Genomic DNA, 57,476 nt, shown 5'->3' on the forward strand with positions numbered 1-57,476 from the left:
GGCGCCGATATGGCGCGCGGAGCGTTAACCGGCGTCGCCCGACGTAACGCTGATGGTAGTTGGGTCGTTGAAAATCTGCGGCTGAATGATATTCGGTTACAAAGCGATAAATCCCTGAGCGAGTTTTTCGCGCCGCTTACTACGGTTCCATCTTTGCAGATTGGTCGTCTTGAAGTGACGGACTCCAGCCTGCAAGGACCAGACTGGGCAGTCACCGATCTTGACCTGAGTTTGCGCAATCTGACTCTGCGCAAAGAAGACTGGCAAAGTCAGGAAGGTAAATTATCGATGAACGCCAGCGAGTTTATTTACGGCTCGCTGCACTTGCTCGATCCAATCCTGAACGCCGAATTTTCACCACAGGGCGTTGCGCTACGCCAGTTCACTACCCGCTGGGAAGGCGGTATGGTCAGAACTTCCGGCGCCTGGTTACGCGAAGGCAAAGCGCTTATTCTGGACGATACCGCTATCGCCGGGCTGGAGTATACGCTGCCGGAAAACTGGAAACAGTTATGGATGAAGCCGTTGCCCGACTGGCTGAACAGCCTGACGCTGAAAAAATTCAGCGCCAGCCGCAATCTGGTGATCGATATCGACCCGGCCTTCCCGTGGCAAATCACCGCCCTGGACGGCTACGGCGCAAACCTGGAGCTGGTACAACATCATCAATGGGGCGTCTGGAGCGGCAATGCGACCCTCAACGCCGCGGCGGCAACCTTTAACCGTGTGGACGTGCGCCGCCCGTCGCTGTCGTTGACGGCTAATGCCAGCACGGTCAACATCAGCGATCTGAGCGCGTTTACTGGAAAAGGGATACTGGAAGCCACTGCCAGCGTATCGCAACTGCCGCAGCGTCAGACGCAAATCAGCCTGAACGGACGCGGCGTACCAATGGATGTGCTACAGCAGTGGGGCTGGCCGGCATTACCGATTGCTGGCGATGGCAATATTCAGCTCACGGCCAGCGGCAATATTCAGGCCGATGCGCCGTTGAAACCGACGGTAAACGGGCAATTACACGCGGTCAACGCACAAAAGCAGCAGATAACACAGACGATGCAAGCGGGCGTGGTGTCCGGCGGTGAAGTTACGTCAACGGAGCCAACGCTGTAATTGAGGGCTTGCCCGGTGGCGATGGCGCTTACCGGGCTTACGGTTCTTGCTCATTTGTAGGCCGGATAAGCGCAGCTCACGGCGCCATCCGACGATTCAGATTTAAAGCGTAATCACCACTTCATTTCCCTGCGGGGTGACCACTACGCCCAGTTCACTTCCCGCATATGAGCCGCATTTGGTACCGCTAATCTGCGTAATATTACGCAGACACAGCGTCCAGTTGCGCGCCTTGCCTTCGCCGCTCACCGTAATAGTATTGCCTGTGCGTTTCGCCTGCAGCGTAAAGATTGTCGAACCATCCGTAGCAGGGACTTCGCAGACCGCTTCGCAGCCGTCATCCAGATGGAATAACTGGAAGGCCGTACCCTCATGCCAGGCGTAATCGGGCTTCTGGCTATTGTTGCCCAGCGCCAGTAGTGTATTGTCACGCACGTACACTGGCAGACTCAGGAAGTCATGCTGCTGTTTATGCCAGCGGCTGCCCTGCACTTCATCGTTGCGCCACAGGTGCGTCCAGCGGCCTTCTGGCAGGTAGAACTCCACGTCGCCCGCTTCACTAAATACCGGCGCTACCATGACCGCATCTCCCAGCATGTACTGGCGATCAAGATAATCACACGCCGGATCGTCCGGGAACTCCAGCATCATCGCCCGCATCATTGGCGTACCGGCTTCGTTGGCGCGCGCCGCTTCCCGATACAGATACGGCATCATCCGGCACTTCTGTTCGGTGAAGAAGCGCACCACGTCACAGGACTCGTCGTCATAGGCCCACGGAACCCGGTAGGATTTGCTACCGTGCAGGCGGCTGTGGCTGGAGAGCAAGCCGAATGCGCACCAACGCTTGTAGACATGCGCCGGCGCGGTATTCTCGAATCCGCCAATATCATGGCTCCAGAAGCCAAACCCTGACAGGCCGATGGACAGCCCGCCGCGCAGGCTTTCCGCCATCGATTCGTAGTTGGCGTAGCAGTCGCCGCCCCAGTGCACCGGGAACTGTTGCGCGCCCACCGAGGCGGAACGGGCGAACAGCACAGCCTCTTCAACGCCGACGGTCTCTTTCAACACGTTCCACACCAGTTCGTTGTAGATGTAGGCATAATGGTTGTGCATTTTCTGTGGATCAGAACCATCAAACCACCGCACATCCGTTGGAATGCGTTCGCCGAAGTCAGTTTTGAAGCAGTCCACTCCCATCTCCACCAGGCCCTTCAGCTTGTCGGCATACCATTCGCAGGCTTGCGGGTTGGTGAAGTCGTAAATCGCCAGTCCCGGCTGCCATTTATCCCACTGCCACAAGGAGCCGTCCGGGCGTTTTAGCAAATATCCTTTCTCTTTCAGCTCCTGGAAGACCGGGGATTTCTGGCCGATGTAGGGGTTAATCCACACGCAGACTTTCAGCCCTTTCGCTTTCAGGCGGCGAATCATCCCTTTCGGATCGGGGAAAGTCACCGGGTCCCATTCAAAATCGCACCACTGGAAGGCCTTCATCCAGAAACAGTCGAAGTGGAAGACGTGCAGCGGCAGATTGCGCTCGGCCATACCGTCGATAAAACTGTTAACGGTCGCTTCGTCGTAGTTAGTGGTGAATGAGGTGGTCAGCCACAGGCCAAACGACCAGGCAGGCGGCAGCGCCGGACGACCCGTAAATTGGGTATAGCGGTTCAGCACGTCTTTCGGGGTCGGGCCGTCGATGACGAAGTATTCCAGATACTCGCTCTCGACGCTGAACTGAACTTTGGAGACTTTCTCGGAGCCAATTTCAAACGACACGCACTGCGGATGGTTTACCAGCACACCGTAGCCACGGTTGGTGATATAGAACGGGATATTCTTGTACGATTGCTCGGTGCTGGTGCCGCCGTCGCGGTTCCAGGTCTCCACCGTCTGACCGTTGCGCACCAGTGCGGTAAAACGCTCGCCAAGCCCGTAGACGGTTTCGCCCACGCCGAGATCCAGACGCTCGAACATGTAGTTGCGCCCGCTGTTGGTGTCCTGCACATAGCCGTTATTTTTCAACTGGCTACCGGTGATACGTACACCGTTGCGCAGAAAATCTAGAGACCAGAGCTCGCCTTTGGTGACGCGCACGCTCAGGCTGCCGCTCTTGAGTTCGGCAAATTCGGCGTTGTTCCGCATCTCCACGTTGATATCTTGCAAGACATTGAGCGGATAATGTGGGCCGTTATCCAAAGCGCCCTGGAAGTGTTCCATCCGTACACCTATCACTCCTTCCTGCGGCGAGAAAAAGCGTAGGGTAAACAACGGGGTATCCAGTTGCCAGGTTCGTTCGCGGACATCGCGCGGCGCGGCATAGATCACCATCTCATTCCCGTGCTGTTCAACGTCGAACACCTGAACCGGGTGAATCAAATTAAGGCCAGGCTGGATCAGCCAGTTTCCGTCGCTAATTTTCATAGTCTGTTCCTTTAGTTTTGCAATTCTTTATGGGTAAATTCTTGTTCGTTGCGGTGTGCGCCCTGCGCCAGTTGTTCCAGAATGGTTTTCAGGAACGGGCTTTTCAGGGTGTAATAGCGTTTAGCGATCGCGGCGCTCAGCAGATAACAGATGGCCGGGACGATAGTGAACAGAGCGATGATGATGCTGATCGTGGCGCTGTTTTGCGTTTTCGCCGCCGCGTCGTAACCGCCGCCTGCCAGCATCCAGCCAATCAGCGCCCCGCCGAGGGCAAGACCCAGTTTCAGCACAAACAACGTGCCGGCAAAACTGATCCCCGTCAGGCGTTTGCCGTTACACCATTCGCCGTAGTCGACGGTGTCAGACATCATCACCCACTGGATAGGCGTGACTAACTGGTGCAATACGCCAATCACAAAGATAAAGACGAACATAGCGATCGTGGCGTGCATCGGTACGAAGAACATCGCCACGCTGATTACTGCGAGTAAAGCATTGGTCCACCAGAAAACGCTCACTTTGCATTTCCAGTCGGTCAACGGTTTTGCCAGCGCCGAGCCAATCAGGTTGCCGACGCAATAGGTGGTGAGGAAGGCGACAAACACGCCCGGTTTGCCCAATATCCAGGTGACGTAATACATCATCGCCCCGCCGCGCACGCATACCGCCAGAATATTCAGGATGGTGAGCATGCCGACTATGCGCCACTGGTCGTTGTGCCAGATATCACGCAGGTCTTCACGCATGGAGGTATGGGTGGCAGGCGCTTCAACGCGCTCTTTGGTGGTAAAGAAACAGAACGCCAGCATCAGGAACGCCACCACCGAGAGCGCCGCGATACCCCCCTGGAAGCCCAGCGCCTTATTCTCGCCGCCAATCAGTTTCACCAGAGGCATCATCAGTACGGTAGAAAGCATTCCGCCCGCCGTTGCCAGCACAAAGCGCCAGGATTGCAGGGAGATACGCTGCGTTGGGTCATTGGTTATTACACCCCCCAACGCGCAGTAAGGGATGTTGACCACAGTATACAGAAGGGTGAGCAACGTGTAGGTGATGGCGGCATAAATCATTTTGCCGTTCAGACTGAGATCCGGCGTGCTATAAGCCAGCACACAAACGATACCAAACGGCAACGCGCCAAACAGCACCCAGGGTCGGAATTTGCCCCAGCGAGAGCGGGTGCGGTCGGCCAGCAGGCCCATGCAAGGGTCGGAGATGGCATCAAGCGCACGCGCCAGTAAAAACATGGTGCCAACAAAACCAGCGGGAATGCCGAAAATATCGGTATAGAAGAACATCATATATAACATGACGTTATCAAAGATGATGTGGCTCGCGGCATCGCCCATACCATAGCCAATCTTCTCCTTAACGGAGAGAATCTCACTTTTCATTACGCATCCTTAACGCTTACAACGCTCACTGATACCGGTTACAGTTTTTGTAAACCTTCCCTGCGAGCGTGAATATTCCGTTATTTGGTTATCAAATTACGATTCTTGTTTTCTGTGATCAGGGTAGCGCCAAAAAGTGTGATGAAATGTAACTAATGGATTTTATGGGGGTTTATATGAAACCGATCATGGCAGAAGGAAAGGGAAGTTAAAAAAGCACGGGAGGGGATGTGGAAACGTCAGGAAGTAGCTATAATGCGCGCGCCTCCATGTAGCAATCGAGGCGCGGAAGATCGTCGTCTCCGGTGAGGCGGCTGGACTTCAAATCCAGTTGGGGCCGCCAGCGGTCCCGGGCAGGTTCGACTCCTGTGATCTTCCGCCAATTAGCCTCTTCTGACCTCAATAAAATGAATCGCCACGCGCCCGTGGACTTCGGTATCCGACCTGAGCCTTTATCTCCACACGTTGCATCAACCACCAGACTTTGTTTACACCGCATTGTTCCCGATATCCAGCAGATCGAGACAGATCTTGCGATAACCATAAACACAGCCCGATTCCAGCCAGAACTGCCTGTATGCCCCGTCAGATTCAGGTCAACATGATGCCGTCGTGAATGTGGCGGCTTTATCCAGGCGTAAAGACTATGGATAGTAATATCAAGACGTGTTGCGACGCTGGAAACAGAATGGCCGCGCTCAATAATCTGTTTTACCGCTTTAATTTTAAACGCTTCGGGATAACATTTACCGCTCATGGGCTCTTCTCTTTAAGTCATCTTAAATGACTCAGCGATGTCTGTTAAACCTGTGGCGATTCATTCCTCCGTTTTATCCAGACGAAATTATCCTGATAATGTGCTGTAGCGGCTGAATGACTTAATATCACATCAACCTAAACACTGAATAGTTTCTCAGTTACCTGATTTTTCATTGTTATCTATTAGATACTGCAAGCATTTTATCTTTATACCCTTTCTCTCCCATACGTCCTGTTTATTCTTAACCCCCCCATTATTATATTTCAGTAGTAATATATCCGTATACATTCTTATACCAGGTACTCATATTACTGCCAGTTAGTTTAATTTTTTGTACGTATCCCACATAATCGTGCTATTCACATTTAGAGATCACGTCATCGATCTGCTGACGAAGGAATCTCTATGCATAAAGCCCGTCTCACTGAGCATCAGAACATCACCATAATTAAGTTGGTCGAAGCTGGACGAGCGGTTAAAGATATCTGCCAGGAGGCGGATATTTGTGAAGTGACTGACAACATCTATGGACATTAGGTTTGACCACATCCTGTTTCTCACTAATGTGCTCCGGGAAAGAGTTTTCATCAGATGAGCAATTGAAAAAAGAAGCCAGAAGCTGAAGTTGCTTCGACCGATAAGTCTGTCGGTTGCTCAGACTGTCACGATCAGAATTAAGTCAGATCAACTTATTGGCAAGGTATGACTCCCAGCGTTAAGTTACAAGATTTTCTCATGGCATTAGCATTACACCTCCTTAAAGTTTACATGCGTCTCTATAAAAGAGTCTTAAATTTGTATATAAGAAGTTGATGAGAGCACAAATGTCACCATTAAGTCATTGAATAACAATGCAATAAAAGAAAAAATCTTAAATTAGCTTTTAATAATAAGAATTCATTACAGGTTTACAGGAATTACTTTTATATTTCATCACATCACCCCGATAGTGACGAGGACAGCAGACAGATGGTATTGAGAACCGTTATTTATCACCCTCATGATTTAGCAAATAGTGCTGTTTTAAGATTTTTTATGATACTGGAGATACTGTATAAAAATCTCAATGGGTGAAATACAAATCCGAAATGATGTATTACGACTGTCGGATCTGTCATGGTTCCTTAAAGCTGTATTTTAGGTCTTTCCAGGAGTTTATGACACTGACAATAATTCGCGACTTTTGACAGCCGTAGCACGGTATATTATCTGGATTGACACATTTATTTACCAATGAAATATTAATAGAAACATCGACGGGAGTCGTTCAGGATGATGAGAAAGCCTTCACAAATTGTCCATTGCATTAGTTGCGATTTATCCTGTCAATTATTCCCTGACAGCGCAGTACGGGTGCAATACTGTCATAATGCGGCATTTTCCATCTGGCCAGATGGTAATGCTTTCCTGAAAAAAGGGTTTATTGAAAAGTTATTGCTTGATAGACACAACCATTTATCCAGCGGTTTTATCTTTGTTGATTTTTCTTTCCCGAATCTTCGACGATTTACCGATTTACAATGGGCTGACAGTCTGGCAAACAGTGGTATGCATATTGTCCTGATTTCTGACAGAAGTTTAACTCCGCTGGCCAATTACTGGATTTTGAAAAGCAATAAAATACAAGGAATTATTTATTCCGATGACGATGATATTGTGCAACAGCAAAAGATGCACCGCTTGTTTACCGGTCGGCTTGCCAACAGTAAACGTGGACGAACGCTTAACTATACGGAATTTATATTACTGAAGCGCTTTGTATCAGGAATAAGTATTCAGCAGATTGTAAATATTGACAATATTGATATTAAGAAACTTTATGTGCATAAGCTGCGGCTTGAAAATAAGCTAGGGCATAGCATTCATAAAATAATATCAAATATTTTATAGATCCGTTTCCATTTTTATTATTTCCATATTATTGCGATGTGGAAGACGCTTTACGCCATAATGCAGGAGGCAGAATGCCAACTCCCCAAAATTACTCATTCATCGCCATAGCGGTATCAGCAGCGTTAGCCTCTATGGTATTTCCCTCCCAGGCGGCCTGGGTTGACGTTGATGGTCTGCCATCCAGTGGGCTGGTCAGCCAGTTGCCGCCGGAATTACAGGCCATTATTCCCGCTCAGGCCAGTACCGGTTTCACCAAAGTCGGTACCATGCCCAACTACGTTTATCAGTGGAACACCGGTACCATCCCGGTTTATGGCAATGGCCTCACGCTTAATGGGCCGGGCGCGGAGGCGTTTGAACACACTGTCACGGTTATTCAAAACAGCGGGACGGGAAGTCCGGGCGTGATTTTTGGCAACGACCTGACCATTCGGACGCAGTCGGCGAATGCCGCGAATAATGGTAGAGACGTCGATGGCATCCGTACTCACGGCGCGAATACTCCGGATAACCCGGTGTTTATTATTACCGGTGACCGCACCCGCATCTACGTGGATGGTCAGGATGGTGACGGTATTAACGCCGGATATAACTCACTGGGCCAGGGTTGGACCGGATCGGCCAATATTTACGTCGGCGACGATCTGTATATCAAAACTACCGGTAGCCAAGGACGTGGAATTACAGCCAACGCCATGAGGGATGCGTCACGTGCCAAAAATACGATTGTCGTCGGCAATCGTGCACATATTGTTACTACCGGCGACAGTTCGGAGGGGCTGCGTACCGGACAAAGCGGTTCGTTGATTCGTCTGGGTGACGATGCAACCATCGAAACCTCCGGCGCATCCTCTACGGGGATTTACGCAGCATCCTCCTCCAGAACCGAGCTTGGCAACAACGCTACTATTACGGTGAACGGTGCCAGCGCACACGCGGTATATGCAACTAACGCTACCGTTAATTTGGGAGAGAATGCCGCTATTAGCGTTAACAGCGCCAGTAAGGCTGCATCCTATAGTAAAGCCCCTGCCGGTTTATACGCCCTCTCCCGAGGCGCCATTAATCTGGCAGGCGGTGCGGCTATTACTATGGCGGGCGATAACAGTAGCGAAAGTTACGCCATCAGCACGGAGACTGGCGGCATTGTTGACGGTTCTTCAGGAGGACGTTTCGTCATCGACGGTGATATTCGTGCTGCTGGTGCCACCGCTGCCAGCGGTACGCTACCGCGGCAGAACAGTACGATTAAGCTCAATATGACGGACAACTCGCGGTGGGACGGGGCATCATACATCACCAGCGCTACGGCGGGCACAGGCGTTATCTCTGTACAAATGAGCGATGCGACCTGGAATATGACCAGCAGCTCAACGCTCACTGACCTGACGCTGAATAGTGGCGCAACCATTAACTTCAGCCATGAAGATGGCGAGCCATGGCAAACGCTCACCATCAATGAAGATTATGTAGGCAACGGCGGTAAGCTGGTCTTTAATACTGTGCTCAACGATGATGATTCCGAAACGGACAGTCTGCAGGTTCTCGGCAATACTTCAGGTAACACATTTGTTGCAGTAAATAATATTGGAGGAGCCGGGGCGCAAACCATTGAAGGTATTGAAATTGTTAACGTTGCTGGCAATTCCAACGGTACTTTCGAAAAAGCAAGCCGTATTGTTGCCGGAGCCTATGACTACAACGTGGTGCAGAAAGGTAAAAACTGGTATCTGACCAGCTACATTGAGCCGGACGAACCGATTATTCCTGATCCAGTAGACCCTGTTATCCCTGACCCTGTCATTCCCGATCCGGTAGACCCTGATCCAGTAGACCCGGTTATCCCTGACCCTGTTATTCCCGATCCGGTGGACCCTGAGCCAGTAGACCCGGTCATCCCTGATCCGGTCATTCCTGACATAGGGCAATCTGACACACCGCCGATAACAGAACATCAGTTCCGTCCGGAAGTGGGCAGCTACCTTGCCAACAACTATGCGGCAAATACGCTGTTCATGACGCGTCTCCATGACCGTCTGGGTGAAACCCAGTACACCGACATGCTGACGGGTGAGAAGAAGGTCACCAGCCTGTGGATGCGTAACGTCGGCGCCCATACTCGCTTCAACGATGGCAGCGGGCAGCTAAAAACCCGCATCAACAGCTATGTGTTACAACTGGGAGGCGATCTGGCACAGTGGAGCACTGACGGTCTTGACCGTTGGCATATTGGTGCAATGGCAGGTTATGCCAACAGCCAGAACCGCACGCAGTCGTCCGTGAGTGACTATCATTCCCGTGGTCAAGTCACCGGTTACAGCGTCGGCCTTTACGGCACCTGGTATGCTAACAATATCGATCGGTCTGGGGCTTATGTGGATACCTGGATGCTGTACAACTGGTTTGATAACAAGGTGATGGGTCAGGATCAGGCCGCTGAGAAATATAAATCCAAAGGGATTACCGCCTCGGTTGAAGCCGGTTACAGCTTCAGGTTAGGTGAAAGCGCGCATCAAAGCTACTGGTTGCAGCCCAAAGCGCAGGTGGTATGGATGGGCGTGCAGGCTAACGACCATCGCGAAGCCAATGGTACTCTCGTGAAGGATGATACCGCCGGTAATCTGCTAACCCGCATGGGCGTAAAAGCCTATATTAACGGCCACAACGCTATTGATGACGATAAATCTCGAGAGTTCCAGCCGTTCGTGGAGGCGAACTGGATCCATAATACGCAGCCTGCCAGCGTGAAGATGGACGATGTCAGCAGCGATATGCGTGGTACGAAAAATATTGGTGAAGTGAAAGTGGGTATTGAAGGACAAATTACCCCGCGCCTGAACGTATGGGGTAACGTGGCGCAACAGGTAGGTGACCAGGGCTATAGTAATACCCAAGGCCTACTGGGGGTTAAATACAGTTTTTGATTCAGGTAACAACAGAGCCGCTGATCTTCAGCGGCTTTTACCCGGAAGCGCTTTCATTTGGCTGATACGTTCCATGAACGGCTCCCAAAACAGCTTAATGTGTACAGAAAAATATCGGGCGTTTCCCGATGGTGAACATAAAGCCACGATGGCCCTGAGTCAGGATGGTGTAACTGATGCTTTTCCCTGGATAGACATAAAAATCGGGTAAAACCGTCTCGATAACCGCATCGGACAGTGTTTCGTCACGCGTGACTTTGTTGATATCCGTCGATATAAAATGGGTGCTGTCTTTATTTTCACTCCATACATAGGAAACATCACGGCGGATCACGCCGCTCATTTTATTATCGACGTAATACGTTCCGCTGATGGAAACCACCCCAGTGCGTTTTTTCAGCGAATACATAAAATCCAGCGTCAGGTTAGCCTGAGTGTTGTTATAAAACACAATCACAGGCGCCGTACATTTCTCTGGATCCCGGTTCTTTTCCGTATACAAATGAAAAAGATGTCCAAGCCCTACTCCCAGAAACAGTAGCGTCAGGCAGGCTAACATCAGTGCCTTTTTACCCATGTGTCACCCCGCGGAAAAAAAGCGTCACGCAGCCTGTATCACCGCGCGTTTTATAAGGTTGCTGACAAATCAATGCCGTAACCGCTGGGGTGCGACTGCTGGAAGGGAAATAGACCCATGGGTATTTCTGACAATCCATACCGGTTTTTAGAATCATTGACTTATAGCTTGCAAAGCGGCTACCGCTTTCGATATCTTCATTCCGCGAGAAAAAATGACAGCCCTGAGTTGTTTCAACCAGCGTGTAGCGATCGTAAAAATCCTTATCGGGAACGGTTTGCCAGCTGATAGTGCCAAGCAAAATACCGACAGCAAATGTCCCGGTCATCCAAAGTACAGGTACATAATGTTTAAACCAACGCCCTGACGTACGCGGCGGCGTCTCACCCTTTTTTTCTATTGTCTGAGCGAAGTCTTTGCGAATGGTCATGAGGCTCACGCCAGGCTCAATCTGAAAGCCTCTACGCGGAACCGTGATTATCAGCGTATCTTCATTTTCGCCAACGGTACGTAATCCGCGGCGAATAATGGAGATATTCTGATAAAGCGTATTTGCCGACACCACCATGCCGTCTTCTTCCCACACTTTTTGAAAGAATGTTTGTTGTGAGACGACGGAGGGGGCGTTTTCCAGCAGAAGGCGCAAGCAGCGGCTGGCGGGCGTTGTCAGAATAATGTTGAGATCTGGCCTCGATAATGACGCCAGGCGATTCATTTCTGGATTAAATTCAATATTATCGTTAATTATCCATAACATCGCATTGTTACCATGCCAAAACATAACGTAGTTGGAGAGGGTTAATAGACACCACTGAGTATAGTCTGATGCTGTGGCTGCGTAGCAGGACATGGATTGTCCCCTGCACATACCGATCATATAGAAGAGCGAGAGGCATAAGACATTAACAGGTAAGCGTAGACACCGCTTTTCTCATTATAGCAGACTCAGGAGTGAAAGTACGTTTGGTTTTCTTGTTCGTTAAGTCTCCTGTTTTGTATTGAGGTGAGAATATCACCTTTAATCAAGTGGCCAAATTTACTGTGCCACTACGCTTTAATATCTTATAGATAAATCATGAGAAAATATATCCTGACAATCTATATCATATGAAAGACAGGGTTTTATTGAACGTGTTCTCTATAATGGCTTGTAATATCCAAAAAAGCGGCACTCGTTATGTAGGGATAATTTCCAATTTATTAAGAGTTACAGTAGCCATACTTAATAACAACACGCTTCCCACTTAATATTTAAGCTGTGCTTTATGTTATTTAAATATAAATAAGTTAACTCTTAATTGATATATTTCAAACTTATACTAAATAAGTTTAAAACTATCTATCAGAAACAATTTGTAGGGATATAGCCTGTTTTTTCAATCAATAATCCTCTCCGACATGTAAAATAGAAACATTTATTCATAATATGAATATTGTTGTGATAACAGATTCGCGTGAAAGTAAATCGACTGAAGGTGATGCCGATGAATATTCCTTCAGAAAGAACTCAATAAGGTAATCCAGAATCGGCAACGGATTACTGTCATCAGCTTAAAAACGGAAATCGCCCCGGCGATTAATGACTTTAACACTGATAGTGATTATCAGTGAAAGGCAACAACAAGGAATGAATTATGTCTACACCCGCGAATTTTAACGGTCAACGCCCTGCCATTGATGCTAACGACGCAGTAATGCTGCTGATTGACCACCAAAGTGGCTTGTTTCAGACCGTCGGCGACATGCCGATGCCGGAATTACGCGCGCGCGCCGCGGCGCTGGCTAAGATCGCTACCTTATGCAATATGCCGGTCATTACTACCGCATCCGTACCACAGGGACCGAATGGTCCGCTGATTCCGGAAATCCATGCGAATGCGCCCCACGCGCAATATGTCGCGCGTAAAGGGGAAATTAATGCCTGGGATAATGCCGATTTTGTACAAGCGGTAAAAGCGACAGGCCGTAAAACGCTGATCGTCGCCGGTACTATTACCAGTGTCTGCATGGCTTTTCCAGCCATCAGCGCCGTCGCGGAAGGGTACAAGGTATTTGCGGTAATTGATGCCTCCGGTACGTACAGTAAAATGGCGCAGGAAATTACGATGGCCCGCGTGGTGCAGGCGGGCGTAGTACCAATGGATACCGCGGCGGTAGCCTCTGAGCTGCAACGTACCTGGAATCGGGAAGATGCCGCAGAATGGGCGGATGTATATACCAAAATATTCCCGGCCTATCAGCTACTGATTGAAAGTTATACCAAAGCGCAGGAAGTAGTAAAAAATAATGAACTGCTGGATTCTCAACGCGCATAAATAACGCCCTGAAGCGGCTAAATAGCCCCATTTAATGGGGCTATTTTACTTGCCATTTTGGACCTGGGCAGTGCTCGCCAAAACGCGTTAGCGTTTTGAACGCCGCTTGCGGCGGCCCGAAGGGCGAGCGTAGCGAGTCAAACCTCACGTACTACGTGTACGCTCCGGTTTTTGCGCGCTGTCCGTGTCCAAACTGGCTGCGCCAATAACGCCTGGTGGGATAGGCTCTTAATCAAATACGCCATTAATAATCGCCGTGACCACCGCGGTACTGAGCGCGATCAGCACCAGATTATCCCCAACGATTTTCCACTCATAGCCCGGATAATAAGGTAATTGTCCCAGCATAGACGCCGGCACCGTTTTTTTAGCGATTCCCGGCGGCAGCGGTTTTCCTCTCGCCAGATTTTTCGCAATCCCCGGAGGTAAAGACTGATAACCCGTCAGCCCTAAATTCACTGCCAGTTGCCTGGCGACAGCGTAGCTAATGTCCGACTCGACGTGATCCGGTTTACCGCCATTTTTACGGTGTTCCGTTTTTTGCCCGGCATTTCCTTTATGTCCGTTACCGTTATTACCCTGATTAGCCGCGTTATTACCATGTCCGCCGCCATTGCCATTTCCCGGATTCGCCAGCACAGGCGTAGCGCTCAGGGAAAACGTAATCAACGTCGCCAGGACGGCGGTTAAACCACGACGATTATTCATGATATTGCCCTTCTGATGTGGGATACCATGAAAATAGCGCCCCTCCATAAAAAGAACAACTACATCGATTCTTATTTTAAGCGGGGCTCGCCAACAGCAGCTTATCGTATCCAGATAGTCAGTAAAATCAGGATGATTGCTATCAGGACAACCTGATAAAAAATTTTATCCAACCCTCTTTTTTGCATGGCGTCACCTCGTTAGAAAACGATTTGCCAGAGGGCTAAACACAACACCAACAGGCTAATCAGTAAAAATATCAGCGCGATGATTTTATCGGGTGAGCGATTCATCTGGGCGATCCTCAAACATCATTAAAACCACTGGCCAAAGCGTTTGATATAAAAGCGTTTCATGCCTTGCGCCACCAGACAGTAGCTCAATAGTGTCGCCACCAACCACGGGAAGTAGCTCAGTGGCAGCGGCTCCAGTCCAACCATCGCGCCCAGAGGTGAGAATGGAATATAAATGCCTATCGCCATAATCAAGCCGGTCGTCAATAATACCGGCAACGTCGCCCGACTTTGGATAAACGGTATTTTCTGCGTCCTTAGCATATGCACGACCAGTGTCTGCGAGAGCAGACCCTCAATAAACCAGCCGGACTGAAAGAGCGCCTGCGCCTCTACGTTATTAGCTGCAAAGACGTACCACATCAGCGCAAAGGTTGTGATATCGAAAATAGAAGACGTTGGGCCAATCCATAGCATAAAACGACCAATATTTTTCGCGTCCCATTTCCGCGGCTTACGCAGGAACTCTTTATCCATTTTGTCCCACGGCAACGACAACTGCGAAATATCGTACATCAAATTCTGGATCAACAGATGAATCGCCAGCATCGGCAGAAACGGAATAAACGCGCTGGCTACCAGTACCGAAAAAACATTGCCGAAATTAGAGCTGGCGGTCATATTCAGGTATTTAATGATATTACCAAAGGTTTCCCGCCCTTTGATAACGCCTTCCTCAAGCACCATGAGATCTTTTTCCAGCAGAATAATATCTGATGACTCTTTAGCAATATCGGCGGCGCTATCGACGGAAATTCCCACATCCGCATCACGAAGCGCGGGCGCGTCGTTGATCCCATCTCCAAGAAAACCAACGGTATGACCATTTCTCTGTAGCGCTTGCAAAATACGCGTTTTTTGTAACGGCGTCAGCCGGGCGAATACTGCGCGTTTCTCCACCTCAGATGCCAGTTCGGCATCCGACATCGCCTCAACCTGGGTTCCGGTCAGGATATCGTGCGTATCAATACCCACTTCCAGACAGATACGCGCCGTCACGACCGGATTATCGCCGGTGAGGACTTTGACCGCCACGCCGTTATCCCGCAACGCGGCAATCGCTTTACCGGCGCTCTCTTTCGGCGGATCGAGAAAAGTGAGCATCCCTTCGATGGTAAGTTCGGTCTCATCCTCCACACTTAATGTCGGATTGTTCCCGGAGCCATCCAGCTTACGTGTCGCTATCAGCAATACACGGAATCCCTGCGCATTGTAATCTTCGGTTTTCGCCAGCAGCAGCTCGCGGCGTGTTTCCGTCAGCGCCACTACACGATCGCCTTCGCGAAGATGGGTGGCTACCATCATCATCTCTTCAACAGCGCCTTTGCAGATCAGGCATCTGTCTCCATGCTGCGTATCCTCCACCAGGACCGATACCCGGCGACGTACAAAGTCGAATGGCAGTTCATCGCGTTTAATGAAGCGCGCTTTTGTCGATGGTGCGATGCGGCCCTCGCCAAAACGCAGTATGGCGCGATCCATCACATTCCGTGCGCCGCTCTGGCTGCTACTATTCAGCCAGGCCAGCATCAATACCCGGCTGCTTTTTACACCGCTCACATCCAGATGATGCTCCAGAAAAATATTGTCCTGGGTTAAGGTGCCGGTTTTATCTGTACACAGCACATCCATCGCGCCGAAGTTTTGAATAGCGTTCAGGCGCTTGACGATCACTTTGCGCCGCGACATCGCAATCGCGCCTTTTGCCAGGTTGGAACTGACAATCATGGGCAACATTTCCGGCGTCAACCCCACCGCAACCGCCAGCGCGAACAGCGAAGCCTCTACCCAGTCTCCCTTACTGAAACCATTGATCAGCAGGACAACCGGCACCATGATCAGCATAAAGCGTATCAACAGCCAGCTCACGCTGTTGACTCCGCGATCGAAAGCCGTCTGGGTACGCGTACCCACAATGGATTTCGCCAGCGAGCCGAACCAGGTACGGCTTCCCGTCGCAACCACGACCGCTTGCGCTCTGCCGCTGGTTACATTGGTTCCCATCAGACAGATATTGCCCAAATCTAACAGGCTCTTATCTTTGTCAGGCAATTGCTCGCTGTCTTTACCTGCCACATCAGCCATAACATCGTATTTTTCTACGGGTAATGATTCACCACTAAGAATTGACTGGCTGATAAAGAGATCGCGCGACGCCAGCAGACGGACGTCGGCGGGCACCAGATCGCCTGCGGCCAGAAAAACCACATCGCCCGGCACCAGTTCTTCAATGGGAATCTCTTCCTGCACCGCGCCTATATTGCCCGGCCCACGACGCAACACCGTGGCGGTGGTGCGAACCATCTTTTTCAGCGCCTGTGCTGCTCTGTTAGTGCGAAACTCCTGCCAGAAACGCAATAACCCGCTCAAACTGACCATCGTCAGAATAATCAGCACGCCAGTGAGATCGGTCTCTTCGCCACGGCGTAACGGGAGCCAGTAATCCGTGATGAAACTAACCCCTGCCAATGCCATCAGAACGTAAATAAACGGGTTATTGAATGCCTGCAGAAGCTGAATCAGCGCCGGAGGAACTTGCTCATGCGCCACTTCATTGCGCCCATACACTTTCAACCGTTCGCTGGCCTCTTCTATCGTGAGGCCCTGACGATGGCTGTTCAGCCGCGCCAGTGTCTCCTCCGGGCTATGAAAAGCTTCCGCTTCGATCGGAAATACTTTTTTATGCTGCTTATCATTTTCTGACGCCGGGCGATTGAGTTTCCGGTTTTCAATGTTCATGTCAGTCATGATGAATCCCCAAAATTAAGGTGTAGTGTTTCCTGCATATCACGCCCGGGGAATAGCAAACTCACGATTTCAAGGTGAATGCCCGGGAGAATTATCTATGCATAAAAAAGGTTATTGCTTACTCACTATTTTGAGTGGGTTTTATTTTATCAACTCGGGAATATCCATCATTCCCTCCTTATACGCCTGGCGTAATGTTGAAATTGAATGAAAAACTATTATTGACTATCAATGCTCCAGTGAATTGCGGTGATATTATCGTTATCACCTATTCTGGATATAATCAGTTCTCGCGTTTTACGATAATCAGCATGACCCACGAGCTCGGCACGAATTTCTTTATAGCCCTGTTCCTGAGCGGGGACCGAACCTAACCCTTGTAAACAGATCGCGGCCTCTTTTACGATATTCAGTAACCACTGACGAACCTCGCTTTCATCTTCTTTATTACAGGTTACTTTCAGGATATAACGTTTTTCTCCCTCGGCGGATACCGGGAGTTGATTTATACGCTGCGCCGCTTCACGCAGTAAAATATTGGCACAAAGAATAATGATCGTCGCCGCCAGCGCATTTTTGAACTGCCCTAAGCCGCATAACACGCCGATGCCCGCCGAACACCATAGCGTTGCCGCAGTGTTCAGCCCGCGCACATTCATCCCTTCGCGCATGATGACGCCCGCCCCCAGAAAGCCAATCCCAGAGACAATCTGCGCCGCAATTCGCCCGGGGCTGTCTGGCGATGTCGTCATGGAGCTCAGAATAAAAACGGCGGCGCCTGTCGCCACCAGCGCATTAGTGCGTAATCCCGCCATACGTTGACGCCATTGTCTTTCCGCGCCAATCAGCGCGCCCAACAGCATAGCGGCCAGTAAATTTAAAATATAAGGAAACATTAACATACGTTCCTCCATTTTTTCTGGAAGAATAAGTACGTGCTATATTTAGCACACGACAAATTTCTGCCCTGAGGCAATTAGCGTCGTGTTAACGGCGGAGGAAATAAAGCGTGTTTAAACATGAACATGACGATTACCTCGCGACAATGCACGTGTTGTAACATTATTGGGATGACAATCGTCACAAGGGGAGATTGCTGCCCACCGGTTCGGCAAGCAGCGCAGGAATAGCGTGCGTTAACTTGCCAGATGATTTACGTAAAAGTGACTGTCCAACATATTACTCCTGCATGAATTTGCGCTTATTATAGTCAGCCAATATGTTCCGTAAAGTGCAAAGGCGGGTTTAGTGACGTTCTGTTTAAGTTTGTTTGATATTTTTTCTTATGACAAAAAAATGACAATATTATGTCGATAACAAGCTCGTCTGAAATCATTAAACAATAAATTCCTGCTTAATACCGGCGATAGCTCTGTTATGATGCCTGCACGTAAAAAAATAAAACAACATGACGAGGAAAAAATGGGTTCCACCAGAAAAGGGATGCTAAACGTCCTGATTGCCGCCGTATTGTGGGGGAGTTCAGGCGTTTGCGCGCAGTACATCATGGAGCAAAGCCGTATGTCGTCACAGTTCCTGACGATGATACGTTTGTTATTCGCCGGGCTGATACTGGTGACCTTCTCCTTTATGCACGGCGATAAGATATTTTCGATTCTTAAAAACCGCAAAGATGCACTGAGTCTGCTGATTTTCTCCGTGGTGGGCGCGCTCACCGTTCAGCTAACCTTCCTGCTCACGATTGAAAAATCCAATGCCGCCACCGCGACAGTGCTGCAATTTTTATCGCCGACCATTATTGTCGCGTGGTTTGCATTAGCGCGAAGAACACGACCAGGCATTCTGGTCTTAACCGCCATTCTTACATCGCTTATCGGCACCTTTTTACTGGTGACTCACGGCAATCCAACATCGCTGTCGATCTCTTCAGGCGCGCTGTTCTGGGGTATCGCCTCCGCATTTGCCGCCGCCTTTTATACGACCTGGCCTTCCAGGCTAATCGCCCAATACGGCACGCTGCCAGTGGTCGGCTGGAGTATGTCCTTTGGCGGCCTTATTCTGCTGCCCTTCTACGCTAAAGAAGGAACGCACTTTGCGGTGAGCGGCAGCCTGATTCTGGCCTTTTTCTACCTGGTGGTGATCGGTACGTCGCTGACGTTCAGCCTGTATTTGAAAGGCGCGCAACTGATTGGTGGCCCCAAAGCCAGCATTTTAAGCTGCGCGGAACCGTTAAGCAGCGCCCTGCTGTCGCTACTGCTGTTGGGGATTAGTTTTACCTTGCCGGACTGGCTGGGCACGCTGCTCATTCTCTCGTCAGTGATTCTGATCTCCCTCGATTCCCGTCGACGCGCGCGGGCCGCTTAACGCCGTTGATAATCACGATGACCGGGCGGAAGAGGGAAAAGTTTAATGGCGCTTTGCCTTAATCTCTTCGTCAGAAAGCCCGGTAATCATCAGCACCATCTGCCGATCTATCCCCTGTTCCAGCATCGTATGCGCAATACGCAAGGCTTCCTCCTGCTTACCTTGATGTATACCTTGCTGTATGCCTTGTTGCACGCCTTCACGCTTACCTTTTCTGCGCCCCGATTCACGTATTCTGTCTACGATCGTCATTAATCTCTCCTTGTGTTGGGGAACACGACGCGCCACCTCGCGGATAAACTTGCCAAAACGAGGCGTGCTGCCATGCTGTATTAGCAAATAATTAAACAGCGCTTTTAGCTGACTGTCATTAGCGTTTCCCGTAATCAGAAGTACCGCTAAGCGCTCGACCAATCCCATCAGGTCGCGCTGACGTATATGCTTTTGTACCAGCTCCAGCATCGCGATACGTCGATGCTGCATAATCTCGTTATCCGGCACCACCGTAATGTCTACCAGTGGAAATGCCGTCGCATAAAGCTGACGCGCCAGTGCAGGATCGTCAAACTCATCCAGCCAGCACAGCGAAAAGGGATACGGGCTTTTCGCGCCATGGTAAAACAGCATGGGAATCACCAGCGGTAACGTTTTATGGCCAGCATCCAGATGGCGCTGCATCGCGGCAGTCGCGTAACGCATTAACCGGAACGCCATATGCGCGTCCGGCGTACTCTGATGCTCTATAACGACATAGATATAACCGTCGCCTTCACACGTTTTTAGCGACCAAAGGACGTCGGAATAAAACGCGCGTAAATTTTTCTCGATAAAACTGTCCGGCGCCAGTTTTAACGTCGTCAGATCGCAACGTATTCTTAGCGAATGGGGAAGATGAATATTGAGAAAATCCCGCGCGGTATCCGGATGGCGTAAAAACGTTTTGAATACCGCATCATGAGGCGTGGACGTGGGGCTTTTTTTCATGGCGATCCGTCACCTGAGGCATAAGATGACGCCACTGTACTCGCCAAAAATACAGACAGCATTCAGGAAAATTTAACCCTGCGAGGAGGCTCGAAAGGGAATCACTGACGGCTGCAATACGTACATTTTTGCCCGGCCTGCTACGCATTATCGACCGGTAGCGTAACGCTAACCGGGCCTACAAATACACGTCATCTGTAGGCCAGGTGAACGCAGCGCTCTTCGGCGATAAATCTCACACCAGCGCTTTGACTATCTCCATCAACCGAATGACGTCTTCGGGGCGCGTATTGCCGGTTTGCGGATCGATAATCGAGCTGTAAACATGCGGCATGACGCGCGGCACGCCTGCTTCCAGGCAGGTTTGCAGGATAATACCGAAATTATCCAGTGAGATACCGCCGGTCGGCTCAATGAGCGTCATTCCGTGGCGGGCGGCGGTTGTCGCCAGCGCATAGAGTTCCGGTAACGACTTTTCGCCGCCCATCGGGAAAAACTTCGCCGCATGTGCGCCCATATCCTGCATCATGCGTACCGCCGCTTCACAGGAAACGCGGGCTGGCGTTCCCTGGCTGCTGCTGACGCCGGTAGAAATCACCACCTCGCCAGGCGTTCCCGTCGGGCTGACCAGGGCGTTGATATGCGTTTGCTCGCCGCCCGTCGCCGCCAGCGCGCCCGCCGCGAAGCCGCTGCCGGTAAAGGTCTGGTTGACATGGGCCGGGTGAGTATGGGCGGCAATCATCGCCGCTTTGTAGTACTGCGCCGGGTCGCCTGCGCCCAGACCCACTGAGATAGACGGCACCTCCGCCATCCAGCGTTTCACCTCCGGCACGCCCTCTTCTACCGTAGCGAACTGCGCGGAAAGTACGCCAATGACCGCATGGCCTTCGGCGGCTTCATAGATAGCCTTCGCGTTGGCGATATCCTTTGCCAGTACGTTAATCGCTACCCGCTGACGATAAAAATTAATCTGCTGCATGTTCTGCAATCTCCCTGAGTCGCGCCACAATCAATGCCATTTCCCCTTCAGCTACCGTGCGTGGATCGAGGCTAAAAACCCCCTGATGAAGCTGATATTTGCGGGCGTAAATCGCTATCTCGCCGCCGCGCAACTGCGCTTCGACGTCCTGCGCATTCAGCCCCAATTCAGATGCGTTCACCCGCACACGAATACGCCAGATTGCACGCCCGGCCTCATCCTGTTCGATATCGGCATAAAGTCCATGGATGGCGGAAATCGCTTCCGCGACCGGCTGTAACTGTGCTGCGGTCACGGTCGTCTGGCCCTGGTGGTAATTCTCCAGCGCATACACCAGCCCAACCATGTTTTCCTTGCCGATTTTCATCGCCCTGGCAATCCCCTGGTGCTGCGCTTTGCAGGCGGCAATCCACGTTTTCTTGCCAGTAACAAAGCCGGAGGTTGGCGCATTAAAGGCTTTCGCGCCGCTATAGATAACCATATCCGCGCCGCTCGCCACCCAGCCGCGCAAATCCTCTTCCGCCGCGGCATCGACAATCAACGGCAGGTGGTTGGCCTGCGCCACCTGTACAAAATCGTCAATGCTCAACATGCCTTTCTGTACGCAATGGTGTGATTTCACATACAGTAGCGCGGCGGTCTTTTCGTTAATGGCGCTTTCCAGTTGCCAGCGGGCCGCCAGATTGCTCGACCCCGCTTCCACTATGCGCCCGCCGCCAAGACGAATGGCGCTGGTGACTGGCGCGCCGTAGTCCACATTATGCCCGCGCAGCATCACTACCTCATTGGCCATACCGGTACTGTCCGGCATCAGGGCGACGCGCGCCCGATCGCCGTGGGTGATAGCGGCAGCGACGGCAATGGCAATACCCGCCGAGGCGCACGAGGTGATATAGCTATCTTCAGCACCCGTATAGCGCGATACCAGTTCGCCGGTTTTTTCCACCAGCGCATCAATCTCGACGAAAGCGGAAGCCGCGCGCGCGGTGGCCTGCATGACCTCCGGCGCGACGCTTGAGACGCCCAGAATGGTCATTTTGCCGCAGGCGTTAATGACCTTTTTCAACCCCAGTTGTTGATAGATATTCGGCGTCATGATTTACAGCACTCCCAACAACGAACAGACTATGCTCAGTGCGACAATCGACAGCAAAATGGTGGTGTAGCGCGGCCCTTTTTTTACCAGATAGAAGTAGATGGCGAATACCGCCGTCAGTGGCAATAAGCCCGGTGCGATAGAGTCGAGGATCTGCTGAACCACCACTTCAGATCCTTTCAAGGCGCTAATTTTTAACGGCGTGGTGATTTTGACGTAGCTGGCGGAAAGCGCGCCCATCATGATCAAACCCAGCACGTTGGCCCCGTAGATCAGTTCTTTGATTCGCCCCCCTTGCAGCAGGCCGATAATCGAATCACGCCCCAGCGTATATCCTTTGTGGACCATGCCGTAGCTGATCGCCAGGGTGATCGCCGGGTAGAGAATCAGCGGAATAATACCGCCCATCGCGCTGCCATTTGCTGCGAACGGAATAAAGATCGCTATCAACAGCGGCATCACCGCCGCCCAGATAATCGAGTCGCCCATCCCGGCAAGCGGCCCCATCAGGCCAGTTTTAATGCCGGTGATAGACGAGTCGTTAATCGGCTCGCCGCGCGTTTTTTGTTCTTCCATGGCAATAGAGATGCCCTGAATCACCGCGCCGAAGGTCTGCTCGGAGTTAAAGAAGTTAAGGTGGCGTTTTAGCGCTTCTACCTGCTCCTCTTTTTGTGGGTAAAGTTTTTTGATGATCGGCGTCATCGAGGCGCAGAAAATCAGGCTTTGTAAGCGCTCATAGGAGCTGGAAACCTCGGCGCCCAGCCAGTAGATAAACCAGGCTTTGGTGATATCTGCTTTGGTCAGCGCCCCGCTTTCCCGCGCACGCTCAACCAGTTCATGTTGCATTACGTCACTGCTCATCATGCTGCTCCTTCATTTTTCGCCAGGCCTTTAATCAGGAAGGCGACACAGGTGCCGAAGATGGCCATCGCCATGATGTCGACCTTGAGGTACAACACCGCGAAGAACCCGCCGATAAACCACGGCAACAGGCTCTTTTTACCGATCACCATAATGGTGATGGCAAAGCCCAGCGCCGGCAGAATGCCGCCCATGATTTCAAAGGAGTGGGTTAACCAGTGCGGCATCAGTTTAAGGAAACTTTCCACCACATCCTGGCCAAAGTAGTTAGCGGCAAAGACCACCGGGAAGCGCAGCACCAGCCCCAGCAATGCCGGGTAAAGAAAGGCGCAACGCATGATGCCCGCCATGTTTGCCGTTTCCGCGTGTTTATCCGCCATATGCACCCAGGCGGCGTTCAGCGTGCGCCTAAGCTGATCGAGAAACACGCCAATCACGCCAAACGGGATTGCCAGCGCGATCGCCAGGTTTGGGTCCATACCGGCCTTCACCGCGATAGGAATGGAGATACAGGCCGCCAGCGCCGGGTCCGACGGCACGTTGCCGCCCGGCGTTGAGGTCACGCCCAAATAAACGAGCTGCATCCCTGCGCCGATGATCATCGCGGTCTGCATATTGCCAAGCAAAAGCCCGACAAATACCGCGATCACCACCGGTTGTAACAGCATCGCGGAGAAGGTGTAGCCGAGGCGTAAACGGGCAAACCAGTAATACAACCCCATCAGGCTTGCAAAGAGTAAGGTATCCATAGTGTTATCCTATACACTTCATCCTTCAGGCTGCCTCTTTGTTGGCTGCCTTCGCTCACCCCAGTCACTTACTTTAGTAAGCTCCAGGGGATTCACTCAGTTGCCGCCTTGATGCATCCAGAATGATTTTGTGTCTATTAAAGGGTTAGAATTTTTTCAGGATATCGTCGAGCGGCTGCGGCTTATCTTCCGGAATGGTCTGGAAAAATACCTGAACGCCACGGTTTTTCAGGTCGTTAAGAATGCCGACGTCTTTTTCATCCAGCGTAATATTCTGAAAAACCGCCTTGCGGTTTGGCCCGCCGCCGAGACCGCCAACCTGAATGCGGGTAACGTCAAAGCCCAGTTGTATGGCGTCCTGCACCGCTGCCAGTGAGGGAAAAAGCACCAGCACGTTACCGTCGCCAAGCTGATTTTCTTTCCATGCGGCGGCAAAACTCTGGTTGCCGAAGCAATCCACTTTGATATTTGGCGGCGCGGCCATCAGGTAGATATTTTTCATAAACGGATCGGCGTCCAGTTCATCACTCACAACGGCTATCCGGTTCGCCTGAGATTGTCCGACCCACTTCGTGACAACCTGCCCATGAATGAGACGGCTGTCGATGCGGCATAAAACGATATTGGCCATGATGTTTTCCTTAGAGTGATTGTTGTAGCTGACGTACATGGGCGACCACATCCAGGCAGCTACTGCGCCCGGCCTCAACTAACTCGTCCACGCAGGCGGTTAGCATCCCTTGTTCGCGCCTGTCCAGCGCCTCCAGCAGTAGCGACGCATTCAGTCCGGCGATCACCGCCACCGGATAATCGGCGCTTAGCCGCGCCGCGACGTTGGACGTTGTGCCGCCGACAAAATCCGTCAGGATCAGCGAGCCTTCCGGCAGCGTTTTCACCACGGCCTCGACGCGTTGATAAAACTCGCCCAGCGTATCGACAGGCATTAGCGCGATTTCCGTCACGCCTTTAATTTCGCCCGTGACCATACGCAGGCTGTTGCAAAGCGGTTGTCCCCAGCCGCCATGCGTCAGCAGCAGGATGTGGGGCAACGGTTGTGTGGTAGTCAAAATGGCCTCCTGGCGCAATTACATGAGGACACCGGCATATATTGCCCGGTGGCACTGCGCTTACCGGGCCTACAGGACACTCCCGGTAGGCCGGATAAGGCGTTTACGCCGCTATCCGGCATAACGCATCATCAGAAGAGCAAAGGTTGTGCCAGAATTTGTGTCACGCGAGGAAGAAGAAAGGTCTGGCGAGGCGCGAAGCCCCGCCAGTAAAAGGATTAACTATAGAGCAGTTCGTAGATATAAAAATATTCCGCATCCGATAAACGGATGGCGTAGGCGTCTTCGATCGGCAGAAAAGCGGATTTGATGACACTAAACGCGCGCGCGTCCAGATTCGGCTGACTTTCCAACGCCATCTGTAACGGTTTTCGGTTAATCACAATACGCTCTACCATACAGCAGCAGTGGATCAGGAAGCGCAGTGTCACCTGGCGGCTTGGTTTCAGGGAAAGCGAAAACGTCAGATGGTTAAAAACGCCCTCCATCTCTTTCAGAATACGCTGCGGGTTAAGCACGGAAATATGGTTGATGATACTCTCCATCGTTAGCGCGCTGATAAAGCGCATGGCGCTGCGCTCCATCTCCAGACGGCGTTCAGCGTTGGACAGATCGGGCGTTAACAGGCTCAACACCAGTTCCGGCCCTTGTTCGGAGAAAAGCTCTTCCAGCGAAATAAACGGAATATCCGGCAGCCCCGGCTGGAAAGTGCCGACAATCCCCGCCAGCCGCTCGCTGGCATTCAATGCCTGCTGAACGCGCTCCAGACTTCGTACCTCGTTATAATCAAGGATCACCATCCTGGTGTCCTGCGACATCAGTTCGCCAAAGCTCTCCTCCAGCACCTTTTTGATTTTTTCCGCCGTTCCCATGCCAGTAATACAGGAGATGACCAGCACTTTGCCGCCGTTCTCCTGCTGCGGCGTACAAAGCTGGCAGGGGATATTTTTACTCTGCAGGAGCGCCGTCAACTGTGGTAAGTCGCTGGTTTCATAGCTTAAATCCAGCCCGACTTCCAGCAGACTGGTCAGCGTGATGTTCGGCATGAGCAAAACATCTATCTGGAATAACTTACTGATCGTACTGCCGAAATGGATCAATGAGCCGATGTCCACCAACAGGATAAGCCGCCGATATTGGCGGGTTTGAATCATTTGGGTCAGCGTTTCCAGCGTGTCATGCACCGACTGTTCAAACGGCATGTCGATGGCGCTGAACAGCTCGCGCTCCAGCACGCGGTTGACATATTGCGCCTGACTGGTGGCGGTGGTCGCGCCGTGAGCGATCAAAATGACCCCGCAGTCGGGGCTGGCATCGATGCGCTGACGATAATGGCGGCACTCTTTCAGGAACAGGCATAGCCAGACCACTTCCGTCGCCGGACACTGAATATGCAGCAGTTCGTTGATTTTCCGACACAGCAGCGCGGCGTTGTCATATTCGTCTTTGCAGCGATCCAGGATCAAACTGGAAGAGTAAAGCTGCGGGATCAGGCCACGCTGCACGTAGCCTATCAGCGCCAGGAAGTGTTTACGCAGTGGGTTAACCAGATTTTCCGGCAGCGAAAAGCCCAACACCTGCTCTACGCAGCCAATCAGCAGCGTCACGCGCTCTTCAATCTGGTCGCCATAGCGCGGCGGATGCGCCACGCTGTCGCGGCTGTAGAGACCGTATTCAAAAATCGAGCTGAGTTTATTTTTCAGGATCGCCAGCGTCTCCGCCGGGGGGACGTTACTGTTGCGCAAATTAACATATTCGCGCGTCAGGAAGCTGTAAAAGAGGTCGCTCTCTTCAATTTCCGCCCCGGTCGCCAGCGACGTCTTCAATGCGGGCAGCGTGCGCGCGTCTATATTTAGCCGCGCTTTACCGTCAAACAGAGTATCCACCAATAGACGCTGTTCCGGCGTCGGGTTAACCGACATCTCCGCCAGCCGTTTATCCAGCTGTAGCGTGTCGTTATGCTCGGTCATTCCCGATGCCCACGCCTGAGCGCAAAGAAACTGAATATCGCTTTTTAGCTGACCGATATTGCCTTCCAGGGGTTTATTCAGCAACCAGAGCAACAACGGTTTATCAATGCTGACCGTGCGTTCTATTTTGCGGCTTTCCCGCTGTAAGAACCCCACGATCAGTTCGATCTGTTCTTCAACGGAGCGCTGGCGAATGCCCGGCAAATCAATGCATACCTGAATACGCCGCTGGAAAGTACGTAACAGCGCCGACCCGACCGGCTCGGTAGTGGCGCAAATCAGGCGTACCGAAATTGATCGCGGCTGGCTGCTCACGCCGAGCGGACGGTACTCGCCTTTATCCAGAATAGAGAACAGCTTTTCCTGCCCTTCATAAGACAGACGGTGCACCTCGTCCAGCAGCAGATAACCACCGTCCGCCTGCTCCACGAGGCCTGTTTTATGTTCATTCGCGCCGGTAAATGCCCCCTGCCGATGACCAAACAGATGCGAGGAGAGCAGTTCCGGGTTATGGGCGTATTCCGCGCAGTTAAAGTAGACCAGCGGCGGGATAGCGCCGCTCGCCTGTTCACAGGCGAAACGGTGCATCAGTTCCGCAAAAAAGGTTTTACCGACGCCGGACGGCCCGGTAAGCAGAACGTGTAAACCGTGCGGATAGAGCACCGCCGCACGGCCTTTTTCTACCGCATCGCGCAGGCTGCGATCGTAACCAATCAGGCTGGTAAACGGATCGTCGGGCGCGTAATGCTCTTCATGCGGCAGCACATCCGCCACCGACCGCACTTCGCGTTCAGACTCTTTCAGCTGACGTCCCAGCAACGTTTCCAGCGCCTGACGATGCAGAAAATAGACCGGGCGGCCACGGCTTTTGATTGCCAGCCCGTCATTCCATAACTGATTGAGATCTTTGCTGACGGAGTTACGCGCCAGCCCAAGATTGAAACCTATCGCCTCCGCCGTAAACGCCGTCTCCTGCGCCAAATCGGCAAGGCATAGCCCGCGCGTCAGCCGTTCCAGCTCTCCCAGTACGATCTCAATACGTCTCATTACACTACCGCTTACGAAATAAAAGAGTAGTCAGAACATACACTATTCTGCCACGCAAGAAAGTGAAGGCGCAGCGAGAAGCCGCCTTCCCACTTTTGCCTGACTTCAACGCCAACGGATAGCACGCCCCGATGAGTGAACGTCGCACGGTCTACACTTACTCTTGAAAAAGTGCAAACCGATAAGGATACCGTTTATGAAACGAAAAACGCTTCTGCTTATTGCCACACTTGTCGCGCTACCAGGCGTCACGTATGCCGACTCTCCGTTTAGCTCACTCCAGTCGGCGCATGAAAAAAATACGATTTTAAAGGATTTGCGCAAAATGTGTACGCCCAAAGGCGCGCTAACCGATGAAGCCTGGGAGAAAAAAATCATGGCGAGCGAGGGGAACCAGCAGCATATTCGGGAGGCGATGATCGCGATAGAGCGCAACAATCAGCATAACTACTGGCAGGCTCTCGGCAAGGTGGAATGCCCGGAGATGTAGCACCGCTTTTCCGCTTTTTGGTCGCGAAAATGCGGACTGTAACCGGTTTCTGTTCGCCAAAATCGCGTATTCTGGAGCGAATTTACGCGATCAAGGAGTACGACAATGCGATACCGTTTTCCCGATAACTTCTGGTGGGGCAGCGCCTGCTCAGCGTTGCAAACCGAAGGGGATAGTCTGAATGGCGGTAAAAGCCAGACCACGTGGGATGTGTGGTTCGAGCGCCAGCCTGATCGTTTTCACCAGGGCGTCGGCCCAGCGGAAACCTCAACGTTCTATCGCCACTGGAAGCAAGACATCGCGCTACTGAAACAGTTAAAACATAACAGTTTTCGCACCTCGCTAAGTTGGGCGCGGCTCATTCCAGACGGTGTAGGCGAGGTGAATCCACAAGCGGTGAGCTTCTACAATCACGTCATCGACGAGCTACTGGCGCAGGGCATCACGCCGTTTATTACGCTGTTCCATTTTGATATGCCGATGGTCATGCAGGAGAAAGGCGGCTGGGAAAATCGCGACGTCGTAGAGGCGTTTGGTCGGTACGCGCAAACGTGTTTTACCTTGTTTGGCGACCGCGTGAAGCACTGGTTTACCTTTAACGAGCCGATTGTGCCGGTGGAAGGCGGCTATTTGTACGACTTCCACTATCCCAATGTGGTGGATTTTAAACGTGCAGCCACCGTGGCGTACCATACCGTGCTGGCGCACTCGACCGCCGTGCGCGCCTGGCGCGCCGGGCGCTACGACGGTGAAATCGGCGTAGTGCTGAATCTGACGCCGTCCTACCCACGCTCGCAGCATCCCGCCGATGTGCAAGCCGCGCATCATGCGGATCTGTTATTCAACCGCAGTTTTCTTGACCCGGTATTAAAGGGAGAATACCCGGCGGACTTGGTGGCGCTGCTGAAAACCTATGACCAGTTGCCTGCCTGTCAGCCAGGCGACCGTCAGCTTATTGCCGACGGCAAAATCGATTTACTGGGGATTAACTATTATCAGCCGCGCCGCGTGAAATGCCGTGATACGGCGGTGAATCCGCAAGCGCCGTTTATGCCGGAGTGGTTATTTGACTATTACGACATGCCGGGGCGCAAGATGAACCCTTACCGCGGCTGGGAAATTTACGCGCCAGGAATTTACGACATCATCACCAACCTACGGGATAATTACGGCAATCCGCGCTGTTTTATCTCCGAAAACGGGATGGGCGTTGAGAACGAGCAGCGTTTTGTGCAAGCGGGACAGATTCACGATGATTACCGGATTGACTTTATCTCTGAGCATCTTAAATGGCTGCATAAAGGCATTAGCGAGGGCTGTCACTGTCTTGGCTACCACATGTGGACCTTTATCGATAACTGGTCATGGCTGAACGGCTATAAAAATCGCTATGGTTTTGTACAACTGGATTTAGCCACCCAAACGCGCACGGTGAAAAAAAGCGGAGAATGGTTTGCCGCCACCGCAGAGCATAACGGTTTTGATTAAGCATTTATTATTGCCGGATAACGACTAACGTCGTATCCGGCCTACAAATGGCAGCAATATCAACTCATTGGCGTAATACGGACTTTCGCCGCCACGACTAACGCCGTCAACAGCATCAGTCCGCCGGAAAGCGCCAGCGGCGAAAGCAGCCCGAAATTGTCGAGCGCATAACCGCCCACCGCCGCGCCACAGGTATTTGCCAGTTGAATCACCGCGACCTGGATGGAACCGGCTTTTTCCGCCTGATCGGCAAGGGAACGAGTGATCCACGTTGACCATCCCACCGGCACCAGCGCAAACGCCAGTCCCCAGATAATCGCTATTGCCGCCGCCACGGTTTTGTCATTTCCCCACACAATGAGCGTCAGCGCGCTCAGCGCCAGTAGCAGCGGCGCACCGGCCAGCGCCAGTTTTACCGAACGTTTCAGGACATAAGATGAGAAAGAAGTGCCAACGAAGCTGGCAATACCAAAACTGAGCAACACCAGCGTCAGACCATCAACGTCAAAGCCCGCCAGATTCATATAGACCGGGCGAATATAGGTAAAGAAAGCGAACTGCCCGGCAAAAGACATAAAGATGGCGATCATCCCGGCCATCACGCCAGGGCGTTGCAACAGGCTAAACATATTCTGTTTCTGGTGAGAAGGTTCGCCCGGCAGCGACGGCAGTGATTTCACCACCCAGATGACGCACAGTACGCCCATCACCGCAGCGGCGTTAAAGACATTACGCCAGCCAATAATACCGCCCAAAAAACTGCCCAGCGGCGCGGCGATCACTAACGCGATGGAAACCGCGCCAAAAATCACCGACAGCGCTTTCGGCACGGTACGCGCGGGAACCAGTCGCATGGTCAGCGACGCCGACATCGCCCAGAATCCGCCCAGCGCCAACCCAAGACAGGCGCGGCCCAGCAACAGCAGCGTAAAGCTGTTGGCAAAGGAGACCATCAGACAAGAAGCCGTCAGCAAAACGGCGAACAGAATAACGATATAACGCCTGTCGGTCGCCTGAATAATCTGGGTAATGAACAGGCTGGAAAACATCGCGACAAACGCCGTAACGGTGACCGACTGACCGGCGACGCCCTCGGAGATCCCCAGATCCTGCGCCATCGGCGTCAACAGACTAACGGGCAAAAACTCAACGGTAATCAGGCAGGCGACACAAAACGCCACGGCAAAAACGGCTGACCAGTTAGGCCTGGCAACCCCATCAGCGCGGAATTTTTCTGCGATATTTTCATTCATTGTGGTCACCTGCGTCGTTTTAGTGCGGAAAATCCACGCAGTGTAACATTACAAAATGTGATCTGATTAACGTTTTAGCAACTGACATTGTTGCGCTGCATTTTGCGAGGCTGGTCGAGCGTTGAGAATTATCTTCTCTCGCTGCGTGTAAAACCAAAAGGTAAGACATAGTGTATCACCTGGTGCTATACTTTAGATTACAGGATGTCAACCTGATGCGAATCTTCAAAACCAGGTGGTTTAACAGAGAAGCGAAGTCCCACACGATAAAAGACGACGAGTTAAGCGAGGCCATCAACGCCGTACTGCAAGGAAAAGCAGATAATCTTGGCGGCGGAGTTTATAAAAAACGTCTCAATCAAAACCGCGATCGCGCAATCGTGTTGGCAAAGGGAGGCGAACATTGGTTTTACACCTTCCTGTATGCCAAACAGGATATGGCCAACATTAGCTATCGCGAACTCGCGGGTTTCCGTGAGTTAGCAAAACACTATGCTTGCCTGACCGAAGATCAGATAACGGCACTCATTAATAACAAAGAACTGGTAGAGGTGCGCCATGTCAGCAAAAACTAAATTCAAAAGCCCTGCCTTTGAAGCGATTCATAGCGCGGCATCTGGATTATTTAGCGTGGATGCCATTCCCCAGGAGACAATGCGCAGTTTTGACACGGCCTGCTTAAGCAGCATCAAAGACCTGCAGCCACTTGAAATAAAAGCGTTACGAGAAGAACTCAACGTTAGCCAGCCGGTTTTCGCTCGGTACCTGAATACCAGCGTATCAACGGTTCAAAAGTGGGAAAGCGGCGCCAAGCGTCCCAGCGGGATGTCACTGAAACTACTTAATGTTGTCCAAAAACACGGGCTAAAGGTGCTGGTATGAGGGTTTTACCGATGGTCTGTTAAGGCTATTCATACGATCATGAGTGCAGGAAGCCTCTACAACTTCCTGCGCCGTTTGATGGGAATTGCACTATACTGACTCACCAAAGCCATCAGCAAATGCAGATTTTAATTCATCCATAAAAGCCAGTTCATCCTGTCCATCACAAATTAAATCAATCATTGTGTTTCCCTTTACGCCAGCCCCCAAAATACTCATCATTCCTTTAATGGGAATTTCTTTGTCATTATTAACTAGCGTTAATGAAGACTGGTATTTTTTGACAATTTTCGCAAGTGTAGCGGCTGGCCGCGCATGAAGCCCCGTACTGTTCATAACGCGTACTGTTTGTCTAATCATATATTTTCCTTAAGAGACTTTGCGGAATGCTGAGTGATGTTTATTCATCATCTTAATTTTAGAATAAACATCATCCTCAACTGCCTGTTTTGCGTTCGCCATGACACGTGCCAGATTAGCCTCGTTGTTATTATTTACCCAAGCCTTACCGACAGTAGTAATAAAGGCTTTACGCAAATCACTCGCAATATTCACTTTGGCTACTTTGTAATTAACAAAGCTGCGAAGAATATCCGCGTCAATACCAGAACCTCCATGAATAACCAAAGGTACCGGACTGACAGACGCGATGCGTTGTAATAGCGGGATATCAATGCGTGGGATATCTTCAAGACCATGTACATTACCAATTGACACTGCCAGCATGTCGCACCCTGTCTCCTCAACAAAGCGCTGAACCTTCTCAGGTTCAGTTTTGCAGTCAGCCTCGCTGACATGATCATCTTCCTTACCCAGAATAGCGCCTAATTCCGCTTCGACGGGAACACCAAATGATTTACAGAAATCGACAGCTTCTCGGGTAAATGCAATATTTTCTTCGAACGGTAGCGCCGCGCCATCAATCATTACTGAGGTAAATCCGGCCCGGACAGCCTGCTTAACATCTTCCAGAGTTTTCCCATGATCCAGATGCAGGCTGACAGGAATATCCATTTTGTCGGCATGTCGCTTAACTATTTCATAAATGTAATCGTAACCTGAAAGCTGTGCATTAGTAGGAGCAATTTGAATAAAATTGGGCAATCCGGAACGTTCTATTGCATTAAGAATGGAAATTGTTGTCTCCAGGTTCGTTGTATTAAATGCCCCCGCAAGGACATGTTTTTCCTGAATACAATTGAGCAGGATCCTACCATTGACTAAAGGCATATTAACTCCAGATATTTATGTGAGCAGTGTAAGTAAATTATCGAACTATTGAGTTATCACAGTTATTCACTAATAAGCGCCCCTTCTTGCCGCAGTTTAAATTGATAAAATGACAGCCATTGCTGCTGATATATTTTCAACTTTGCAGAACGAACCGCGTCAGGAAAATATCGCTCAGCCACAGGAACAGTCGGGGGGACAACATTCGGACAGGCTATCAACAATGCTCCAAGGGAGACGGTTTCATCAAAAGCAATGGCCTCAATTGGACACTGGAGGATGTCAGCCTTCAACTGGAGCCAGTATGGGTTTTTCACCGCAGGGCCAATGACTTTTACTGTCCTGCCCGCCGGGATATTAAAGCACCCATGACAGTGTGCAAACTCCATCGCCAGGCCAATAAAGACACTCTCAAGCAGAGACTCCGGAGGAAGTGAATCCGTCAGCCCAAAAAGCAGGCCACGAGTGTGCCGATTTTTATTTGGCGAACCCGAGCCCCGCAAATGAGGAATAAATACCGGCACATGCTCGACAGACCAGGAAGGTTTGAGGTATTGCTCCATGACTTTTTCCAGGCCTGTGCTTATTTCCTTATCAGTTAAACGAAAGGTTTTTTTCACCCATTCAAGCGCATAACCGCCGACAGGCAGAGAAGCGAAAAGCGTGAAAAATTCACCATCGGAGTAACAACCATTTGCCAGCTTATTCCTGCGAGCCTGCACATCAAGCGTTGGCTGTGTATTCAGCAGTAAAATACCCTCTGTCGTGCCGGTAGAATTCAGCACATCGCCCGGTTGCATCTGTAATGCGCGGGCACCGACCATATGATCGTGTCCAGCGAGTGTGACTTTTACCTCATGAGAGAAGCCCAATTCCTCTCTAAGCGTTGCCGTCATCCATCCGGCCACTTCACCTGGCTTTATCAACGGAGCCAGTACACCGAACGGTATGCCGAGAATCCCGGCAGCATTACGAGACCAGGTACGGCGAGCAATGTCCAGACACAACGTTCTACTGGCCAGGGATATTTCCGTCTTTTTCGCACCTGTCATTCGCCACAACAACACTTCTGGTGCATGTAACCAGCAGATATCTTTTCTTTCATGCAAGGAGTAGTTATCAAGTAACCATCTCATTTTAAATGCTGAGTAATTACTGTGAGGTGGCAATCCCGTTATAGAATACAGTTCTTCAGCCTCTGCCTTGCTTAATGACGAGAGATAAGATTCACCACGTCGATCATACCAGGCCAGCATCGGGGTAAGAATGACGCCCTCCTTATCCACAAAGACGCCAGACTCACCGAAACTCGCAATACTGATATTTTTTACCGGAAACGGTACTGAAGCCACCAGTTCAGCCATTACCAGTCGCAGTGCCTGCCACAGCGCTTCGATATCGAAATCTACCTCGCCTTTGTCCGACGATATTGTTGGCGTCGGAAACTTGCGGACTTCCAGAACTGACACGTCATGACAGGAATAACAGCTGACTTTGCAGTTAGTTGTGCCAATGTCAATGACAAGCGCTGCGTGGTAATCAGGCATAGACCGTTCCTTTTGTCAGGCGAAAAACACCATAAATAACCAGCGCAAGCACAGGTATCAGCCCGATAGCAATAATATTTCCGTTGAATATTTCAAGCAGCCAGAAACGGAAGGGGTTACCGCCATCAAGGAAGCTTGATACCTGACCACTTGACCCCTCAGCCATTTTGAAATTGACATCCTTAGCCATACCGGTAATAAATGGCGCAATTTTGGTCGCAATCCACAAGTCGGCGACAATAACAGGAATTGCGGTTATCACAGCCCGGAAAATATTGCCACGACATGCCAGTACAATCATGGAAGCCATGACTGCCAGGTTCGCAAGGTCTCCCAGTGGCAGGACTTTATTGCCAGGAAGAAGGAATGCAATAAAGACAGAGATGGGTGTCAGAATCAGTGCTGTAGATATAATGGCTGGGTTACCTACTGCTACCGCGATATCCAGTCCGATAAAGAGATCATCACGGCCAGGATATTTGGCATTCAAATATTTCTTAATGGCTTCAGACAGAGGTAATAAACCTTCCATCAAAATTCGTACCATACGCGGAAGAATGAACATGACACCGCCAATGCTGATCCCCAGCAACAGGATATGTTTAAAGTCATACCCGGCAATGATGCCCAACAAGACCCCCAGAATAGTACCCACCATCATAGGCTCGCCGAAGATTCCCATTTTTTTCTGAACGTTTTCCGGATCAATATGAATACGGTTAACACCAGGGATCTTGTCGATAATTTTGTCGAACAGCAATCCAATCGGAAAGAAGACGACAGATGACAGGGTCGGAAGTGAAATACCTTCCAGACCGAAGTACTTTGCCACTAATGGCGCAGACCAGTCCGCCAGTTTGAGAACCACGATCGCGGCAATAGCGGCTGCGGACAGACCCAAAACAAAACTCCCTGTGCTGTAGTAAACCAGCGTTCCAGCCAGGGCAAAGTGCCAGTAGTTCCACATGTCGACATCAACAGTACGTGTCTTATTCAGGGCCAGCATGGCGACATTAATCAGCATCGTCAGCGGAATGACAAAGGGTGCGATTGGTGAGCCCCAGGTAATTGCGGCCAATGGTGGCCAGCCTAAATCGACAACAGGAAGGCTAATACCAGTTCGCTCAACCATTGCCTGTGCAGCCGGGCCTACGTTGCTGGTAAGTATGTCAAAGATGGCATAAATTCCGACAAACCCTATTCCGACAATTAACGATGAGCGAAGTGCTTTAGCGGGTTTTACTTTGAAGAACAATGCCAGGAAAAAAAGGACCAGCGGCAATAAAACCGTTGGGCCAAACCCCAGGACATATTGCACAACGGTATAGAGAGTATGTGCTATATCATTCATATCCGACCTCTTATTCAGATGTGACCAGACCTCGCGTTAGCGCCTGGATAATTTATCTGTTTTTTATTTATGAAATCAGGCTTGGCCTTTAAGGATTGAAACTATTTTTTCAAGAACTTTATCTTCACCTACTCCGGTAATGATTGGCAGACCACTAACAACCGGAATATCCAGTTCATAAGGAACTTTCGTTGTTGATACAACCAAAGCTGCACCATCGGTATTGTTTGGCAATGAGGCTACATTAGTTTGGGAATAATTAACATCAAGCCCATTGTCTTTACAATATTCCATTACTTTTTCTGCCACAGCCGTGGAAGTAGCAACACCCGTTGCGCAAACAAATAGTATCATTTTACTCATACTTCACCTCTTTCAGATATGCGTGTGTAAATTGACTGATAAATTTCATCATCATTCATGACCAGTAACTGCTGCATAAAATCCTCATCCTGGATCACATCCATAATCCAACCCAGTACGTTGAGCTGCTTATTGCTTTCACCTAAAGCAAGCATAAACACCACCCTGACAGGTACGGGATCTGGTTCCCCGCCCATATCTTCGAAATTGACGGGTTCTGCCAGTATTCCAACGCTAATGGCGTTTTGGCGAACATACCTGTGATCAGTATGTGGAATAGCGACACCTACAGGCTCAACCGGTAGACCCGTTGGAAAATTCTGTTCTCGCGTAATGACGTGATCGGCAAAATCAGATACAACCATACCATCGTTAATTAACGGACTGGCAAGAGCCTTGATTATGTCATTCTGACTCACCTCTTTAGGGAGGTGGCGAACATAATGACGGCGAAAATGAATATCCTGCATAGATTCCTCTTTGCTAGTCAGGCATCCAGGCGCTGTAAAATAGTGCCAAGATAATATTTATTACCTTTTAACCAGACGTTACCAAAATCAATGGCCAATCCTCTAGAGAAAAATACCAACTGTTCCAAATGCAAAACAGGTGCGTCTTCACCAATATCAAGATAATGGCCTCGCTCATTACCAATTAATTTAGCTGCGTAACGGCTTTCAGAAAAACTTATTTTCTTATCAGATAATCTTTCTATTGCTGAAAATAAATTCTCCCTGGTAAAATCTACATCAATAATACCGGGGCAGAGATCAATGTTGATACGATTTTCAATCAACATGACTTTTTCATCGCCAATACAACGAAGGCGTTTAAGAAATAAAACATCTTGTCCCGGTTTGATACTCAGTTTCTCTGCTACAAAGCGGTTAGCGGGCTCCAGTCGGGAGGTTATAACACTGGTTGTGAAGTTTATCTTCTGGCTGGCTAAGGCTTCAGCAAAGGAGAGCAAACCTTCACCCAGTGGGTAAGCAACATTTTCCTTCTTTACGAAAGTTCCTTTACCCTGCACTTGCACAAGAACACCTTCCCGGACAAGCTGGTCAACCGCTTTTTTAACGGTACCGCGACTCACCTCCAGCATATCCATGATTTGAAACTCTGAAGGTATCCGGTCATCCTCAACTAATTCTCCGCTATAAATACTTTCCCTTATCCACTCCACAACCTGTTGATACAGTGGGATGTGTGAACTTTTACTCAATGTTTTCATGGTGCGCGCCTAAACATTTAGAGTTGTCTATAGACAATCATGTACAACTTCGAGTTTATGATAAGAAATTTTGAGACAGGAGGTATGGCAAGGAGTCACAGTTTTAGTGTTCAAAACAAGATCACATTTCCGTGATATATGTCACGGAAATGATGAGCTATAAGCCTCTGATGTTTTGGCGTCGTTAGCGGTTATTCGGTGCGTTACTTCTGTGGTTCACCCTTAGCAAATACGATGGCGGCTACGCTTTATTTAGTTAACGATGAATCGCGCCACCCGGCCGTTAATCGTGGCTCGCCGCCCTTGCCAGCCTCATTCATCTCGTCTTTTGTTAACGAGATAGTGAAGAGTATCAATGCAGCCAGTGGACACCCTCTTCCGGCTGAAAAAAGGCGTTATAGCGCAGTTGAAACGCGTTGATCTCCTGCATATCGGGTTCCATTTCGCGCAAAAAGCCCAGCGCCAGCCGTACCTGTGTGTCGGTGATCGGCGCGGCTAAACGCGCTTTTTGCAGCAACCGATGCCACCGCTGCAAATTCTGATCGCCGCCATCGACAATCACCATTTGCCAGATAAGTAACACCTGAGCGGCATTTTGCAAATGCGATTCATCAGGGCGATGCAGATACTGTAAAAACTCACCGCCCGCCGTTTTACCCATCTGATCAATCATCGATTCTATCGGTACTACATCAATATTCAGACGTTCGCTCAGGCGGCGAATCGCCCGGCGGGTATCCGATGTCAGCACCCGAAAACCCACAATAAACACCACCACAAACGTGGCCAGAATCAACCAAATCATGCGCACATCCGTCACCAAACAGGATGCCCATCATAACGGTAAATTTATAACTGTCGACGTTCTGGCCTGTCAGGATGTGATTTATTAACGCCTGTCTTCATTCACGCCAGACGCCGGATGTCCTGTCTGACGAACGCAAGGCATAAAAAAGCCCGGCGTTAAGCCGGGCAAAACGTTACCAAATGCACACATTTAAGCGATATTGACTTGCTGAATTTTTTTCTCACGGCGGATTTTGCGCTCTTCCATCACGGCGACCATCGCCATCAGGCAGATACAGCCGATCGCGGCGGCGTCCAGCGCAGCGAAGGTACCCGCCCAACCGGTCAGACCAAAAACGGGGGTGCCGTCGGCAATCATGCCCAGACCCAGCTTGGCAAAGCTATCGCCGATAAGATAAGCGAAGGTTCCCTTGATACCGTCCGCAGCGCCGATGGCTTTTTTCGGTACGAAACCGACAGCCGCCACGCCAATTAACAGCTGCGGCCCAAACACCAGGAAACCGAGCGCGAACAGCGAGGCCAGATAGACATACTGGTTGCTGGCGTGCTGGTAGACGCCGAGGGTGGCGATGATTAACGCCAGCGCCACACAGGCTACCAGCGCACGACGACCGTTCGCCAGGTCAGAGAGCCAGCCCCACAGCAACGTGCCGACCAGCGCGCCCACTTCAAACAAGGTAAAGCCCTGAATCGCCACCTCTTTAGAAAGTTTCAGTTCCTGGAAGGCGTAGACGGTTGACCACTGGTCGATACCAATACGCACCACATACAGGAAGATATTGGAGAAACACAGCAGCCAGATCACTTTGTTTTTCAACACATATTCAACAAAGATCTGCCACTTGGTCATTTCGTTTTCTTCAGTCTCTTTATCCTCTTCGCTGATCTCTTCGCCGAACAGTTCTTCAGCTTTGCCCAGACCGTAAGACTCCGGGGAGTCGCTGCCAAAACGCAGACCGATAAAGCCAACAATCAGCGCGATAATCGACGGGAAGATAAACATGCCGATGACGTGACCGTCGAACAGGTAGTTGGCGCCGAACAGCGCCACGCCTGCCGCGCCCGCGCCGCCGAGGTTGTGGGAGATATTCCAGAAGCCGAGAAAGGTGCCGCGTTTACGACGCGGAGTCCATTTGGTGATGGTCGAGTAGCTGCACGATCCGCCGGTACTCTGGAAGAAACCGCTCAGGGCATAGAAAGCGATCATCAGAAACAGACTGGTTGACCCCGCGCCCATGCTGGCGCTGAAGCCGAGCATACAGATAGCGGAGAGGATCAACATAAACGGTAGAAACTGCTTGGTATTTTTACCGTCAGCGTAGTAGGAAACCAGCGTTTTCCCCACGCCGTAGGTGATCGAGAAGCCCAGGCCAATCATCCCCAGCTCGGTCATGCTCAACCCGTAGGTAGAGATCATGTCGTTCTGCGCGATGTTAAAGTTTTTGCGGATCAGGTACATGGTCAGGTAGCCGATAAAAACCACCAGATAGGACTGCATGAACGGCTTGAACCACATTTTACGCCGCACATCGAGCGGCAGATCCAGGGTCGGCTTGCGCACCTGGTTTAAGAAGGCCAGCATGGATTACTCCTGAGCTAATTTTTATACCTGCGAATGGCAGGCATTGTAAAAATCCACAGGAAAAGGGGCCTGCGACAGCGTCCAGGCAAAACCGGGAAAATTTCTTAGTTTTGCCCCATTCAGCGCAAAAAGGTGAGGTGCATCACGCTTCGTGGGTCTCGCGCGGGGCCTGAGCGTTCAGAAATGGCAGCAGCAATAGCGCGGAGATCCCCGCCGCGATGGCGATGACCGCAAAAAAACCGGTCCAGTGCCAGATCTCCAGCACTTTCGCTAACGGCCAGCCGGAAAGCGACGCGCCGAGATAGGCGAACAGGCCGACAAAGCCGGTGGCCGCGCCCGCCGCCTCTTTATGCGAGCACTCCGCCGCCGCCATGCCAATGAGCATCTGCGGGCCGAAGACAAAGAAACCGGTGGTGAAGAAACAGGCCGCCTGCATGACGTAGCTGGCGAACGGCATCAGCCACAGCGAACCCACAGAGAGCAAAATCCCGGCAGCGAAGATTAAATTCATCGGTCCGCGGTTACCGTTGAAGAGTTTGTCCGAGCCCCAGCCCGCCACCAGCGCGCCGATAAATCCACCCAGTTCAAACATCGATACTGCCGTGTTGGCCGTGACCAAATCCACGCCCAGCGTCTCGGACATATACAGGTTGCCCCAGTCGTTGATCGCCGCGCGCACCACGTACACTAAGACATAACACAGCGAAAGCAGCCAGATATAGGGATTCAACAGCACATATTTAGCGAGGATTTCTTTGCGACTTAGCCCCGCGCCCTCTTGCTGTTGGGCGACCTCCAGCGCATCGTGCCGCCAGTCGCCTACCGGCGGTAAACCAATCGCCTGCGGACGGTCGCGCAGCCGCCAGCAGAGGACCATGCCCACCCCGATGGCAAGCAATCCGGCCACCATCATTCCGACGCGCCAGCCATAATGCAGGGCGACAGCGGCCATAACGAGAGGGATCAGCGCCCCGCCGACATTATGCGCGGTGTTCCATAACGCCCACCAGCCGCCGCGCTCGGTACGCGAGTACCAGGCGGTCAGCAAACGGGCGCAAACCGGCGATCCAAACCCCTGGAAAAAGGCGTTCAATGCCCATAGCAGCGCAAAGGCCCACAGCGAGGTCGAGAAGCCGAACAGAATATTCACTACGCCGGTCGCAATCAGCCCGATGCCCATAAAATAGCGAGCGTTAGAGCGATCGCTAACGATGCCGGAGACAAATTTCGACACCCCGTAGGTGATGTAAAACAGCGTCGCCAGCAGGCCGATATCGCTGCGACTCAGTATGCCGCTGGCAAGGATTTCCGGCGCGGCGGCGTTAAAGCTTTTACGGGTGAAATAGAACAGCGCGTAACCCAACCAAATGGTGATCAGGATATGCCGCCGCCAGTAGCGATAGCGGGCATCAACCTCGTGCTTATCGGTGATGAGCGGCGCGTTGGCCGGGGCTTTTAAAAACGAAAGCATTATCCTTCCTTAAACGTAACGCTGGGGCAACGAGACGCTCACCCGCGTACCGTGGGTACAAGAGATGGTTAGCGTCCCGCCGAGCGCCGACACGCGTTCGCGCATTCCGGTCAGGCCGAAGCCCTGCTGCTGAGAGCCCGGCGGCAGGCCGCTGCCGTCATCCTCAATCACCAGCATCAGCCGCTCATCCTGCTGCCAGCCCTGGAGCGTCACCGCGCTGGCATTGGCATGTTTTACGATGTTATTCAGCCCTTCCTGACAGACGCGAAACAGCGTCACGCGCTGACTTTCACTCAGCGCCGTTTCGTCAATTCGCCAGTCGAGGTGACTGACAATACCGCGGCTTTCCAGCTCCATTTCGCGCAGCAACGAACGGATGGCCTGCGCCAGCGTTAAGTCGTCTAGCTGGCGCGGGCGCAAGCGCCCCAGCAGGCGACGCACGGCGTCATACACACCCAGCGAAAGCTGCTCGATAAGTTGCCCGCTCTGCTTCACGCCGCCGTTATCCGCCGCCAGTCGTTGCACAATGCCCGCCTGGGTACGAATCGCGGTGATGGTCTGTCCGATGTCATCGTGCAGCTCACGCGCAACATCGCGCCGCACGCTCTCTTCGGTCTCCAGAAGACGCTCCGCCAGCCGATGGTTGCGCGCCAGCTCCTTTTGCAACGACTGGTTCAGCTCGCGCAGACGCTGAATGCCCGCGCCAAGCAGTAGCCCGGTCAGGCTTTGCGCCAACAGCGAAAGTAATAAATCGACGGGATGATCGTGCCAGGTCTGGCTGGCGATCAGCGCGATAGCGTTCATCAGTGTGGCAATGAGCGCGCCCTGCCAGCCATAATGCCAGGCGAGCGCGATAATCGGCAACGCCAGGCAGAACGGCGTGAAGCGCGAAAGTTCAGCAGGTAAACCCAGTTGCAGCCACAGACTGACGATAAACAGCAGCAGATACCAGATCAGATGCCGCCCGCGCCAGTTTACCGGCTGCGACACCAGCGATGGTCCCAGCGGCAGCCAGGTAGTGCTGGTGAGATAGTGCCAGAAAACCAGGCAGATGGGGGCCAGCGTCAGACCACCCGTGAGGGTCAGCAGTAGCGCGTTCCATGCCGCTTCCCCCTGCCCCAGCCAGGGCAGGGATTGCAGTAGTGCCGCGGCGGTGAGGGCCGCGCCCTGAAGCAATAACGTGCGCCAGTCGCGCTGATGGCGGTAACGCGAAGTCAGCGCCGCGGGCAGTAGCGTCAACACACCACCGATCATCAAAAGCGGCAGATGGGCCAGCGCAACTTCCTGCGCCAACCAGTACACCAGCAGCCACTCCGCGCCCAGCAATACTGGCCAGTATCCGCGCGGACATTGCAGCATAAGTCCCAGGCGCAGGCCGAAGGGAAAGAGTAGCGCCGCCAGCTCCGGGCGCTCTACCAGATGCAGGCTGATACTCCACAGGCAGAACCACGCGGCGGAGAAGATAAAAAAGCAGGCAACAACGGTGATTAAACGGGAAAAAAAGGTGTTCATTACCAACCGTCAAACATGCGATGCGCCAGTTCAACGTCATTGCTGACGCCTAATTTTTCCAGCAGATTCGCGCGATGGACATGCACCGTTTTTGGCGACAGCCCCAGCTCGGCGGCAATCTCTTTTACCGCCATACCCTGGGCGAGTTTTTCCGCCACCTGACGCTCGCGTTTGGTCAGCGGATCTTGCCGACCCGCCGCCAGTTTCACGGCAATATCGGGGGTCAAATAGCAGCCGCCCGTCGCCACCGTATGCACCGCGGCGATCAGTTCATCCGGACTACAGCGTTTAGAGAGGAAACCGCGCGCGCCGGCGTTCAACGCCTGTTCCACCAGCGCCGGGCTATCGTGAACCGAGAGCATGATCGTCGCCATCCCTTTTGGCAGTTGGCTTAGCAGCTCCAGTCCGGAAATATCCGGCATCGAGATATCGCAGATACACACCTGTACGCCGCGCCCCGGTAAACCTGCCAACGCTTCGCGCCCGGAACCAAACTCAGCGACCACCTGCAAATCAGGTTCCAGCCCCAGTAGCTGTGCAAAGCCGGAGCGGACGATAAGGTGGTCGTCGATAAGGGCAACGGTGATCATGGGTTCTGTCCTGATGGATAAAAAAAACGCGCTTACCTTAACGATAAGCGCGCGGCTGTTCAAGCCTTGAGCGGTCAGACAATGCCTGTCGTGACGGTGAACGTCCGGGTTTGCTGCGGTTCCAGTTGAAGCAAGGTTCCATTTCGCTGCGCCGCGAGAAAACCTTCAGGCCGACAGGTCGCGGGCAGGGCAAAGGCGGCAACCTGCTGATCGCCGTTATAAAGAATCCAGCGGGTCACGTAATTCAGCTCCGCGCTGGCGAAACGTGTCACGAACGTAGTGCCATCCGGGGCGATCATACTGAATTCCGGGGTATCCGTGTACCTGTCCAGTTCATCGGCGAAGAACACGATTTCCGGGTCGTAAAAGCCAGGCTCGTTGAGCGTTGCCAGCGAGGCTTCACCCTGCAAAAGTCGTTGATTAAACGCCAGCCACTGCGCCGTGGGTTTGACATGCGCCGGCACCGACTCGCGTAGCTTCAGCGCGGTATCCGGGATATTCTGACGGAACGTGGCGTTCGGCACATAGGCATAGTTCATGTGGCACATGTACTGTAGCGGCATGGCGACTGAAGCCAGGTTAGTCACTGTCATCTGAATATCAAACAGCGCGTTTGCTTTACGCATTACCACCGCAGGTTGCGCCTGATAATGATGACCGAACCCCATCACATACTCGTAGCGCCCGGTCACGCGCAGACTGTCGCCCTCTAACTCCAGCCAGGCGTCGTCCATGGCAGCGCAGGGCATCTCGCCGTGCAGCGGATGTGTATCTTCCGGCGACGGGCAGCCATTCGCCAATAGTCCGGAATGGAAAGCAAAGCAACCATACGTTGCCACTACTTCCGCAGCCGGCTTCGGCTGGCGGAACATGTTGCGCATAGTCAGATCATGACCGTCAAACTGCGCGTCCCAAATCATCTGCCCCATCCAGGGCAGAATCACCAGATGACCGCGGCTGTTTTGTATTTTCAGTCCTTCCACGCCGCTGGCGTAACGAAACGCCGTAACCGTAAAATCATCATTTTCCAGCAAGATACGCGGCTGCTCGCTAAAAAGCTCCCGCCATAATGTAATACGTGTTGTCATGGTTGATCTCCTCAGGACGCGGCGACTTCAGCCAGGTTGCCGCGCACTTTGCTTTCGCGCCAGAAGTAAACGCCAACGTAAACAAAGCACAGCATGGAAACCAGGAATGAGAGCTGTAGCGAGTGGAACATGTCCGCCACATAACCCTGAATCGCAGGAACCACCGCCGCGCCGACAATCGCCATCACGATGACCGCCCCCGCCATTTCGGTATGTTCGTTATCGACGGTATCGAGCGTTCCGGCATAAATGGTCGCCCAGCAGGGGCCAAACAGAACACTGACCAGCACCGCCACGTATACCGCGCTAAAGCTGGGCGCCAGCGCCACATAGGCCAGGAACAGCGCGCCGATCACAGAGTAAAGGATCAGGACTTTTTCCGGGTTAAAGCGTGTCATCAGAATGTTGGCGATAAACTTGCCGATAAAAAAGCAGGCGAAGCTGTAGACCATAAAGGTTGAGGCATCGCGCTCATTGATATCGCCTAACTCCAGCGCCAGACGGATAGTGAACGACCAGACCGCCACCTGCATTCCCACATACAGGAACTGCGCCACAATACCGCGACGGAAACGGGCGTTGCTGGCGAGATAGCGTAACGTATCCAGCGCCGAGGGGCGTTTATGACTCGCGGTTTGCGCGACTTTACAGGTCGGGAAACGCGTCAGCAGGAACAGTACCATCACCACTACCAGAACCATAATCATGTACTTATAGGGTTCCAGAGTGTTTTCCAGCATCAGCACCTTGAAGTTGTGGACCTGCTCGGCATTCATGCCCGCCATCTGTTTTTCCAGGCTTTCCCCTTCGGAAAAGACCAGATATTTACCCAATAAAATGCCTGCCGCCGCGCCGATCGGATAAAAGGTCTGGCTGATATTCAGCCGCAGCGTGGCGTAGGCTTTCGGCCCGATCATCGAACTGTAGGTATTCGCCGCCGTTTCCAGGAAACTCAGGCCAATCGCAATGGCGAAAATCGCCGCGAGGAACATGGTGTAGGTCGCCATGTGCGACGCTGGGAAAAAGAGCGTACAGCCGACAATGTATAGCGTCAGGCCGATAAGTATCGCCACTTTATAACTGGTTTTTTTAATGACCAGCGAGGCCGGAATAGCAATTAAAAAATAACCGCCATAAAAGGCGCTTTGTACTAATGCCGAAGCAAAGTTGCTCAACGAAAATACACTTTTAAATTGCGTAATCAGAATATCATTTAACGCGGCTGCGCATCCCCATAATGGGAATAAACAGGATAACAAAATAAACTGGAACAGAGGTGTCTTATTCAGATACCCGTCGGGCATCTGAACGATGTTTTTATCGTTCATAGTGCTACCTTTAACAGTGCAGGGTGATTGTTATTCGTTCAACGAAAGATACTCATTAAATTGCTCAATACTTGGATAAGAGGATTGGGTGCCTTTCCCGGTGACGCTGAAAGCGGCAAAGAGGACGGCTTTTTTCATGGCGGCTTCCACATCCCCGCTCTGGACGTAGTAATGCGCGAAACAGCCGATAAAGGCATCGCCCGCGCCACTGGTATCAACAGCGTTCACTCTAAACGCCGGAACATGGACTTCCTGGTCACGCGTCATCCACAGCGCGCCTTTCTCACCCATGGTGACGATAATATTGTTTAGCCCTTTATCTACCAGCGAACGTGCCGCTGCGCGAATATGGTCATAGGTATCCACTGGCATACCGGTTAATATTTCCAGCTCGGTTTCATTGGGTACAAAGAAATCGCATTTACAGGCATAAGACATATCTAATTCCCGTAATGCTGGCGCAGGGTTTAATAACACTTCAATCCCGTGTTTCTTGCCAAATTCTATTGCGTGATAAACCGTTTCAAGCTGAACTTCCAGTTGCAGAACAATAAGCTGGCATTTTTTTAAATCTTCCGCTGCGCGATCGATATCTTCCGGCGAGAGAAACTTGTTGGCGCCTTTGATGATCAGAATGCTGTTGCTGGAGTTGGCGTTGACGAAAATCGGCGCTACGCCGCTGCTGGTACACGGTACTTTTTCTACATACGTCGTATTGATCCCCCAGGATTCGAGATTACGAATGGTGTTGTCGGCAAAAATATCGTCGCCCACCTTGGTCAACATCAATACTTTTGAATTGAGCTTAGCGGCCGCCACGGCCTGGTTCGCCCCTTTTCCGCCGCAGCCGATTTTAAACGCCGGCGCTTCCAGAGTTTCCCCTTCTTTAGGCATCTGGTTGGTGTAGGTGATAAGGTCCACCATGTTAGAGCCAATAACCGCGATATCCATTTTACTCCCTCTCAGAAATCGTCATACGACAATGATATTAAAATAACATTATCATGTTACTTCCGTATCATTTGTGACTATGATCGCGATTAGAGGATCATTTTGCCATTTACTTCGTGAACAATCCCTGGCGGAACATACGCGCATTAAATCATTTTTAGGGTTACAATTTACTGAAAATTAACTATTTATTGTTATAAAACGCGAATAAACCCACTTTTATTTCCTGACGGCCGGACGTATAGTAGTGCCACACTGTAATGTTCTCAGAAACACATAAATGTTACTGATGGAACATAACAACATGATTTGCGGAGAGGGTGAATGGAGACCAAGCAAAAAGAACGTATCCGACGCTTGATGGAGTTACTGAAAAAGACCGATCGAATCCATCTGAAAGACGCCGCGCGGATGCTGGAAGTTTCGGTGATGACCATTCGCCGCGATCTCAGCCAGGATGATGACCCTTTACCGCTGACGCTGCTCGGCGGCTATATCGTCATGGTAAATAAGCCTACGTCTTCAACCAATATGCCGCTGCCGGCGAAAAAGACGCATCATCGGGACGACCTTCCCGTTGCGATCCTGGCCGCCGGCCTGGTGCGTGAAAACGATCTGGTTTTTTTTGATAACGGTCCGGAAATGCCATTAGTTATCAGCATGATACCGGATGATATTACCTTTACCGGGATTTGCTACTCACATCGGGTATTTATCGCGCTGAATGAAAAGCCTAATGCCACGGCGATTTTGTGCGGCGGCACCTATCGGGCCAAGAGCGATGCCTTTTATGATGCCAATAATCCTTCGGCGCTGGATTCGCTCAATCCGCGCAAAGTGTTTATTTCCGCCAGCGGCGTACATGAACATTTTGGCGTGAGCTGGTTTAACCCGGATGATCTTGCCGCCAAACGTAAAGCGATGGAGCGCGGTCTGCGCAAAATTTTGCTGGCGCGTCACGCCCTGTTTGATGAGGTCGCGCCTGCCAGCATTGGTCCGCTTTCTGCCTTTGATGTCCTGATTAGCGATCGCCCATTACCGACAGATTATGCCGTTCACTGTCGGAATGGTTCCGTCAAAGTCATCACGCCTGATTCGGAAAGTGAATAACTTACTCAAAAAAGACGGCAATTTTATTGAACATGGTGGGATCGGACTGGTTTCGTACCACCTTCGCCACGTCTTCCAGTTTATCGATCTGACTGATCATCTGTTCAAGCCGCTGATCGTCATTGACCAGAAGCCAGATGCGGCTCTGATCGCTACCCTGAATCGGTAAACAGAGAATACCCTCAACGTTGAAAGCGCGTCGGGCGAACAGCCCGCAGACGTGGGTCATCACGCCAGGATGGTTGCGAACGGTCAGCTCCAGAATAACGTTATCATGTGATTGTTTCTGCATGGCTTATTCCCCCACCATCTCTGTATTTGCCGCGCCCGGCGGCACCATCGGATATACTTTTTCTTCTGCATCAATGCGCACATGGATCAACGCCGGTCCAGGACGACGAATGATAGCCTGCAACGCCGCCTGCGGATCGGCTTCGTTATTCAAATCACAGGTGTCCAGACCAAACCCGGCGGCAATCTGCATAAAGTTGATGCTTCCCGGATAGGTTGCCGCAAAAACGCCCTGTTTATAGAACAGACTCTGTTGCTGATGTACCAGTCCCAGCGCGTCGTTATTCATCAGGATAATTTTCACATCCAACTGGTTTTCACTGGCGGTAGCCATCTCCTGAATATTCATCATCAAACTACCGTCGCCGGAAAAACACAGCACCTTGTTGCCCGGATTCGCCAGCGCCGCGCCAATCGCCGCGGGCAGACCAAACCCCATGGTGCCCAGCCCGCCGGAAGTCAGCCACTGACGCGGACGGTTGAGCGGATAAGCCTGCGCGGTCCACATCTGATGCTGACCTACGTCAGTGGTAATAATCGCGTTGTCGTCCACACAGGCGGCGACCGCATTAATCAGCCCATAGTGACTAAGCGGGTTATTTTCCTGGGGAATACTGCAAGGGAATTCTTGCTGCAAGTCCGCCACCAACTGATGCCATGCTTCCCGCGGCTGTGCCTCGATATGGGGAATTAACTGTGCCAGTACATCATCGACATCCGCCTGAATAGCCACATGCGGCTGCTTGATTTTGCCTAACTCGGCGCGATCGATATCCACATGGATGATTTTGGCGTTCGGACAAAACTGCTCCGTTTTGCCAATCGCCCGGTCATCAAAACGCGCGCCCAGGACAATCAGTAAATCGGCCTCTTGCAGAATAAAATTGGTACTGCGCGCGCCGTGCATCCCCAGCATTCCTAACGACAGCGGATGCGCCTTAGGCAGCATTCCCAGCGCCATTAAGGTCATTGTCGTCGGCAGTTGCGCTTTTTCCGCCAGTTCGCGCACGCGTGTCGGCGCATTGATCACGCCGCCGCCCAGATACAGCACCGGACGCTTCGCCGCGTTAATCATTGCGGCGGCCTCGCGGATACTCTCCGCGCTAAACTCCGGCGGGGGTGATTTTTCCGCCGGCGACGGCAACGCATCCAGCTCAATTGTCGCCGTCTGCACATCTTTAGGAACGTCTATCCACACCGGGCCAGGACGCCCCGACTGCGCCAGACGAAAAGCATCGCTCATCACCTGAGGCAGCTCATTGATATTTCTGACCAGATAGTTGTGCTTGGTGATGGGGATAGAGATACCGTAGGTATCCACTTCCTGAAACGCGTCAGTACCGATCATGGACGCCGGAACTTGCCCGGTAATGCAGATTAACGGAATGGAATCCAGGCGCGCATCGGCAATGGCCGTGACCAGATTGGTCGCGCCCGGCCCGCTACAGGCCATACAAACAGCAGGTTTACCCTCCGTCCGCGCCATCCCCTGCGCAATAAACCCCGCGCCTTGTTCATGGCGCGCCAGAATATGACGGATTTGCGTGCTTTGGCTTAACGCGTCGTAAACGGGGAGGATCGAACCGCCGGGAATGCCGGTGACGATACGAATCCCCTGGCGCTCCAGAAAATGAACAATAAATTCCGCGCCCGTAAAGCGCTGAGGTGTAGATGTTGTGCCCGAACTTGCCATGCTCCATTCCTTTTATTCTGAGCCGACGTTCCGGGAAGGTGTCTTAAACAAAAAACCCCGCCCGGTTTGCGCCGGCGGGGTTTTGGAATCGTGTGTGTTCCGGACCCTACGGCGCATTGCCGACGACCACCACCACACGCACGACGACCACTGCGCGAGATGGCGCAGTTGTTAGTAGGGTCGCGTTCAGCATGGAAGGGTTCATTAGGGGCCTTGTCTGTTTGTTATTAACACGTTTTATACAAGCACAGCGCTTTCAGCATGACAACGGAAAAATTTTCATCTGCACAAAAATGCGTCATCGATCACATTTTTCTACGAATTTACACGCTTTGAGTATAGGCGTGATAAGCGTAGCGCCCTCCGGTAATCGCCGGGATTGATGATCACGCGTTTCACAATGCCTGAAAACAAAAAACCTCGCCGAAGCGAGGTTCTTACAGCGTAATGCGGGTGGTAGCCGCGAAGCACACTGTGTTATGTCAACAGCAGAAGTATACGCGTTCTGTGCAGAACGCGCAATTTCGGCGCGAATTTTGATGAATTTGAGTATGGATCAGAAGCTCCGTTCTGTCCATAAATTACTGTTCATTTATACAGTACTTAACTATAATGTCTTTGACACAATGTGTTATGCGGGGGCCGCATCGTAAACCGGCGCAACGAAGTCCTGGCTGAAACGGGTGGTGCCGTCAGCGCCTTAACCCCCTCGTGAGCACACTGTGTTATGTCAACACGCACACTATTCCTCGCAAAAGGGATCGCGTGCGCAACAGCTGACAACAGGCAGCGGAAAGGTACGTCGGCTGGCAGTGCTCCTTAACCACAGGAGACGCGTATGAGCGTAGTGGATATCACCATTCTTATCCTGAAACTCATTGTTGCAGCACTGCAACTGCTTGATGCTGTTCTGAAATACCTTAAGTAATTCAGATTCAAGCCGCACCGAAGGGGAGCGGGCAACCGCTCCCCTTTCACCTTATCCGCTGGTCTTTCGCTTCCCGGGTATGTTACGTTTTTATGACACCCTCAACGACGCCTGACGCTATGACCCTTTCCGTTTTCTGCATTTTGCTGTTCGCCGCGCTGCTACATGCCAGCTGGAACGCCATTGTCAAAGCGGGAAACGATAAGCTCTACGCCGCGATCGGCGTCAGCGGTTCCGCGGCGGTCATGGCATTGATCCTTTTGCCCTTCTCGCCGCAGCCAGCTCATGACAGTATCCCTTTTTTAGCGGCCTCTACCGCGCTCCAGGTGGTGTATACCGTCCTGGTCGCGAAAACCTATCAGGTCTCGGACATGAGCCAGACCTATCCTCTTATGCGCGGCACCGCGCCGCTGCTGGTGGCGCTCATTAGCGTTCTGTTTCTTGGCGACAGTCTGTCGTCGCTAGCCTGGGTCGGCATCGCAGTGATCTGCATGGCGATACTTGGGATGGCCTGTAATGGCCGCGCCAGCTCTCAACGTGGTGTCGTGCTGGCATTAACTAACGCCTGTTTTATTGCCGGATATACGCTGGTGGACGGGACCGGCGTAAGACTCTCAGAAACGGCGCTGGGCTATACGCTATGGTCATTTTTTCTCAACGGCGCCTGCCTGTTAACCTGGGCGATGATTGCGCGGCGGCGGGAAGCGTCGCGTTATCTGGCGCAACAGTGGAAAAAAGGCATTTTTGGCGGGATTGGCACTATGGGATCTTATGGGCTGGCGCTATGGGCCATGACCCAGGCGCCGCTGGCGGTGGTCGCCGCGCTGCGTGAGACGTCGATTTTATTCGGCGCGCTGATAGCCTGGCTGTTGCTTAAAGAGAAAGTGGCCGGGCTACGTCTGGTGGCGGCGGGCGGGATTGCCCTCGGGGCGATTTTACTCCGTCTGTCATGATTGCCCAATAACAGCCGCAGACGTAACACATTCTCGGCAACATTTGTTGCCGCTTTTGTTTACATATCCTGCCGTTCCTTCGTCTGCCATTGCTGGTTGCTGTCTGGCCTTCTTTTTCTGGTGTGATAGATTCCTCTCGCATTTATGGGAATGCGCAGCAAGTTATTCTTATTTTTTCTTTTTTTGAAAAGTAATCAGCGAAATGAAAAGGCAGAGAAACGTCAATTTGTTGTTGATGTTGGTGTTACTGGTGGCCGTAGGGCAGATGGCGCAAACCATTTATATTCCCGCCATCGCCGATATGGCACAAGCGCTAAACGTCCGGGAAGGCGCCGTCCAGAGCGTAATGGCTGCTTACCTCCTGACCTACGGCGTCTCGCAACTGTTTTACGGCCCGCTTTCCGACCGGGTTGGTCGCCGCCCCGTAATCCTCGTCGGCATGTCTATTTTTATGGTAGCGACCCTGTTCGCCATGACCACGCATAGTTTGACGGTGTTGATTGCCGCCAGCGCCATGCAAGGGATGGGAACCGGCGTTGGCGGAGTAATGGCGAGAACGCTCCCGCGCGATCTGTATGAAGGAACGCAACTTCGTCACGCCAATAGCCTGTTAAATATGGGGATTCTGGTCAGCCCGCTGTTAGCGCCGCTGATTGGCGGTCTGCTGGACACCCTGTGGAACTGGCGCGCGTGTTACGCTTTCCTGCTGGTGCTTTGCGCTGGCGTCACCTTCAGCATGGCGCGCTGGATGCCGGAAACCCGCCCCGCCGGCGCGCCGCGCACACGGCTGATCGCCAGCTATAAAACGCTGTTTGGCAACGGCGCATTTAACTGTTACCTGCTGATGCTAATCGGCGGGCTGGCTGGCATTGCGGTCTTTGAAGCCTGTTCCGGCGTGCTGATGGGAGCAGTATTAGGTCTCAGCAGTATGGTGGTAAGCATTCTGTTTATTCTGCCGATTCCGGCGGCGTTCTTCGGCGCCTGGTTTGCCGGACGCCCGAATAAACGCTTCTCAGCCCTGATGTGGCAGTCAGTTATTTGCTGTCTGCTGGCAGGCCTTATGATGTGGATTCCCGGCTGGTTTGGCGTGATGAACGTCTGGACGCTACTCATCCCCGCTGCGCTGTTTTTCTTCGGCGCCGGGATGTTATTTCCACTGGCCACCAGCGGCGCGATGGAGCCGTTTCCGTTCCTCGCAGGCACCGCTGGCGCGCTGGTCGGCGGGCTGCAAAATATTGGTTCCGGCGTACTGGCGTGGCTTTCGGCAATGCTGCCGCAAACCGGTCAGAGCAGTCTGGGATTGCTGATGACCCTTATGGGATTGCTGATCCTGGCGTGCTGGCTGCCGCTGGCGTCACGGATATCGCATCAGGGACAGACGGTTTAACATTCCCCTCGCCCGGCTTTTTGCCGGGCGTTTCACATTCCGGCGCGATCATCGCATTGAGCAGGGACTCCTGCGCCGGACGCCACGCTCCTTCTTCGCCGTCATAAAACTGAGTGTCCGCGTTTATCGCATACGGAATATGCGCTTTTTTCAGCTCGCAGGCCATAAAACGGGCAAACGCGAACTGTGAAGCGACCGGCGTGATTTTTATCGACTCTCCCGGCGCCCATCCTCCCACCCAGCTTGCATGGCCGGTCTTATGCTGCCAGCGAACCGCAGCGTTAATCCGTGCCCGAATCGCCGCTTTTTCCGCCGCCGTGCCTGACGTCCACGGATATTTACCGCCGCTTTTCAGGGGTCCCCACGGGAAGATGTGCCACTCCGCCAGTACATAGTTCTGGCTTTGCGCCGGCAGTTTAAGCGCCGACAAATCCTCCGGCGCGGCGCGCATGCGGGGGGCAACGAAAATCATCCGCTGTGGGTCAATGGCGTGAATCAGGCGGATGGTTTTGTCATATACGCGATTCAGCGACGCCATATTATGATTAAGTTTGTCGGCAGGCTCATAAATGAGATCGAACCCCAGAAGCGGGGATGTCTGACCAAAATAGCGCGCGACCACGCTCCACCAGTTGATCAGCTCCTTTTCATGGCTGGCGCTGGGATCGGTTTTATACGCATCCGCCTGATAGGCAATAATGGGTATGACGCCATAGTATTCGCAGGCCTCTACCAGCTTACGCAAATGGATGAGGCGCGCTTCCGTCGGCGCGCCTGCCACACGGATACGGACATGCGTTAACCCTTTTGCCTTAAAATCCCGCACGACCAGCGGATCAAACTCGCGGATACCCCGTTCCGTTCGCGCCCAGTCAACATCCATCCCAACACCAAGCTGCTGCGCATAGCGCGCCGCCGTCAAAGGCATCGGTTTCGCATAGACGACCGCGCTGGTCAGCATGAGAGAGGCAATAAGCGGTTTAAACACGACGCCCCCTAAAATTTTTACCACGGTGATAGCACGTATTTAGCATATTCTCTCCCGGCAGGTGTAGCGGCAAAGCGTAATAAATCTTCACACCTGTTCCTGCAACCAGCGAATAAATGCCTCGATTTTCGGCCACTGCCTGCCAGGCAGAGTGGTGACATAATAATGCTGATGACATTTCAGCCTCATGTCACCAAAAGGCGCAATCAGTTCACCGCTGTCGAGACGCTTTTGCACCAGCCGTTTACGTCCCATCGCCACGCCAATGTGGTTCATCGCGGCAATCACCGCTAAATCAGAACGATCGAAGCCAATGCCGGATGAATCCGGCAAATTTACTGCAAAATGCTGCGCCCAACTGTGCCACTCATCGGTACCCGAATCGTTACTCCACGCCTGTCTGTCGTGTAAGAGCGTACAGTGCCGCAGGTTATTCAGGTTGCCCTGCAAGGCGAAACGACGGGCGTAATCCGGGCTGCAAACGGGCAAAATCGCCTCATCCATTAAAAAATGGTGCGTGAGCTGCGCCGACGGCGCATCGTCAAAATAGATAGCCAGGTCAATGCCGGCACGCTGTAGGTTAACGTTATCGTTGCCGGTCAGCATAGTGAGAGAAATTGACGGATAGCGACGGGTAAAGTCCCCCAGCGCGGGCACCAGCCAGCACTGGGCGATAGAGGGGCGTGAATACACGGTCAACGTGCCGGACAGTTCCTGATTTTTGATATCGAGGATTTCCTGATTCAACGTATCCAGCGACGATTTCAGCGCCCAGAATACCCGTTTGCCTTCATGGGTAAGCTCCACTTTACGGTGAGAGCGGACAAATAGCTGGATTCCCAACTCGGCTTCCAGTTGATTGATACGATGACTTACCGCACTGGGGCTTAACGACAGCTCATCTGCCGCCAGAGCAAAGGACTGGTGTCTGGCCGCGACTTCAAAAGTATAGAGTTTGGATAACTGCCAGCCGTTGAGTAAGCGGTTTCGGGTATCGCGAAGGGGTTCCATGGCAACCTCAGTCATCTTTTAATTTCCCGAAGTGTAAAAAAACACGCTGAAAAAATCCGCACATAGATGAAGCAAAATGAACCATATCGCAAAATAAAGGCAATATTAGATGGAAATCACATAGTTGATTCAATTTACATCATGTGAATGGCAAATTATATCGTTTGTCAAGGGGTGCTGTTTTTCTGTCCAATAAGAACAGATTAATCACAGGGTAGGTGAGATATGCACGCTCAAATCTGGGTAGTGAGCACGCTGCTGATCAGCATCGTGTTAATCGTATTGACCATCGTGAAGTTTAAATTCCACCCCTTCCTGGCGTTACTGCTCGCCAGTTTCTTTGTCGGCGCGATGATGGGCATGGGGCCGCTGGAGATGGTCACGGCGATAGAAAACGGAATAGGCGGTACGCTCGGTTTTCTGGCCGCCGTTATCGGTCTTGGCACCATCCTCGGCAAAATGATGGAGGTTTCCGGCGCGGCGGAACGCATCGGGCTTACGCTCCAGCGCTGTCGCTGGCTCTCTGCTGACGTGATCATGGTACTGGTGGGGCTGATTTGCGGTATCACGTTGTTCGTGGAAGTGGGCGTCGTGTTGCTCATCCCACTGGCGTTTTCTATCGCTAAAAAGACCCATACCTCGCTGCTGAAGCTGGCCATTCCGCTGTGTACCGCGCTGATGGCCGTCCATTGCGTGGTACCGCCGCATCCTGCTGCGCTGTTTGTCGCAAATAAACTGGGGGCGGATATCGGCTCGGTGATTGTCTACGGTCTGCTGGTCGGACTGATGGCATCATTGGTCGGCGGTCCGCTGTTCTTAAAGTTTCTGGGTAATCGTCTGCCGTTCAAGCCCGTACCGACAGAGTTTGCGGATCTTGAAGTGCGCGCCGAAAACACCCTGCCGTCGCTGGGCGCAACGCTGTTTACCGTTCTGCTGCCGATTGGCCTGATGCTGGTGAAAACCGTCGCTGAACTGAATATGGCGAAAGACGGCACGTTGTATACGCTGCTGGAGTTTATCGGTAATCCGATCACCGCGATGTTTATCGCTGTCTTTGTAGCGTATTACATACTCGGTCTGCGCCAGCATATGGGTATGAGCACGCTACTTACCCACACCGAAAACGGCTTTGGCGCCATTGCGAACATCCTGCTGATTATCGGCGCGGGCGGCGCGTTCAACGCCATTCTCAAAAGTAGCGGGCTGGCGGACACGCTGGCGGTGATCCTCTCAAATATGCATATGCACCCGATTCTGCTGGCATGGCTGGTAGCGCTGATTCTGCACGCGGCGGTCGGCTCTGCGACGGTGGCGATGATGGGCGCCACGGCGATTGTTGCGCCCATGCTGCCGCTCTATCCTGACGTCAGCCCGGAGATCATTGCGATTGCCATTGGTTCCGGCGCCATTGGCTGCACGATCGTGACCGATTCCCTGTTCTGGCTGGTCAAGCAGTATTGCGGCGCTACGCTGAATGAAACGTTTAAATACTATACGACGGCCACGTTTATCGCATCTGTCGTTGCACTGGCTGGCACATTCCTGCTTTCCTTTATCATCTGATCGTAAAGAGACGTACTATGGAAAACATACAAAAGCTCATCGCCCGGTATCCTTTGGTCGAGGATCTGGTCGCCCTCAAAGAAACCACCTGGTTTAACCCGGGCGCCACCTCTCTTGCACAAGGTCTACCGTATGTCGGCCTGACGGAGCAGGACGTAAACGCC

General features: G+C 51.9%; 53 protein-coding genes, 1 tRNA gene and 2 pseudogenes (2 of these 56 running past the window's edge). 17 read left to right on the forward strand and 39 right to left on the reverse strand.

Translation table 11 applies throughout. The annotated features are described in order from the left end of the window. A protein-coding gene (locus ACLJPQ_RS13410; RefSeq protein WP_023181612.1) for an AsmA family protein crosses the window boundary here: on the forward strand, positions 1–1,113 show its 3' portion. 597 nt of this gene lie to the left of the window's left edge; the window shows 1,113 of its 1,710 coding nt (coding positions 598–1,710); its start codon lies off the left edge, out of view; the stop codon is at positions 1,111–1,113. Between the two features lie 102 nt (positions 1,114–1,215). Here the strand turns inward: ACLJPQ_RS13410 and yicI are convergent, their stop codons facing one another. Both yicI and ACLJPQ_RS13420 read right to left on the reverse strand, forming a co-directional pair. Further along, positions 1,216–3,534, reverse strand: coding sequence for an alpha-xylosidase (gene yicI / locus ACLJPQ_RS13415; RefSeq protein ID WP_080184950.1), 2,319 nt, complete (start codon positions 3,532–3,534; stop codon positions 1,216–1,218). An 11-nt stretch (positions 3,535–3,545) separates the two neighbouring features. Further along, entirely contained in the window at positions 3,546–4,928 is a 1,383-nt protein-coding gene (locus ACLJPQ_RS13420) for a glycoside-pentoside-hexuronide family transporter (RefSeq protein ID WP_000834263.1), read from the reverse strand. Positions 4,929–5,215: 287 nt separating this feature from the next. Here ACLJPQ_RS13420 and ACLJPQ_RS13425 point away from each other — a divergent pair. Next, positions 5,216–5,310 (forward strand) — tRNA-Sec (locus tag ACLJPQ_RS13425). A gap of 35 nt (positions 5,311–5,345) precedes the next feature. Here ACLJPQ_RS13425 and ACLJPQ_RS13430 read toward each other — a convergent pair. Beyond that, positions 5,346–5,685, reverse strand: a pseudogene (locus ACLJPQ_RS13430) (transposase); the annotation flags it as partial. Between the two features lie 1,275 nt (positions 5,686–6,960). Between ACLJPQ_RS13430 and ACLJPQ_RS13435 the strand changes: the two are divergent. Together ACLJPQ_RS13435 and misL are read left to right on the forward strand one after the other, a co-directional pair. After that, positions 6,961–7,578 (forward strand): helix-turn-helix transcriptional regulator, encoded by a 618-nt coding sequence (locus ACLJPQ_RS13435; RefSeq protein WP_000984812.1) that lies wholly within the window; start codon positions 6,961–6,963, stop codon positions 7,576–7,578. A gap of 74 nt (positions 7,579–7,652) precedes the next feature. After that, positions 7,653–10,505, forward strand: coding sequence for an intestinal colonization autotransporter adhesin MisL (misL, locus tag ACLJPQ_RS13440; protein WP_080184949.1), 2,853 nt, complete (start codon positions 7,653–7,655; stop codon positions 10,503–10,505). 94 nt (positions 10,506–10,599) lie between these two features. On the opposite strand, the gene ACLJPQ_RS13445 is transcribed toward misL, so the two are convergent. Next, the gene (locus ACLJPQ_RS13445; protein WP_001521985.1) at positions 10,600–11,064 is read right to left on the reverse strand and encodes a hypothetical protein; all 465 of its coding nucleotides are present in this window, start codon (positions 11,062–11,064) and stop codon (positions 10,600–10,602) included. A 10-nt stretch (positions 11,065–11,074) separates the two neighbouring features. Further along, the gene (locus tag ACLJPQ_RS13450) at positions 11,075–11,932 is read right to left on the reverse strand and encodes a transcriptional regulator (RefSeq protein ID WP_001278066.1); all 858 of its coding nucleotides are present in this window, start codon (positions 11,930–11,932) and stop codon (positions 11,075–11,077) included. Positions 11,933–12,716: 784 nt separating this feature from the next. Here ACLJPQ_RS13450 and ACLJPQ_RS13455 point away from each other — a divergent pair. Then, positions 12,717–13,397 carry an isochorismatase family protein gene (locus ACLJPQ_RS13455; protein WP_000106464.1) on the forward strand — a complete coding sequence of 227 codons (681 nt, stop codon included), beginning with the start codon at positions 12,717–12,719 and terminating at the stop codon, positions 13,395–13,397. Positions 13,398–13,625: 228 nt separating this feature from the next. Here the strand turns inward: ACLJPQ_RS13455 and cigR are convergent, their stop codons facing one another. From cigR to ACLJPQ_RS13480, 5 genes are all read right to left on the reverse strand, one after another. Further along, on the reverse strand, positions 13,626–14,105 hold the full coding sequence (cigR, locus tag ACLJPQ_RS13460; RefSeq protein WP_001065324.1) for an anti-virulence regulatory inner membrane protein CigR: 480 nt from the start codon (positions 14,103–14,105) through the stop codon (positions 13,626–13,628). 101 nt (positions 14,106–14,206) lie between these two features. Beyond that, the gene (mgtU, locus tag ACLJPQ_RS13465) at positions 14,207–14,293 is read right to left on the reverse strand and encodes a magnesium transporter protection protein MgtU (protein ID WP_252515021.1); all 87 of its coding nucleotides are present in this window, start codon (positions 14,291–14,293) and stop codon (positions 14,207–14,209) included. Between the two features lie 12 nt (positions 14,294–14,305). Further along, entirely contained in the window at positions 14,306–14,398 is a 93-nt protein-coding gene (mgtR, locus tag ACLJPQ_RS13470; RefSeq protein WP_001082117.1) for a protein MgtR, read from the reverse strand. A 21-nt stretch (positions 14,399–14,419) separates the two neighbouring features. Then, entirely contained in the window at positions 14,420–17,146 is a 2,727-nt protein-coding gene (gene mgtA, locus ACLJPQ_RS13475) for a magnesium-translocating P-type ATPase (RefSeq protein WP_000131292.1), read from the reverse strand. A 218-nt stretch (positions 17,147–17,364) separates the two neighbouring features. Then, the gene (locus tag ACLJPQ_RS13480) at positions 17,365–18,060 is read right to left on the reverse strand and encodes an MgtC family protein (protein ID WP_000392700.1); all 696 of its coding nucleotides are present in this window, start codon (positions 18,058–18,060) and stop codon (positions 17,365–17,367) included. 508 nt (positions 18,061–18,568) lie between these two features. Here ACLJPQ_RS13480 and ACLJPQ_RS13485 point away from each other — a divergent pair. Continuing rightward, positions 18,569–19,471, forward strand: coding sequence for an EamA family transporter (locus ACLJPQ_RS13485; RefSeq protein WP_000535970.1), 903 nt, complete (start codon positions 18,569–18,571; stop codon positions 19,469–19,471). Between the two features lie 42 nt (positions 19,472–19,513). Here ACLJPQ_RS13485 and ACLJPQ_RS13490 read toward each other — a convergent pair whose 3' ends face one another. The 8 genes from ACLJPQ_RS13490 to dagR all read right to left on the reverse strand — a co-directional run bounded on the left by ACLJPQ_RS13490 (position 19,514) and on the right by dagR (position 28,224). Next, positions 19,514–20,455, reverse strand: coding sequence for an Rpn family recombination-promoting nuclease/putative transposase (locus ACLJPQ_RS13490; protein ID WP_000749539.1), 942 nt, complete (start codon positions 20,453–20,455; stop codon positions 19,514–19,516). Between the two features lie 235 nt (positions 20,456–20,690). Continuing rightward, the gene (dagF, locus tag ACLJPQ_RS13495) at positions 20,691–21,434 is read right to left on the reverse strand and encodes a 2-dehydro-3-deoxy-phosphogluconate aldolase (protein WP_001186147.1); all 744 of its coding nucleotides are present in this window, start codon (positions 21,432–21,434) and stop codon (positions 20,691–20,693) included. Continuing rightward, a complete protein-coding gene (gene dgaE, locus ACLJPQ_RS13500; protein WP_080184948.1) occupies positions 21,421–22,530 on the reverse strand; it encodes a D-glucosaminate-6-phosphate ammonia lyase in 1,110 nt (369 codons plus the stop codon). The genes dagF and dgaE overlap by 14 nt, the downstream gene beginning before the upstream one ends. Before the next feature lie 3 nt (positions 22,531–22,533). Beyond that, a complete protein-coding gene (locus ACLJPQ_RS13505) occupies positions 22,534–23,394 on the reverse strand; it encodes a PTS system mannose/fructose/sorbose family transporter subunit IID (RefSeq protein WP_161976246.1) in 861 nt (286 codons plus the stop codon). Then, on the reverse strand, positions 23,391–24,140 hold the full coding sequence (locus ACLJPQ_RS13510; protein ID WP_000380259.1) for a PTS mannose/fructose/sorbose/N-acetylgalactosamine transporter subunit IIC: 750 nt from the start codon (positions 24,138–24,140) through the stop codon (positions 23,391–23,393). Before ACLJPQ_RS13510 ends, ACLJPQ_RS13505 begins: the two co-directional genes overlap by 4 nt. Positions 24,141–24,285: 145 nt before the next feature. After that, positions 24,286–24,771, reverse strand: a complete 486-nt coding sequence (locus ACLJPQ_RS13515) for a PTS system mannose/fructose/N-acetylgalactosamine-transporter subunit IIB (RefSeq protein ID WP_001284295.1) — start codon at positions 24,769–24,771, stop codon at positions 24,286–24,288. Positions 24,772–24,781: 10 nt separating this feature from the next. After that, positions 24,782–25,207, reverse strand: coding sequence for a PTS sugar transporter subunit IIA (locus ACLJPQ_RS13520; protein WP_000214106.1), 426 nt, complete (start codon positions 25,205–25,207; stop codon positions 24,782–24,784). 218 nt (positions 25,208–25,425) lie between these two features. After that, entirely contained in the window at positions 25,426–28,224 is a 2,799-nt protein-coding gene (gene dagR, locus ACLJPQ_RS13525; RefSeq protein ID WP_080184946.1) for a transcriptional regulator DagR, read from the reverse strand. 196 nt (positions 28,225–28,420) lie between these two features. Between dagR and ACLJPQ_RS13530 the strand changes: the two genes are divergently transcribed. Continuing rightward, positions 28,421–28,714, forward strand: a complete 294-nt coding sequence (locus ACLJPQ_RS13530) for a YicS family protein (protein ID WP_000824217.1) — start codon at positions 28,421–28,423, stop codon at positions 28,712–28,714. Positions 28,715–28,819: 105 nt separating this feature from the next. Next, positions 28,820–30,202 carry a glycoside hydrolase family 1 protein gene (locus tag ACLJPQ_RS13535; RefSeq protein ID WP_001270471.1) on the forward strand — a complete coding sequence of 461 codons (1,383 nt, stop codon included), beginning with the start codon at positions 28,820–28,822 and terminating at the stop codon, positions 30,200–30,202. 59 nt (positions 30,203–30,261) lie between these two features. Here ACLJPQ_RS13535 and nepI read toward each other — a convergent pair whose 3' ends face one another. Beyond that, the gene (gene nepI, locus ACLJPQ_RS13540) at positions 30,262–31,455 is read right to left on the reverse strand and encodes a purine ribonucleoside efflux pump NepI (RefSeq protein ID WP_080184945.1); all 1,194 of its coding nucleotides are present in this window, start codon (positions 31,453–31,455) and stop codon (positions 30,262–30,264) included. Between the two features lie 215 nt (positions 31,456–31,670). Here nepI and ACLJPQ_RS13545 point away from each other — a divergent pair, with 215 nt between their 5' ends. Together ACLJPQ_RS13545 and ACLJPQ_RS13550 are read left to right on the forward strand one after the other, a co-directional pair. Beyond that, a complete protein-coding gene (locus tag ACLJPQ_RS13545; protein ID WP_001217953.1) occupies positions 31,671–32,030 on the forward strand; it encodes a type II toxin-antitoxin system RelE/ParE family toxin in 360 nt (119 codons plus the stop codon). After that, a complete protein-coding gene (locus ACLJPQ_RS13550) occupies positions 32,014–32,337 on the forward strand; it encodes a helix-turn-helix domain-containing protein (protein ID WP_001274841.1) in 324 nt (107 codons plus the stop codon). Before ACLJPQ_RS13545 ends, ACLJPQ_RS13550 begins: the two co-directional genes overlap by 17 nt. 90 nt (positions 32,338–32,427) lie before the next feature. On the opposite strand, the gene ACLJPQ_RS13555 is transcribed toward ACLJPQ_RS13550, so the two are convergent. The 15 genes from ACLJPQ_RS13555 to rbsK form a co-directional block, all read right to left on the reverse strand. Beyond that, complete coding sequence (locus ACLJPQ_RS13555; RefSeq protein ID WP_000621109.1) at positions 32,428–32,697, reverse strand: HPr family phosphocarrier protein; 270 nt, start codon at positions 32,695–32,697, stop codon at positions 32,428–32,430. A gap of 9 nt (positions 32,698–32,706) precedes the next feature. Continuing rightward, on the reverse strand, positions 32,707–33,567 hold the full coding sequence (locus ACLJPQ_RS13560) for a class II aldolase (RefSeq protein WP_001131797.1): 861 nt from the start codon (positions 33,565–33,567) through the stop codon (positions 32,707–32,709). 62 nt (positions 33,568–33,629) lie between these two features. Next, on the reverse strand, positions 33,630–35,114 hold the full coding sequence (locus ACLJPQ_RS13565) for an FGGY-family carbohydrate kinase (RefSeq protein ID WP_079973795.1): 1,485 nt from the start codon (positions 35,112–35,114) through the stop codon (positions 33,630–33,632). Then, positions 35,107–36,465 (reverse strand): PTS galactitol transporter subunit IIC, encoded by a 1,359-nt coding sequence (locus ACLJPQ_RS13570; protein ID WP_000997825.1) that lies wholly within the window; start codon positions 36,463–36,465, stop codon positions 35,107–35,109. Before ACLJPQ_RS13570 ends, ACLJPQ_RS13565 begins: the two co-directional genes overlap by 8 nt. 75 nt (positions 36,466–36,540) lie before the next feature. Beyond that, a complete protein-coding gene (locus ACLJPQ_RS13575) occupies positions 36,541–36,828 on the reverse strand; it encodes a PTS sugar transporter subunit IIB (RefSeq protein ID WP_000041396.1) in 288 nt (95 codons plus the stop codon). Continuing rightward, on the reverse strand, positions 36,825–37,298 hold the full coding sequence (locus tag ACLJPQ_RS13580) for a PTS sugar transporter subunit IIA (protein ID WP_001152237.1): 474 nt from the start codon (positions 37,296–37,298) through the stop codon (positions 36,825–36,827). Before ACLJPQ_RS13580 ends, ACLJPQ_RS13575 begins: the two co-directional genes overlap by 4 nt. Positions 37,299–37,315: 17 nt before the next feature. Continuing rightward, positions 37,316–38,059, reverse strand: a complete 744-nt coding sequence (locus ACLJPQ_RS13585; protein WP_000854956.1) for a GntR family transcriptional regulator — start codon at positions 38,057–38,059, stop codon at positions 37,316–37,318. A 352-nt stretch (positions 38,060–38,411) separates the two neighbouring features. Continuing rightward, positions 38,412–38,864, reverse strand: a complete 453-nt coding sequence (locus ACLJPQ_RS13590; RefSeq protein ID WP_001519640.1) for a DUF1198 domain-containing protein — start codon at positions 38,862–38,864, stop codon at positions 38,412–38,414. A gap of 192 nt (positions 38,865–39,056) precedes the next feature. Further along, a complete protein-coding gene (gene uhpT / locus ACLJPQ_RS13595; protein WP_000879181.1) occupies positions 39,057–40,448 on the reverse strand; it encodes a hexose-6-phosphate:phosphate antiporter in 1,392 nt (463 codons plus the stop codon). A gap of 142 nt (positions 40,449–40,590) precedes the next feature. Further along, a complete protein-coding gene (locus tag ACLJPQ_RS13600; RefSeq protein WP_000948163.1) occupies positions 40,591–41,919 on the reverse strand; it encodes an MFS transporter in 1,329 nt (442 codons plus the stop codon). A gap of 9 nt (positions 41,920–41,928) precedes the next feature. Continuing rightward, complete coding sequence (uhpB, locus tag ACLJPQ_RS13605; protein WP_080184944.1) at positions 41,929–43,431, reverse strand: signal transduction histidine-protein kinase/phosphatase UhpB; 1,503 nt, start codon at positions 43,429–43,431, stop codon at positions 41,929–41,931. After that, a complete protein-coding gene (gene uhpA, locus ACLJPQ_RS13610; RefSeq protein ID WP_000633672.1) occupies positions 43,431–44,021 on the reverse strand; it encodes a transcriptional regulator UhpA in 591 nt (196 codons plus the stop codon). Before uhpA ends, uhpB begins: the two co-directional genes overlap by 1 nt. 74 nt (positions 44,022–44,095) lie before the next feature. After that, positions 44,096–45,109, reverse strand: a complete 1,014-nt coding sequence (locus tag ACLJPQ_RS13615; RefSeq protein ID WP_080184943.1) for an aldose 1-epimerase family protein — start codon at positions 45,107–45,109, stop codon at positions 44,096–44,098. An 11-nt stretch (positions 45,110–45,120) separates the two neighbouring features. Further along, a complete protein-coding gene (gene fucP / locus ACLJPQ_RS13620; RefSeq protein WP_000998359.1) occupies positions 45,121–46,437 on the reverse strand; it encodes an L-fucose:H+ symporter permease in 1,317 nt (438 codons plus the stop codon). Between the two features lie 30 nt (positions 46,438–46,467). Further along, complete coding sequence (gene rbsK / locus ACLJPQ_RS13625) at positions 46,468–47,388, reverse strand: ribokinase (protein ID WP_000350272.1); 921 nt, start codon at positions 47,386–47,388, stop codon at positions 46,468–46,470. 324 nt (positions 47,389–47,712) lie between these two features. Here rbsK and ACLJPQ_RS13630 point away from each other — a divergent pair, with 324 nt between their 5' ends. Next, positions 47,713–48,498: a DeoR family transcriptional regulator gene (locus ACLJPQ_RS13630; protein WP_000448642.1), complete on the forward strand. Its 786-nt coding sequence runs from the start codon at positions 47,713–47,715 to the stop codon at positions 48,496–48,498. A gap of 1 nt (position 48,499) precedes the next feature. On the opposite strand, the gene ilvN is transcribed toward ACLJPQ_RS13630, so the two are convergent. From ilvN to ivbL, 3 genes are all read right to left on the reverse strand, one after another. After that, the gene (gene ilvN / locus ACLJPQ_RS13635; RefSeq protein WP_001171826.1) at positions 48,500–48,790 is read right to left on the reverse strand and encodes an acetolactate synthase small subunit; all 291 of its coding nucleotides are present in this window, start codon (positions 48,788–48,790) and stop codon (positions 48,500–48,502) included. A 3-nt stretch (positions 48,791–48,793) separates the two neighbouring features. Next, a complete protein-coding gene (gene ilvB, locus ACLJPQ_RS13640; RefSeq protein ID WP_000168439.1) occupies positions 48,794–50,482 on the reverse strand; it encodes an acetolactate synthase large subunit in 1,689 nt (562 codons plus the stop codon). A gap of 106 nt (positions 50,483–50,588) precedes the next feature. Continuing rightward, positions 50,589–50,687, reverse strand: a complete 99-nt coding sequence (gene ivbL / locus ACLJPQ_RS13645) for an ilvB operon leader peptide IvbL (RefSeq protein ID WP_001541152.1) — start codon at positions 50,685–50,687, stop codon at positions 50,589–50,591. 522 nt (positions 50,688–51,209) lie between these two features. Here ivbL and ACLJPQ_RS13650 point away from each other — a divergent pair. The 4 genes and pseudogenes from ACLJPQ_RS13650 to emrD all read left to right on the forward strand — a co-directional run bounded on the left by ACLJPQ_RS13650 (position 51,210) and on the right by emrD (position 53,750). Further along, a pseudogene (locus ACLJPQ_RS13650) lies at positions 51,210–51,324 on the forward strand (hypothetical protein). Continuing rightward, on the forward strand, positions 51,321–51,410 hold the full coding sequence (gene tisB, locus ACLJPQ_RS13655) for a type I toxin-antitoxin system toxin TisB (protein WP_000117642.1): 90 nt from the start codon (positions 51,321–51,323) through the stop codon (positions 51,408–51,410). The pseudogene ACLJPQ_RS13650 and the gene tisB overlap by 4 nt, the downstream one beginning before the upstream one ends. Before the next feature lie 92 nt (positions 51,411–51,502). Beyond that, on the forward strand, positions 51,503–52,363 hold the full coding sequence (locus ACLJPQ_RS13660) for a DMT family transporter (protein WP_011233204.1): 861 nt from the start codon (positions 51,503–51,505) through the stop codon (positions 52,361–52,363). Between the two features lie 202 nt (positions 52,364–52,565). Next, the gene (gene emrD / locus ACLJPQ_RS13665; protein WP_080184942.1) at positions 52,566–53,750 is read left to right on the forward strand and encodes a multidrug efflux MFS transporter EmrD; all 1,185 of its coding nucleotides are present in this window, start codon (positions 52,566–52,568) and stop codon (positions 53,748–53,750) included. Here emrD and ACLJPQ_RS13670 read toward each other — a convergent pair. Together ACLJPQ_RS13670 and dsdC are read right to left on the reverse strand one after the other, a co-directional pair. Further along, positions 53,677–54,762 carry a cellulase family glycosylhydrolase gene (locus ACLJPQ_RS13670; RefSeq protein ID WP_000238922.1) on the reverse strand — a complete coding sequence of 362 codons (1,086 nt, stop codon included), beginning with the start codon at positions 54,760–54,762 and terminating at the stop codon, positions 53,677–53,679. The genes emrD and ACLJPQ_RS13670 overlap by 74 nt on opposite strands. A 63-nt stretch (positions 54,763–54,825) precedes the next feature. Then, positions 54,826–55,749 (reverse strand): DNA-binding transcriptional regulator DsdC, encoded by a 924-nt coding sequence (dsdC, locus tag ACLJPQ_RS13675; protein WP_039519859.1) that lies wholly within the window; start codon positions 55,747–55,749, stop codon positions 54,826–54,828. A 225-nt stretch (positions 55,750–55,974) separates the two neighbouring features. Here dsdC and dsdX point away from each other — a divergent pair, with 225 nt between their 5' ends. Together dsdX and dsdA are read left to right on the forward strand one after the other, a co-directional pair. Then, on the forward strand, positions 55,975–57,312 hold the full coding sequence (dsdX, locus tag ACLJPQ_RS13680; protein ID WP_000543319.1) for a D-serine transporter DsdX: 1,338 nt from the start codon (positions 55,975–55,977) through the stop codon (positions 57,310–57,312). Positions 57,313–57,329: 17 nt separating this feature from the next. Next, positions 57,330–57,476 carry the start of a D-serine ammonia-lyase gene (gene dsdA, locus ACLJPQ_RS13685; protein WP_080184941.1) on the forward strand. Its footprint extends 1,176 nt past the window's final position, so the window shows 147 of its 1,323 coding nt (coding positions 1–147); its start codon is at positions 57,330–57,332; the stop codon falls past the right edge of the window.

It is taken from the genome of Salmonella sp. SAL04213, from assembly GCF_046550535.1.
Taxonomy (GTDB): domain Bacteria; phylum Pseudomonadota; class Gammaproteobacteria; order Enterobacterales; family Enterobacteriaceae; genus Salmonella; species Salmonella enterica.

What these genes read in the sequence shown, in the direction of transcription:
- yicI (WP_080184950.1), bottom strand. Translation starts at nt 3,534, where the DNA reads ATGAAAATTAGCGACGGAAACTGGCTGATCCAGCCTGGCCTTAATTTG.
- ACLJPQ_RS13420 (WP_000834263.1), bottom strand. Translation starts at nt 4,928, where the DNA reads ATGAAAAGTGAGATTCTCTCCGTTAAGGAGAAGATTGGCTATGGTATG.
- ACLJPQ_RS13435 (WP_000984812.1), top strand. Translation starts at nt 6,961, where the DNA reads ATGATGAGAAAGCCTTCACAAATTGTCCATTGCATTAGTTGCGATTTA.
- misL (WP_080184949.1), top strand. Translation starts at nt 7,653, where the DNA reads ATGCCAACTCCCCAAAATTACTCATTCATCGCCATAGCGGTATCAGCA.
- ACLJPQ_RS13445 (WP_001521985.1), bottom strand. Translation starts at nt 11,064, where the DNA reads ATGTTAGCCTGCCTGACGCTACTGTTTCTGGGAGTAGGGCTTGGACAT.
- ACLJPQ_RS13450 (WP_001278066.1), bottom strand. Translation starts at nt 11,932, where the DNA reads ATGTCCTGCTACGCAGCCACAGCATCAGACTATACTCAGTGGTGTCTA.
- ACLJPQ_RS13455 (WP_000106464.1), top strand. Translation starts at nt 12,717, where the DNA reads ATGTCTACACCCGCGAATTTTAACGGTCAACGCCCTGCCATTGATGCT.
- cigR (WP_001065324.1), bottom strand. Translation starts at nt 14,105, where the DNA reads ATGAATAATCGTCGTGGTTTAACCGCCGTCCTGGCGACGTTGATTACG.
- mgtU (WP_252515021.1), bottom strand. Translation starts at nt 14,293, where the DNA reads ATGCAAAAAAGAGGGTTGGATAAAATTTTTTATCAGGTTGTCCTGATA.
- mgtR (WP_001082117.1), bottom strand. Translation starts at nt 14,398, where the DNA reads ATGAATCGCTCACCCGATAAAATCATCGCGCTGATATTTTTACTGATT.
- mgtA (WP_000131292.1), bottom strand. Translation starts at nt 17,146, where the DNA reads ATGACTGACATGAACATTGAAAACCGGAAACTCAATCGCCCGGCGTCA.
- ACLJPQ_RS13480 (WP_000392700.1), bottom strand. Translation starts at nt 18,060, where the DNA reads ATGGAGGAACGTATGTTAATGTTTCCTTATATTTTAAATTTACTGGCC.
- ACLJPQ_RS13485 (WP_000535970.1), top strand. Translation starts at nt 18,569, where the DNA reads ATGGGTTCCACCAGAAAAGGGATGCTAAACGTCCTGATTGCCGCCGTA.
- ACLJPQ_RS13490 (WP_000749539.1), bottom strand. Translation starts at nt 20,455, where the DNA reads ATGAAAAAAAGCCCCACGTCCACGCCTCATGATGCGGTATTCAAAACG.
- dagF (WP_001186147.1), bottom strand. Translation starts at nt 21,434, where the DNA reads ATGCAGCAGATTAATTTTTATCGTCAGCGGGTAGCGATTAACGTACTG.
- dgaE (WP_080184948.1), bottom strand. Translation starts at nt 22,530, where the DNA reads ATGACGCCGAATATCTATCAACAACTGGGGTTGAAAAAGGTCATTAAC.
- ACLJPQ_RS13505 (WP_161976246.1), bottom strand. Translation starts at nt 23,394, where the DNA reads ATGATGAGCAGTGACGTAATGCAACATGAACTGGTTGAGCGTGCGCGG.
- ACLJPQ_RS13510 (WP_000380259.1), bottom strand. Translation starts at nt 24,140, where the DNA reads ATGGATACCTTACTCTTTGCAAGCCTGATGGGGTTGTATTACTGGTTT.
- ACLJPQ_RS13515 (WP_001284295.1), bottom strand. Translation starts at nt 24,771, where the DNA reads ATGGCCAATATCGTTTTATGCCGCATCGACAGCCGTCTCATTCATGGG.
- dagR (WP_080184946.1), bottom strand. Translation starts at nt 28,224, where the DNA reads ATGAGACGTATTGAGATCGTACTGGGAGAGCTGGAACGGCTGACGCGC.
- ACLJPQ_RS13530 (WP_000824217.1), top strand. Translation starts at nt 28,421, where the DNA reads ATGAAACGAAAAACGCTTCTGCTTATTGCCACACTTGTCGCGCTACCA.
- ACLJPQ_RS13535 (WP_001270471.1), top strand. Translation starts at nt 28,820, where the DNA reads ATGCGATACCGTTTTCCCGATAACTTCTGGTGGGGCAGCGCCTGCTCA.
- nepI (WP_080184945.1), bottom strand. Translation starts at nt 31,455, where the DNA reads ATGAATGAAAATATCGCAGAAAAATTCCGCGCTGATGGGGTTGCCAGG.
- ACLJPQ_RS13545 (WP_001217953.1), top strand. Translation starts at nt 31,671, where the DNA reads ATGCGAATCTTCAAAACCAGGTGGTTTAACAGAGAAGCGAAGTCCCAC.
- ACLJPQ_RS13550 (WP_001274841.1), top strand. Translation starts at nt 32,014, where the DNA reads ATGTCAGCAAAAACTAAATTCAAAAGCCCTGCCTTTGAAGCGATTCAT.
- ACLJPQ_RS13555 (WP_000621109.1), bottom strand. Translation starts at nt 32,697, where the DNA reads ATGATTAGACAAACAGTACGCGTTATGAACAGTACGGGGCTTCATGCG.
- ACLJPQ_RS13560 (WP_001131797.1), bottom strand. Translation starts at nt 33,567, where the DNA reads ATGCCTTTAGTCAATGGTAGGATCCTGCTCAATTGTATTCAGGAAAAA.
- ACLJPQ_RS13565 (WP_079973795.1), bottom strand. Translation starts at nt 35,114, where the DNA reads ATGCCTGATTACCACGCAGCGCTTGTCATTGACATTGGCACAACTAAC.
- ACLJPQ_RS13570 (WP_000997825.1), bottom strand. Translation starts at nt 36,465, where the DNA reads ATGAATGATATAGCACATACTCTCTATACCGTTGTGCAATATGTCCTG.
- ACLJPQ_RS13575 (WP_000041396.1), bottom strand. Translation starts at nt 36,828, where the DNA reads ATGAGTAAAATGATACTATTTGTTTGCGCAACGGGTGTTGCTACTTCC.
- ACLJPQ_RS13580 (WP_001152237.1), bottom strand. Translation starts at nt 37,298, where the DNA reads ATGCAGGATATTCATTTTCGCCGTCATTATGTTCGCCACCTCCCTAAA.
- ACLJPQ_RS13585 (WP_000854956.1), bottom strand. Translation starts at nt 38,059, where the DNA reads ATGAAAACATTGAGTAAAAGTTCACACATCCCACTGTATCAACAGGTT.
- ACLJPQ_RS13590 (WP_001519640.1), bottom strand. Translation starts at nt 38,864, where the DNA reads ATGATTTGGTTGATTCTGGCCACGTTTGTGGTGGTGTTTATTGTGGGT.
- uhpT (WP_000879181.1), bottom strand. Translation starts at nt 40,448, where the DNA reads ATGCTGGCCTTCTTAAACCAGGTGCGCAAGCCGACCCTGGATCTGCCG.
- ACLJPQ_RS13600 (WP_000948163.1), bottom strand. Translation starts at nt 41,919, where the DNA reads ATGCTTTCGTTTTTAAAAGCCCCGGCCAACGCGCCGCTCATCACCGAT.
- uhpB (WP_080184944.1), bottom strand. Translation starts at nt 43,431, where the DNA reads ATGAACACCTTTTTTTCCCGTTTAATCACCGTTGTTGCCTGCTTTTTT.
- uhpA (WP_000633672.1), bottom strand. Translation starts at nt 44,021, where the DNA reads ATGATCACCGTTGCCCTTATCGACGACCACCTTATCGTCCGCTCCGGC.
- ACLJPQ_RS13615 (WP_080184943.1), bottom strand. Translation starts at nt 45,109, where the DNA reads ATGACAACACGTATTACATTATGGCGGGAGCTTTTTAGCGAGCAGCCG.
- fucP (WP_000998359.1), bottom strand. Translation starts at nt 46,437, where the DNA reads ATGAACGATAAAAACATCGTTCAGATGCCCGACGGGTATCTGAATAAG.
- rbsK (WP_000350272.1), bottom strand. Translation starts at nt 47,388, where the DNA reads ATGGATATCGCGGTTATTGGCTCTAACATGGTGGACCTTATCACCTAC.
- ACLJPQ_RS13630 (WP_000448642.1), top strand. Translation starts at nt 47,713, where the DNA reads ATGGAGACCAAGCAAAAAGAACGTATCCGACGCTTGATGGAGTTACTG.
- ilvN (WP_001171826.1), bottom strand. Translation starts at nt 48,790, where the DNA reads ATGCAGAAACAATCACATGATAACGTTATTCTGGAGCTGACCGTTCGC.
- ilvB (WP_000168439.1), bottom strand. Translation starts at nt 50,482, where the DNA reads ATGGCAAGTTCGGGCACAACATCTACACCTCAGCGCTTTACGGGCGCG.
- ivbL (WP_001541152.1), bottom strand. Translation starts at nt 50,687, where the DNA reads ATGAACCCTTCCATGCTGAACGCGACCCTACTAACAACTGCGCCATCT.
- tisB (WP_000117642.1), top strand. Translation starts at nt 51,321, where the DNA reads ATGAGCGTAGTGGATATCACCATTCTTATCCTGAAACTCATTGTTGCA.
- ACLJPQ_RS13660 (WP_011233204.1), top strand. Translation starts at nt 51,503, where the DNA reads ATGACACCCTCAACGACGCCTGACGCTATGACCCTTTCCGTTTTCTGC.
- emrD (WP_080184942.1), top strand. Translation starts at nt 52,566, where the DNA reads ATGAAAAGGCAGAGAAACGTCAATTTGTTGTTGATGTTGGTGTTACTG.
- dsdC (WP_039519859.1), bottom strand. Translation starts at nt 55,749, where the DNA reads ATGGAACCCCTTCGCGATACCCGAAACCGCTTACTCAACGGCTGGCAG.
- dsdX (WP_000543319.1), top strand. Translation starts at nt 55,975, where the DNA reads ATGCACGCTCAAATCTGGGTAGTGAGCACGCTGCTGATCAGCATCGTG.